Source organism: Nonomuraea sp. NPDC004580, assembly GCF_040609855.1.
GTDB lineage: Bacteria > Actinomycetota > Actinomycetes > Streptosporangiales > Streptosporangiaceae > Nonomuraea > Nonomuraea salmonea.
The window spans coordinates 1-57,671 of the sequence record NZ_JBEXLH010000045.1; the positions used below are offsets into that span (position 1 = coordinate 1).

Annotated in this window: 50 protein-coding genes (1 of these 50 running past the window's edge); 26 read left to right on the plus strand and 24 right to left on the minus strand. The window is 72.5% G+C overall.

Going from position 1 to position 57,671, the window contains the following annotated elements:
- Positions 1-123: 123 nt before the first annotated feature.
- Positions 124-714, minus strand: a complete 591-nt coding sequence (locus ABZW11_RS33200) for an isochorismatase family cysteine hydrolase (protein WP_355425807.1) — start codon at positions 712-714, stop codon at positions 124-126.
- A gap of 172 nt (positions 715-886) precedes the next feature.
- Between ABZW11_RS33200 and ABZW11_RS33205 the strand changes: the two genes are divergently transcribed.
- From ABZW11_RS33205 to ABZW11_RS33235, 7 genes are all read left to right on the plus strand, one after another.
- On the plus strand, positions 887-2,710 hold the full coding sequence (locus tag ABZW11_RS33205) for a protein kinase (RefSeq protein ID WP_355425810.1): 1,824 nt from the start codon (positions 887-889) through the stop codon (positions 2,708-2,710).
- Positions 2,711-2,770: 60 nt separating this feature from the next.
- Positions 2,771-3,133, plus strand: a complete 363-nt coding sequence (locus ABZW11_RS33210) for an OB-fold domain-containing protein (protein WP_355425813.1) — start codon at positions 2,771-2,773, stop codon at positions 3,131-3,133.
- Positions 3,130-3,453 (plus strand): VOC family protein, encoded by a 324-nt coding sequence (locus ABZW11_RS33215; RefSeq protein ID WP_355425816.1) that lies wholly within the window; start codon positions 3,130-3,132, stop codon positions 3,451-3,453. Before ABZW11_RS33210 ends, ABZW11_RS33215 begins: the two co-directional genes overlap by 4 nt.
- 15 nt (positions 3,454-3,468) lie before the next feature.
- Positions 3,469-4,995: a class I adenylate-forming enzyme family protein gene (locus ABZW11_RS33220; RefSeq protein ID WP_355425819.1), complete on the plus strand. Its 1,527-nt coding sequence runs from the start codon at positions 3,469-3,471 to the stop codon at positions 4,993-4,995.
- Positions 4,996-4,998: 3 nt separating this feature from the next.
- Positions 4,999-7,005: an acetate--CoA ligase family protein gene (locus ABZW11_RS33225; protein ID WP_355425821.1), complete on the plus strand. Its 2,007-nt coding sequence runs from the start codon at positions 4,999-5,001 to the stop codon at positions 7,003-7,005.
- On the plus strand, positions 6,992-7,741 hold the full coding sequence (locus tag ABZW11_RS33230; RefSeq protein ID WP_355425824.1) for a glucose 1-dehydrogenase: 750 nt from the start codon (positions 6,992-6,994) through the stop codon (positions 7,739-7,741). Before ABZW11_RS33225 ends, ABZW11_RS33230 begins: the two co-directional genes overlap by 14 nt.
- 261 nt (positions 7,742-8,002) lie before the next feature.
- Positions 8,003-10,273: a CHAP domain-containing protein gene (locus ABZW11_RS33235; RefSeq protein ID WP_355425827.1), complete on the plus strand. Its 2,271-nt coding sequence runs from the start codon at positions 8,003-8,005 to the stop codon at positions 10,271-10,273.
- Positions 10,274-10,290: 17 nt separating this feature from the next.
- On the opposite strand, the gene ABZW11_RS33240 is transcribed toward ABZW11_RS33235, so the two are convergent.
- The 6 genes from ABZW11_RS33240 to ABZW11_RS33265 all read right to left on the minus strand — a co-directional run bounded on the left by ABZW11_RS33240 (position 10,291) and on the right by ABZW11_RS33265 (position 15,970).
- Positions 10,291-11,130 (minus strand): TIGR03619 family F420-dependent LLM class oxidoreductase, encoded by an 840-nt coding sequence (locus ABZW11_RS33240; protein WP_355425830.1) that lies wholly within the window; start codon positions 11,128-11,130, stop codon positions 10,291-10,293.
- A complete protein-coding gene (locus ABZW11_RS33245) occupies positions 11,127-12,083 on the minus strand; it encodes an acyl-CoA dehydrogenase (RefSeq protein ID WP_355425833.1) in 957 nt (318 codons plus the stop codon). The genes ABZW11_RS33240 and ABZW11_RS33245 overlap by 4 nt, the downstream gene beginning before the upstream one ends.
- Entirely contained in the window at positions 12,080-13,180 is a 1,101-nt protein-coding gene (locus ABZW11_RS33250; RefSeq protein ID WP_355425836.1) for an acyl-CoA dehydrogenase family protein, read from the minus strand. Before ABZW11_RS33250 ends, ABZW11_RS33245 begins: the two co-directional genes overlap by 4 nt.
- 198 nt (positions 13,181-13,378) lie before the next feature.
- A complete protein-coding gene (locus ABZW11_RS33255) occupies positions 13,379-14,311 on the minus strand; it encodes a hypothetical protein (protein ID WP_355425839.1) in 933 nt (310 codons plus the stop codon).
- Positions 14,308-14,868, minus strand: a complete 561-nt coding sequence (locus tag ABZW11_RS33260) for an RNA polymerase sigma factor (RefSeq protein ID WP_355425842.1) — start codon at positions 14,866-14,868, stop codon at positions 14,308-14,310. The genes ABZW11_RS33255 and ABZW11_RS33260 overlap by 4 nt, the downstream gene beginning before the upstream one ends.
- Before the next feature lie 136 nt (positions 14,869-15,004).
- The gene (locus tag ABZW11_RS33265) at positions 15,005-15,970 is read right to left on the minus strand and encodes an alpha/beta hydrolase (RefSeq protein ID WP_355425845.1); all 966 of its coding nucleotides are present in this window, start codon (positions 15,968-15,970) and stop codon (positions 15,005-15,007) included.
- A gap of 168 nt (positions 15,971-16,138) precedes the next feature.
- On the opposite strand from ABZW11_RS33265, the gene ABZW11_RS33270 reads away from it, so the two are divergent.
- Entirely contained in the window at positions 16,139-16,858 is a 720-nt protein-coding gene (locus ABZW11_RS33270) for a dienelactone hydrolase family protein (protein ID WP_355425848.1), read from the plus strand.
- A gap of 1 nt (position 16,859) precedes the next feature.
- Here ABZW11_RS33270 and ABZW11_RS33275 read toward each other — a convergent pair whose 3' ends face one another.
- The 3 genes from ABZW11_RS33275 to ABZW11_RS33285 are packed head-to-tail and all read right to left on the minus strand — an operon-like array spanning position 16,860 to position 21,432.
- On the minus strand, positions 16,860-17,600 hold the full coding sequence (locus ABZW11_RS33275) for an ABC transporter ATP-binding protein (protein WP_355425851.1): 741 nt from the start codon (positions 17,598-17,600) through the stop codon (positions 16,860-16,862).
- 2 nt (positions 17,601-17,602) lie between these two features.
- On the minus strand, positions 17,603-20,197 hold the full coding sequence (locus ABZW11_RS33280) for an ATP-binding cassette domain-containing protein (RefSeq protein ID WP_355425854.1): 2,595 nt from the start codon (positions 20,195-20,197) through the stop codon (positions 17,603-17,605).
- Positions 20,194-21,432 (minus strand): ABC transporter substrate-binding protein, encoded by a 1,239-nt coding sequence (locus ABZW11_RS33285; RefSeq protein WP_355425857.1) that lies wholly within the window; start codon positions 21,430-21,432, stop codon positions 20,194-20,196. Before ABZW11_RS33285 ends, ABZW11_RS33280 begins: the two co-directional genes overlap by 4 nt.
- A gap of 528 nt (positions 21,433-21,960) precedes the next feature.
- Between ABZW11_RS33285 and ABZW11_RS33290 the strand changes: the two genes are divergently transcribed.
- The 5 genes from ABZW11_RS33290 to ABZW11_RS33310 all read left to right on the plus strand — a co-directional run bounded on the left by ABZW11_RS33290 (position 21,961) and on the right by ABZW11_RS33310 (position 25,020).
- Positions 21,961-23,049, plus strand: a complete 1,089-nt coding sequence (locus ABZW11_RS33290; protein WP_355425860.1) for an alcohol dehydrogenase catalytic domain-containing protein — start codon at positions 21,961-21,963, stop codon at positions 23,047-23,049.
- A gap of 144 nt (positions 23,050-23,193) precedes the next feature.
- Positions 23,194-23,535 carry a hypothetical protein gene (locus tag ABZW11_RS33295; protein ID WP_355425863.1) on the plus strand — a complete coding sequence of 114 codons (342 nt, stop codon included), beginning with the start codon at positions 23,194-23,196 and terminating at the stop codon, positions 23,533-23,535.
- A 29-nt stretch (positions 23,536-23,564) separates the two neighbouring features.
- Entirely contained in the window at positions 23,565-24,062 is a 498-nt protein-coding gene (locus ABZW11_RS33300) for a cupin domain-containing protein (RefSeq protein ID WP_355425866.1), read from the plus strand.
- A complete protein-coding gene (locus ABZW11_RS33305; RefSeq protein WP_355425869.1) occupies positions 24,062-24,703 on the plus strand; it encodes a metalloregulator ArsR/SmtB family transcription factor in 642 nt (213 codons plus the stop codon). Before ABZW11_RS33300 ends, ABZW11_RS33305 begins: the two co-directional genes overlap by 1 nt.
- Before the next feature lie 26 nt (positions 24,704-24,729).
- Positions 24,730-25,020, plus strand: coding sequence for a hypothetical protein (locus ABZW11_RS33310; RefSeq protein ID WP_355425872.1), 291 nt, complete (start codon positions 24,730-24,732; stop codon positions 25,018-25,020).
- A gap of 15 nt (positions 25,021-25,035) precedes the next feature.
- Here the strand turns inward: ABZW11_RS33310 and ABZW11_RS33315 are convergent, their stop codons facing one another.
- Positions 25,036-27,258, minus strand: a complete 2,223-nt coding sequence (locus ABZW11_RS33315; protein ID WP_355425874.1) for an MMPL family transporter — start codon at positions 27,256-27,258, stop codon at positions 25,036-25,038.
- A 99-nt stretch (positions 27,259-27,357) separates the two neighbouring features.
- On the opposite strand from ABZW11_RS33315, the gene ABZW11_RS33320 reads away from it, so the two are divergent.
- The 3 genes from ABZW11_RS33320 (at position 27,358) to ABZW11_RS33330 (ending at position 31,086) form a co-directional block, all read left to right on the plus strand.
- The gene (locus ABZW11_RS33320; protein ID WP_355425877.1) at positions 27,358-27,906 is read left to right on the plus strand and encodes a TetR family transcriptional regulator; all 549 of its coding nucleotides are present in this window, start codon (positions 27,358-27,360) and stop codon (positions 27,904-27,906) included.
- Positions 27,907-27,996: 90 nt separating this feature from the next.
- Positions 27,997-29,928: a hypothetical protein gene (locus tag ABZW11_RS33325; RefSeq protein ID WP_355425880.1), complete on the plus strand. Its 1,932-nt coding sequence runs from the start codon at positions 27,997-27,999 to the stop codon at positions 29,926-29,928.
- 24 nt (positions 29,929-29,952) lie between these two features.
- On the plus strand, positions 29,953-31,086 hold the full coding sequence (locus ABZW11_RS33330; RefSeq protein ID WP_355425883.1) for an AAA family ATPase: 1,134 nt from the start codon (positions 29,953-29,955) through the stop codon (positions 31,084-31,086).
- Positions 31,087-31,100: 14 nt separating this feature from the next.
- Here the strand turns inward: ABZW11_RS33330 and ABZW11_RS33335 are convergent, their stop codons facing one another.
- The 4 genes from ABZW11_RS33335 to ABZW11_RS33350 all read right to left on the minus strand — a co-directional run bounded on the left by ABZW11_RS33335 (position 31,101) and on the right by ABZW11_RS33350 (position 35,784).
- The gene (locus ABZW11_RS33335; protein WP_355425886.1) at positions 31,101-31,289 is read right to left on the minus strand and encodes a DUF6203 family protein; all 189 of its coding nucleotides are present in this window, start codon (positions 31,287-31,289) and stop codon (positions 31,101-31,103) included.
- Positions 31,290-31,420: 131 nt separating this feature from the next.
- A complete protein-coding gene (locus ABZW11_RS33340; protein ID WP_355425889.1) occupies positions 31,421-33,397 on the minus strand; it encodes a PASTA domain-containing protein in 1,977 nt (658 codons plus the stop codon).
- Positions 33,398-33,506: 109 nt separating this feature from the next.
- Positions 33,507-34,922 (minus strand): serine/threonine-protein kinase, encoded by a 1,416-nt coding sequence (locus ABZW11_RS33345; RefSeq protein ID WP_355425892.1) that lies wholly within the window; start codon positions 34,920-34,922, stop codon positions 33,507-33,509.
- Positions 34,923-34,968: 46 nt separating this feature from the next.
- Entirely contained in the window at positions 34,969-35,784 is an 816-nt protein-coding gene (locus ABZW11_RS33350; RefSeq protein WP_355425895.1) for a TIGR03619 family F420-dependent LLM class oxidoreductase, read from the minus strand.
- 89 nt (positions 35,785-35,873) lie between these two features.
- On the opposite strand from ABZW11_RS33350, the gene ABZW11_RS33355 reads away from it, so the two are divergent.
- From ABZW11_RS33355 to ABZW11_RS33375, 5 genes are all read left to right on the plus strand, one after another.
- Positions 35,874-37,121: an LLM class flavin-dependent oxidoreductase gene (locus ABZW11_RS33355; protein ID WP_355425898.1), complete on the plus strand. Its 1,248-nt coding sequence runs from the start codon at positions 35,874-35,876 to the stop codon at positions 37,119-37,121.
- On the plus strand, positions 37,118-37,996 hold the full coding sequence (locus ABZW11_RS33360; protein WP_355425900.1) for a TIGR03619 family F420-dependent LLM class oxidoreductase: 879 nt from the start codon (positions 37,118-37,120) through the stop codon (positions 37,994-37,996). Before ABZW11_RS33355 ends, ABZW11_RS33360 begins: the two co-directional genes overlap by 4 nt.
- Positions 37,997-38,034: 38 nt before the next feature.
- Positions 38,035-38,850, plus strand: a complete 816-nt coding sequence (locus tag ABZW11_RS33365; RefSeq protein ID WP_355425903.1) for a HipA family kinase — start codon at positions 38,035-38,037, stop codon at positions 38,848-38,850.
- A complete protein-coding gene (locus ABZW11_RS33370; RefSeq protein ID WP_355425906.1) occupies positions 38,847-39,224 on the plus strand; it encodes a DUF3037 domain-containing protein in 378 nt (125 codons plus the stop codon). The genes ABZW11_RS33365 and ABZW11_RS33370 overlap by 4 nt, the downstream gene beginning before the upstream one ends.
- 62 nt (positions 39,225-39,286) lie before the next feature.
- Positions 39,287-40,987 carry a SpoIIE family protein phosphatase gene (locus tag ABZW11_RS33375; protein WP_355425909.1) on the plus strand — a complete coding sequence of 567 codons (1,701 nt, stop codon included), beginning with the start codon at positions 39,287-39,289 and terminating at the stop codon, positions 40,985-40,987.
- On the opposite strand, the gene ABZW11_RS33380 is transcribed toward ABZW11_RS33375, so the two are convergent.
- From ABZW11_RS33380 to dxr, 4 genes are all read right to left on the minus strand, one after another.
- Positions 40,984-41,826 carry a GNAT family N-acetyltransferase gene (locus ABZW11_RS33380; protein ID WP_355425978.1) on the minus strand — a complete coding sequence of 281 codons (843 nt, stop codon included), beginning with the start codon at positions 41,824-41,826 and terminating at the stop codon, positions 40,984-40,986. The two genes, ABZW11_RS33375 and ABZW11_RS33380, sit on opposite strands and share 4 nt — an antisense overlap.
- A 102-nt stretch (positions 41,827-41,928) precedes the next feature.
- The gene (locus ABZW11_RS33385) at positions 41,929-43,548 is read right to left on the minus strand and encodes an alpha/beta hydrolase (RefSeq protein WP_355425912.1); all 1,620 of its coding nucleotides are present in this window, start codon (positions 43,546-43,548) and stop codon (positions 41,929-41,931) included.
- 329 nt (positions 43,549-43,877) lie between these two features.
- Complete coding sequence (gene ispG, locus ABZW11_RS33390; protein ID WP_355425915.1) at positions 43,878-45,044, minus strand: flavodoxin-dependent (E)-4-hydroxy-3-methylbut-2-enyl-diphosphate synthase; 1,167 nt, start codon at positions 45,042-45,044, stop codon at positions 43,878-43,880.
- Positions 45,045-45,083: 39 nt separating this feature from the next.
- Positions 45,084-46,274, minus strand: a complete 1,191-nt coding sequence (gene dxr, locus ABZW11_RS33395; RefSeq protein ID WP_355425919.1) for a 1-deoxy-D-xylulose-5-phosphate reductoisomerase — start codon at positions 46,272-46,274, stop codon at positions 45,084-45,086.
- Positions 46,275-46,680: 406 nt separating this feature from the next.
- Between dxr and ABZW11_RS33400 the strand changes: the two genes are divergently transcribed.
- Positions 46,681-47,520, plus strand: coding sequence for a peptidase (locus ABZW11_RS33400; RefSeq protein ID WP_355425920.1), 840 nt, complete (start codon positions 46,681-46,683; stop codon positions 47,518-47,520).
- Positions 47,521-47,575: 55 nt separating this feature from the next.
- Positions 47,576-48,754 carry a trypsin-like serine protease gene (locus tag ABZW11_RS33405; RefSeq protein WP_355425923.1) on the plus strand — a complete coding sequence of 393 codons (1,179 nt, stop codon included), beginning with the start codon at positions 47,576-47,578 and terminating at the stop codon, positions 48,752-48,754.
- Positions 48,755-48,811: 57 nt separating this feature from the next.
- On the opposite strand, the gene ABZW11_RS33410 is transcribed toward ABZW11_RS33405, so the two are convergent.
- Entirely contained in the window at positions 48,812-50,239 is a 1,428-nt protein-coding gene (locus ABZW11_RS33410; RefSeq protein WP_355425926.1) for an aldehyde dehydrogenase family protein, read from the minus strand.
- Between the two features lie 289 nt (positions 50,240-50,528).
- Here ABZW11_RS33410 and ABZW11_RS33415 point away from each other — a divergent pair, with 289 nt between their 5' ends.
- A complete protein-coding gene (locus ABZW11_RS33415; protein WP_345398244.1) occupies positions 50,529-51,155 on the plus strand; it encodes a TetR/AcrR family transcriptional regulator in 627 nt (208 codons plus the stop codon).
- On the opposite strand, the gene ABZW11_RS33420 is transcribed toward ABZW11_RS33415, so the two are convergent.
- Entirely contained in the window at positions 51,121-52,677 is a 1,557-nt protein-coding gene (locus tag ABZW11_RS33420) for a PucR family transcriptional regulator (protein ID WP_355425930.1), read from the minus strand. The genes ABZW11_RS33415 and ABZW11_RS33420 overlap by 35 nt on opposite strands.
- Before the next feature lie 91 nt (positions 52,678-52,768).
- Between ABZW11_RS33420 and gabT the strand changes: the two genes are divergently transcribed.
- Complete coding sequence (gabT, locus tag ABZW11_RS33425; RefSeq protein ID WP_355425933.1) at positions 52,769-54,097, plus strand: 4-aminobutyrate--2-oxoglutarate transaminase; 1,329 nt, start codon at positions 52,769-52,771, stop codon at positions 54,095-54,097.
- 159 nt (positions 54,098-54,256) lie between these two features.
- On the plus strand, positions 54,257-54,508 hold the full coding sequence (locus ABZW11_RS33430; RefSeq protein WP_355425935.1) for a hypothetical protein: 252 nt from the start codon (positions 54,257-54,259) through the stop codon (positions 54,506-54,508).
- Between the two features lie 123 nt (positions 54,509-54,631).
- Here the strand turns inward: ABZW11_RS33430 and ABZW11_RS33435 are convergent, their stop codons facing one another.
- From ABZW11_RS33435 to ABZW11_RS33445, 3 genes are all read right to left on the minus strand, one after another.
- Positions 54,632-55,783: an extracellular solute-binding protein gene (locus tag ABZW11_RS33435; protein WP_355425938.1), complete on the minus strand. Its 1,152-nt coding sequence runs from the start codon at positions 55,781-55,783 to the stop codon at positions 54,632-54,634.
- An 84-nt stretch (positions 55,784-55,867) separates the two neighbouring features.
- Entirely contained in the window at positions 55,868-57,376 is a 1,509-nt protein-coding gene (locus tag ABZW11_RS33440) for a CoA-acylating methylmalonate-semialdehyde dehydrogenase (RefSeq protein WP_355425941.1), read from the minus strand.
- A protein-coding gene (locus ABZW11_RS33445; RefSeq protein WP_355425944.1) for an aspartate aminotransferase family protein crosses the window boundary here: on the minus strand, positions 57,373-57,671 show its 3' end. It continues 982 nt past the right edge of the window; the window shows 299 of its 1,281 coding nt (coding positions 983-1,281); the start codon falls outside the window, past its right edge; the stop codon is at positions 57,373-57,375. Before ABZW11_RS33445 ends, ABZW11_RS33440 begins: the two co-directional genes overlap by 4 nt.

The window sequence follows — 57,671 nt, forward strand, 5'->3', positions numbered from 1 at the left end:
GGTCCACGTCGGCCAGCACCACGCGGGCGCCGAGCGCGGCCAGGTCGGCGCCGATGGCCGCGCCGATCGCCCCCGCTCCGCCGGTGACGACCGCGACCCGCCCGTCCAGCCGCAGCCCCTCCATCACTTCCACGCCTCGACCAGGTCGGCGGTCGTCGTGCGGGTGGCCAGCAGGCCGATCGTGTGCTTGAGCACCGCCCGCGCGTACTCCTCCGGGACGCCCGCGACCGCGTCGGTCACCACGCGCACCCGGTAGCCCAGGTCGACCGCCTCCAGCGCCAGCCCGGGGATGCCCAGGTTGAGCGAGACGCCGACCGCGACCACCTCGGAGACGCCCAGCGAGCGCAGCGTCATGTCCAGGGAGGTCCCGGTGAACGGGGAGAAGCCGTGATGGCGGCGGCTCTCCAGGTCGCCGGGGTCGAGCAGCTCGGGCAGCACCTCGGCGGCGGGAGCGCCTTCCAGCATGTGGGCCGGGTCCTTGAGCAGGGAGACGATGAACGGGCAGTTGCCGGTATGGGAGCCGGCCCGGTCGGGGCGGAACGCGGCGGTGCAGTGGATCACCGGCACGCCGGTCCGGCGGGCGGCCTGGAGCAGGCGGGCGGCGTTGGCGATCACGTCGTGCCGCTCGCACGCCGCCACCAGATCCGGAAATTTCGTGAGATCGCCGACGACACCTCGCTGCATCTCCATCACCAGCACCGCCACGCGCTCCACCGGCGACCTCCACCCGTTGTTTAGCCGAGCGCTTGCTTGGTACGCCGCTCAGCATAACACCGGCACATCCCGCCATCTCCGATTAACGCGGGGCGAAATATCTCCGGTCGTGACAACCCGAACCCCGGGTGAGACCGTCGAATCGAAGACGGCCGTCTGATGGGGGTAGGACTTGGTCCCTGGGTACCGCGAAGTACGGCAGCTCGGCGCCGGCCGCACCGGCCGCGTGTTCCTCGCCACCTATCAAGAGACCGGCGCGTACGTGGCCATCAAGTACCTGAACGCCACCCTGCGCAGGGACACCGAGTTCATGGACCGCTTCCGGTCGGACACCCACCGCCTCGTCGAGATCGACTCCCCCGACGTGGTGCGCCTGTACGAGTACGTCGAGACCGCCACCAGGGCCGCCCTCGTCATGGAGCTGGTGGACGGAGTGTCCCTGCGCACGCTGCTGACCGAGCACGGCCGGATCACCCCCGAGGCGGCGCTGGCCGTGGTCAAGAGCACGCTGCTGGCCCTCGCCGCCGCCCACGAGCGCGGGGTGGCGCACCGGGACGTCACGCCGGGCAACATCCTGGTCCAGGCCGACGGCACGACCAAGCTCACCGACTTCGGCGTCGTGGTGCACGCCGAGGAGCCCGGGGTGCCCGCCGGCAGCCCACCGTACATGGCGCCCGAGTTGTGGACGCAGGGGCGCGACGGGCCGCCGGCCGACGTGTACGCGGCGGCGTGCGTGCTGTTCGAGGCGGTCAGGGGACGGCCGCCGTACCGGGCGGAGAACGGCGACGGCGACCAGGACGTGCCCGCGCTGCGCGACCAGCACCTCGTGGAGCCCGTGCCGGTGGAAGTAGCTCCCGACACGCTGCGCGACCTGCTCAGGCGCGGGATGGCCAAGGACCCGGCCGTCAGGTACGCCTCCGCCCGGCAGTTCGCGGCCGAGCTGGAGGAGGACGCCGCCTCCGGGTACGGCCCCGACTGGGAGAAACGCGGACGACGGCACCTGGCGGAGCTGGCCACACTGCTGGCGTTACGCTTCCCGCTGGCGCGCACCTCCCCGGCCCCCTCGAACGGCCTGCGCTCCCGGCTGCCCAGGCTGCCGCCCCAGCTCTGGGTGGCGGGCGGCGCGGTGATCGCGGCGGTGGTCGCGATCCTGGTGTCCGGCGGCGGGGTGCCACCCGGTCCAGGGACGATCCTGCTGCCGCCGCCCGAGGTCCGTGACGAGCCGGCGCCGGCCGCCACGAGCCCCTCACCCACCCGGTCGAGCGCCGCGCCCCGGCGGACCGCCGCCTCCCCGTCCCCGCCCGCCACCCGGACCGCCGCCCCTCCCTCCCCCCGTCCCACCCGCAGCGGGCAGCCCGGCACGTCCGCGCCCATCGCCTCCGTGCGGGCGGCCACGATCCTGCGGTGGAACGGCACGGCGGGGACGATCGGGGTCTCGGCGGACGGCACGGGGGCGGTGCGGCTGCGGATCGCGTACACGAGGAGGAACGGCGACGGCGGGGCGGCGCGGACCGTCCGGCAGGAGAGCCGCACCCTGCGCGGCCGCACCTCCTACATCAGCGCCGTCACCCACGACCCTGGGCGGGTGCCGTGCGGGGAGCTGGCGCACGTCGGAATCCTGGTGATGACCGAGCCGGCGGCCGGGAACGGGCCGCAGGTCAGCGAGGTCGCGCTGACCGGCCCCGACTGCCCCGCGCCACCTGCCCCCACAGCCACCCGCCCGGCCCCGCCCACCACGGACCCGTCGCTCAGCCCAGCCCGCCCGTCCGCCACCCCGCCCTCCTCCGGCCCCGAGGCCCGCTCATCCGCCACCCCGCCGTCCTCCGGCCCCGAGGCCCGCTCATCCGCCACCCCGCCGTCCACCGGCCCCGAGGCCCGCTTCTCAGCCCGCCCGTCCGCCACCCCGCCCTCCTCCGGCCCAGAAGCCGGCCTCTCCACGCCGACCCTCTTCCGCAACTGGCCGGAGCCCGATCTCGAGTCGCCGGCCGGGGGATGAGCCGGCCGGCTGAGCGGGCCTTGCCCGGGCAACCAAGCGTGCGCTAGCTTGGCAGGCACGATGAGCGGTGACACCTCTGCCTACCGGGCCGCCTGCGCGCGCGGCGAGCTGGTCATCCAGCGCTGTGCGGCCTGCGACCGCCGCATCCACCTCCCCGAGCCGGCCTGTCCCTGGTGCGGCGGCCGGCAACTGGTGTTCGACCCCGTCTCGGGCGACGGCGTCGTGCACACCTACACGGTCGTGCACCGCTCCTTCTCCCCCGCCTACCAGGGCCGCGAGCCGTACGTGATGGCCTGGGTCGACCTGCCGGAGGGCGTGCGCGCGTTCGGGCACGTGATCGGCTGCGAGCTCGGGCAGGTGCGCATCGGCCTGCCCGTACGCGTGACCTTCCACGACGACCTGCCCCACTGGAGGCCCGCGTGAAGCTGGGCAACGTGCTGATCCCCGTCGCCGACCTGGACGCGGCGATCGCGTTCTACGGCCTGCCGGTGAAGTTCCGCGACGGCGACAGGTTCGCCGCGCTCGACGGCGGCGGGGTGACCGTGGCGCTGGCGGGGCCGGAGGAGCACGTCGCCGGGTCGGTCGCGGTGTCGTACAAGGTGGCGGACGTCGATCGCGAGGTGGGTGAGCTGGTCGCGCGCGGCGCCGAGGTGGTGCGGGAGCCCGAGGCAGGACCGCACGAGAGGCGGGCCGTGCTGCGCGACCCCTCGGGCAACGTCTTCGTGCTCTATTCGCCCCTCTGAGATGGAGGCACCCCCATGGCACGACCGGCACGATCGCCGTACGGCAACTACGGGCACGCGATCCTGACCGCGAGCGCGATGCGCACGCCTGACCAGGTGGCGCTGACGTACTGCGGGGAGCGCGGCTTCACCTACGACCAGCTCAACAGGAACGTCAACCGCCGCGCCAACGCCCTCATCGCCGCCGGGGTCACGCCGGGCACCCGGGTGGCGGCGCTGCTCAACGAGACGTTGCAGGTGGCCGAGGTCTATCTGGCGCAGGCGAAGATCGGGGCGGTGACGGCGGCGCTGAACCCGTACTGGCCGGTCGAGACGCTGCGCGACGTGGTGGCCGCCTCGGGGTGCACGGCCTTCGTGCACGACGCCACCGTGGCCCCCGCGGTCGAGGCCGTCAGGCCGGAGCTGCCGCAGGTGACGACCTGGATCGACGTACGGGAGCTGCCGGAGGCGTCCGACGCCGAGCCGCCGCTCGGCGGGTCCTACGACGACCCGCTCGCGCTCTACTACACCTCGGGCACCACCGGCCTGCCCAAGGCCGTCGTGCACACCCACGCCTCGTCGCTGGCCACCGCCCAGATCTGGCTGGACGTGCCGCGCGGCCCCGACGCGGTGTTCGGCACCGGGGCGATCATCTGGGGCATCGGCTTCCCCGCCATCGTCGGCCCGGCCCTGTACGCGGGCATGCGCCTGGTGCTGGAGCAGGACTGGGGGCCGGAGAACTTCCTGCGCGTGGTCCCGCGCGAGCGCGTCACGCACGTGTCGCAGATCCCGTCGTTCTACGCGGCCCTGCTGGCCTCGCCCGCGCACGAGGGCGTGGACCTGTCGTCGATCCGGGTGATCATGCTGGGCGGTGAGCCGCTGACCGCGTCCATGCTCGACCGCATCAAGGCCAGGCTGCCGCAGGCGGGCATCTACTCCTATTACGGGCAGACCGAGGCGCCGTACACGTGCATGGGGCGGGTGGACGACGGCTCCACGCCGCTCGGTTCGTCCGGCCGGGCCCGTACGGGGAACGCCGTGCGCGTGACCGGCCCCCAGGGCCACCGGGTGATCGACGAGGTCGGCGAGATCAACCTGGCCGGGCCGCACCGGATGGCCGGCTACGACGGGCCGCCCGACCGCACGGCGGAGGTGCTGCGCGGCGAGTGGTACGTCGGCGGCGACCTCGGCACGCTCTCCCCCGGCGGCGTGCTGCGGGTGCTGGGGCGGCGCGAGGACTCCATACTCAAGGGCGGCGTCTGGACCCAGCCTGCCGTCATCGAGGACGCCGCCTGCGCGCTGGACGGCGTGGCCGAGGCGGGCGCGGTGGGGACCCCTGAGGGGGCCGCCGAGCAGGAGGTGCTGCTGGCCGTGGTGCCGCGCGCCGGGCACACGCTGGACCCGTCCAAGCTGGCGCTGGCCCTGGCCGACGCGCTGCCCGCCCATCAGCGCCCTGACCGCATCGTGGTGACCGGCGAGCTGCCCCACACCCAGGACGCCTCCGGCGGGCCCGGCAAGCTGCTGCGCAGGAAGATCCGCGAGCTGCCCGGGCTGCGCGGGTAGAGCGTGGACGAGCACGAGGTCAAGGCGCTGATCCGCGAGGCCGGGGTGCCGGTGCCGCGCGGGGTCGTGGTGGCGGGCGACGACTTCTCGGCGGCCGGGGAGCTGGCCGGGCCGCTGGCGCTGAAGGCGTTCGGTCCCGGGCTGACGCACAAGACCGAGTCGGGGGCGGTGGTGCTGGGCCTGCGCCACGCCGATCTGGCCCCGGCGGCCCACCGGCTGCGCGAACGGCTGCGGCCCGCCGGTTTCCTGGTCGAGGAGCAGGTCCCCGCCGGGGTCGAGCTGATCGTCGGGCTGGTGCGCGACCCCGCGTTCGGTCCCGTGCTGCTCGCCGGGCTCGGCGGGGTGTGGACGGAGGCGCTGCGCGACACCGCCGTCCGGCTCTGCCCGATCTCTGAGGAGGACGCCCGCCGCATGCCCGCCTCCCTGCGCGGCGCCGCCGTGCTCCGTGGCTGGCGCGGCGCCCCGCCCGTGGACGAGGACGCCGTCGTCAAGCTCCTCATGGCGGTGGGCGGGCCCGGCGGGCTGTGGGAGCGGCTGGATCTGGGCGAGTTCGAACTGAACCCGGTCATAGCAGGCCCGTCAGGCGTGGTGGCCGTCGACGCCCGCTACCTCCCCTCACCCCCGGTCCCGGCGCCCCCGGCAGCCCCCGCGACCGACTTCCTGCCGCTCTTCGAACCCAGGGCCGTGGCCGTGGTCGGGGCGTCCACGAGCAGGCCGAACTTCGGGAACATGTTCCTCGGGTTCTACCGGGAGACGGGCGTCCCGCTGGTGGCGGTGCATCCGGCGGCGGAGGAGGTCGCGGGGGTGCCGGCCGTGCCGTCCCTCGATCGCGCCGACGTGGACTACGCGCTGGTGGCGGTGCCCGCCGAGCGTTGTGCCGAGGTCGTGCGGCAGGCGGCGGGAGTCCCGTTCGTGCAGGTGATGAGCGGCGGGTTCGGCGAGGCGGGGCGGCCTGAGCTGGAGGCGGAGCTGGTGGCGGCGGCGCGCGCGGCCGGCACCCGGCTGCTCGGGCCGAACTGCATGGGCGTGTACTGTCCCCGAGGCGGTCAGACGTTCGTCGGCGGCGGCACGGGCCCGGCGGGCTCTGTCGCGCTCATCTCGCAGAGCGGCGGCCTGGCCGGCGAGGTGATCAAGGTCGGGGAGCGGCGCGGGCTGGCGTTCAGCAGGGTCGTCACGGCCGGGAACGCCGCCGACGTCACCCCGGCAGAGCTGCTGCGCTGGCTCGCGAATGACCCCGAGACGCGGGCGGCGGGGCTGTACCTGGAGGACCCGAGGAACGGCCGCGAGCTGTACGAGGCGCTGCGCGAGGCGGACCTGCCCGTGGTGCTGCTGGTCGGCGGACGTACCGGGCAGGGCAGGCAGGCCGCCGCCTCCCACACCGGCGGCCTGGTGAGCGACGAGCGGATCTGGGCGGCGGCGGCCGAGCAGGCGGGCGTGACGCTGGTGACGTCCCAGGATGACCTGATCGGGGTGCTGGCGTTCTTCCAGGCGCACGGCGGGCGCGCGGCCGAGGGCGAAAGGACGCTCGTGGTCGGGCCGAGCGGCGGCGCGAGCGTGCTCGCCGCGGACGCGTTCGACCGGGCCGGCGTCCGCCTCGAACCGCTGCCCGCCGACCGCGTGGCCGCGCTGCGCGGGCTCGGGGTGGTGACGACGGGCAACCCGCTCGAAGTGCCCGTGGGCCCGATGGGCCGGGCCGGCCTCGTGGCCGAGGTGATCGACGCGCTCGCGGGGCCGTACCGGGACGTGGTGGCGCACGTGAACGTCACGGCCTTCTTCACGTACGGGGACGCCGCCGAGCCCCTGTACGCCTACGCGCACGCCCTGGCGGGCGCCCAGGCCGCGCACCCGCACACCAGGATCACCCTCGTCACCAGGAACGCCGAGTGCGCGCCTCCGGGCGTCACGGGCGAGGTCGGGCGGATCGCGGCGGCGGCCGGGATCCCCGTCTACCGCACGATGGAGGCGGCCGCCGTGGCCGTCGCGGCAGGAGGACGCCATGGGGCTGCTTGACGGCAAGGTCGCGCTGATCACCGGCGGTGCGCGGGGCATGGGCGAGGCCCACGTACGGCTGTTCCTTGCCGAGGGCGCGCGGGTGGTGTTCGGGGACGTGCTGGAGGAGGAGGGCAAGGCGCTGGCGGCGGAGACGGGCGCGGTGTACGTGCGGCACGACGTGACCCGTCCGGAGGAGTGGGAGGCTGCCGTGGGGGCGGTCTTGGAGGCGTACGGGCGGCTGGACGTGCTGGTGAACAACGCCGGGATCCTGAAATTTCGGCGTATCACTGACATGTCGCTCGGAGACTTCGATCAGGTGATCGGCGTGAACCTCAGGGGCACCTGGCTCGGCGTCAAGTCGGTCATCGAGCCCATGAAGGCCGCCGGGCGCGGCTCGATCGTGAACATCTCCTCCATCGAGGGGTACGTCGGCGCTGAGGGGCTGTCGGCGTACTCGGCCTCGAAGTTCGGCGTGCGCGGCGTGACGAAGTCGGCGGCGCGGGAGCTGGCGAAGTTCAGGATCAGGGTGAACTCGGTGCACCCTGGAGCGATCAACACCTCCATGGTCATGGACCCCGAGCTGGCCGGCGAGGTGGACGCGGAGGCGTTCGTCAAGTCCATGGTCATCAAGCGGTTCGCCAAGCCGGTGGAGGTCTCGCACGTGGTGGCGTTCCTGGCCTCGGACCGGGCCAGCTACTGCACGGGGAGCGAGTTCACCGTGGACGGCGGGCTGCTGACCGGCGCAGGATACTAAGATCTCACCACAAGGTAGATCTTTAACTGTTAAACCACCTAGGGTCGGACATTTCTGGCAACGTTACTGACCTGCTGGTTCTACCCCGCGAGGGCCCTTGCCCCCAGGGTGCGTGCTTGAGCTAAGGTCACGACACGATAACCTCACTCATCACGGAAGACGACAAGCCTCCGGTTTTGTCACACCAGTCCCGGGTTACCCCCTTTACCCATGGCTGGTGGGTCGAACCCGGTCTTGCCCGGAAGGTTCCCCCACACTTCCATGACGCCAGAGATCCAGAAGTACATAGAACTGCTCGAGAGCCAGATCGGCTACTCCGAGAAGTCGGGCTCGTACACCAAGTTCGGCGCCTGGTACGGCAAGAACATCGAGTTCGACGCCGACTACAGTTCCGCACCGTGGTGCGACATGTACCTCTCATGGGCCGCGCACAAGCTCGGCTACGACGAGTGGATCGGCCAGTTCGCCTGGACCGTCGAGCACGCCAAGTGGTTCAAGAAGCACGGCGCGTGGGGGAAGAAGCCCGAGGTCGGGGCGCTCGTCTTCTACGACTGGAGCGGCTCGAACGACATCGACAGGATCGACCACGTCGGGGTCGTGACCAGGGTCGAGGGCGGCCGGATCCACACCATCGAGGGCAACATCGACGGCGGCGTCGCCAAGCGCAAGGAACGCGACACGAGCAAGGTCGTCGGTTACGGCTACCCGCAGCGGGTCAAGGAGCGGCTCGACAAGAAGGCCAGGAAGAAGGCCGAGAAAGAGGCCCAGGAGGCGCTCAAGGAGGCGGGGAAACCGGGAAGCGAGGTTGGCACGATCCAGCTTCCCGAGCAGTCGCTCACCTCTCAGATCCCCCGGGGCGACGACGGCCGGTCCGCCCAGGTGCCGCTGTCCGGTGACCGCATCCAGTCCCTGACGCCGGGCCAGACCGACGAGGGAGCGACCGGCCAGACCGAGGGCCAGACCCCGGAGCAGGCCCAGTCCGACCCCCACGGCGCTCCGCGCTCCTCGTCCTCGTCCTCGTCCTCGGACGCGCACGCGGACGCCCCGGCGAAGACGTCGAAGTCCTCCTCGAAGGAGACGGCCAAGTCCCGCACGGGGACCGACGACTCCGCCGCCCGCCCCGCCCCCACCGCGTCGGCCCCGGCCGAACCGCAGGTCGGCGCCTCCACCGGCGCCGCCAACGGAGCCCCCGCGAAGAAGGGCAAGCACGCCAAGCCCACCACGGCCGACACCGAGGCGGCGACCAGCGAACCCCTCCCCTCCCACACCGACGCCTCCGCCACGGGGCCGCTGCCCGTCGTCAACACCCCGACGCTGGTCGGCTCGACGCTGATCGCCGCCCTGACACTGCTCGCCGTGGCCAAGACCCGCCGACAGCGCTCGGCCGCCGCCGCGGCCGCCGCACCGGCCAGGCCGCCCCGCCCGTCCCGCGCGAAGGGCCGCCGCCGCCGCGGCAGGACGGCCCCCGTCCTGGCGACGGCCGACCTCCGCACCGCCGTCGACCTGCCGGAGACCCCGGAGCGCCTCGCCACCGCCGCCGCCCTCCGCACCCTCACCCCCGCAGCGGCCACCACCGCGACCCCGGCGGCCGCAAGCGCGGCCTCGACCACGATGGCCTGGCCCCTCCCGGAATCCACCGACCCCACGGCCTGGCCGGTCACCGCAGGGTCCGGCTCGGACCCCACCCGCGCTGCCTTCGGCCCCCGGTCCGTCTCCTTCGACGGCACCCCGTGGCCCGACGCCTTTCGCGCCTCCTCCGGGGTGCGGGCCGGGTTCGGCTCGGACGGCCACTCCGCGGACGCCGACCTGCACGGCCGTCCGGGCGCCGGGGACGGCTCCCGCCGAACGGACGCAGGGGACTCCGGGGACGGCTCCCGCCGTCCGGGCGGCAGGGACGCGGCCCGGCACGCCGCCTCCAGAGGCAGGGCCCGCCACGCGGCCTCCAGGAACGCCGCCCGCCACGCCGCGGCCAAGGACGCCGCCGCACGCGAGGCCGCCCAGCACGCCGCCGCCAGGGAAGCCGCCGCGAGAGAGGCGGCACGCGACACGCTGAGGCACGGCTCCCGCCACGCCAGGCACCGCAGGCTCCCCTTGGAGATCCGCCCCTTCGACCTGACCACCGACGCCACCCCGCACGGCCCGGCCACCGCCCAAGGCCCCCACAACCTGGCCGCGCCCTACGAGCCGGACTTCGACAGGTCCCGTTACCGGTTCACGGACGACACGGGCCCGCTGGAGGTCGTGCTCGACACCGGCCCCCTGGACCGGGTGGTGGACACGAGTCCGTTCGAGCGCATCGTCATCCCCGGCGCGACGAGCACGTTCGACGCCTTCGCCCCGCCCGCGCGGTCCGGCGGCCTGCTCACCGTCTCGGAGCCCGCGACCACCTACCGTGGCCGCCGCCGTCGCCGCTCATCGGACGAGCACCCGGCGTTCCCCTACACCGACGCCCCGCCCAGGGGCCGCCGCCACCGCCGCACCCGCCCGGAGGACGAGCTGACCGCCGGCACCACCGGCCGTCACCGCGCCTGACCACCCCATGGAGGCGGTCAGGCCGGGGCCGACGGGCGCGTGAGTCCGTAGTCGGTGGCGAACCTCGTCAGGCGGGCCACCGCGTCGCGGCCGCGGGTCCAGGGCCGTACGATCAGCCGCTCGACCCCGAGCGCCGCCCACTCGGAGACCTCGTCAGGAGACCCCAGCTCGTACGCATGAGCCGTCACCGGCACCCCTTCGCGCAGCCGCGCGAGGGCGGCGAGGCGGGGCCGGATGGAGGCGAGCGTGTGCGGCATGCTGATCCACCCGTCGCACTGCAGCGCCGCCCGCCGCAAAGCAGCGTCCGACTCCCCACCGGCGAGCACGGGCAGGCGCGGCTGCACGGGCTTGGGCTCGAAGGCGACCTCGGGAAAGGAGTAGAACCTCCCGCTATGGGCGACCACGGGCTCGCTCCACAGCCTCCGTACGACCTCGATCGCCTCGTCCAGCCGCGCCCCCCTGCTCTCGAACGGCACCCCCGCCGCGTCCCACTCCCCCCGATACCAGCCCGCCCCGACCCCGCAGACGGCCCGCCCGGCGGAGACCACGTCCAGGGTGGCGAAGGCGCGGGCCGAGACGAAGGGGTGGCGCAGAGCGAGCAGCTGCACGGCGGTGCCGAGCTTGACGCGTGCGGTGAGGGCGGCCAGCCAGCACAGGTACGCGGGCGCGTCGAACAGCGGCGTGCCCGGCCTGATCCCCGGCGAGGTGGCGCCCGGGTAGTGAGCGGTGGACAGGTCGGTGGTGAAGACGAGGTGCTCGGGCAGCCACACCGACTCGAACCCCAGCTCGTCCGCCGCAACCGCCACGTCCTTCCACGCGGCGGGATGCAGCAGCCCGAGCGGGACGCCGAACTTCACGGATACCTCCGAGGGGAGCCGTCGACGATCGCGGTGCGCAGGCGTTCGCGGTGGTGGGCGGTGGTGCCGTACGCACTGGACAGGGACCACGCGCGGGCCAGCCAGAACCGCAGGTCCAGCTCGTCGGTGTAGCCGATCGCGCCGTGCACCTGCAGCGCCGTCCTGGCCGCGAGCGTGGCGGCCTCGCCCGCGGCGGCCTTGGCGGCGCTCGCGTCCCGGTCCGCGCTCGGGAGTGCCTTGTCCGCCGTCACCGCCGCCCGCCACACCAGCGGCGCGGCGAACTCGACCGCCACCGCCACGTCGGCGAGCTGGTGCTTGACGGCCTGGAACGACCCGATCGGGGCGCCGAACTGGGTGCGGGCCCCGGCGTATGCGACGGTGGTGGACAGCAGGTGCCTGGCGACCCCGACGAGCTGCGCGGCGGTCGCCACGACACCGGCCCGCAGCGCCGCCCCCACGTCTCCGCCGAGCGGCTCGCCCGGCGTCTCGGCGGTCACCTCGAACAGCGGCCGGCCCGGGTCGGGGCCTGGACGAGGGCTGAGGCACACGGACGCGGCGGGGTACGACCGAGCCGCGCCATCCCGCACGACCACGATCAGGTCGGCGAGATCGGCATCGGCCGCATAAGCCTGCCCAGGCGGCAGCACGGCCACGGTCACCGGCTCAGCGCCGCCCAGCAGGTGAGCCCCCACCACGGCGGTCTCCACGACCGGCCCGGGCAGGCAGGCCCGCCCGGTCTCCTCAAGCGCGGGCACCACGTCGATCAGCCGCAGCCCCAGCCCGCCGGCCTCCTCGGGCGACAACAACTGGAAGAACCCCAGCCCGGCGAGCTGCTTCCACCCGGGCCGCCGCTCGCCGCGCAGCGCGGCGGGCGGGCAGTGCGCCCGCAGCACGTCCCGTACGTTCGCGGCCAGAGCGAGCTGATCGGCGCTGAAAGCGGCATCCATCGTCATCGGGGAAGTCCGAGGAGACGTTCTGCGACGATCGTGCGCTGGATCTCGTTCGTGCCCGCGTAGATCGGCCCCGCCTGCGCGAACAGGAACCCGTCGAGCCAGCCCTCCGCCCCCGCCCGGTCGCCGAGCAGGTCGAGCGCGAGGGCGTGCATGCGCAGGTCGAGCTCGGACCAGAAGAGCTTGCCCAGGCTGGCCTCGGCCCCGGCCTCCTTCCCCGCCGCGATCCCGCGCGCGGTCGCGTACGTGTGCAGCCGGTACGCCTCCGCCTCCACCCAGCACCGCGCGGCCCGGTCGGCGAGCGCCGGGTCCGCGCCGGCGGCCAGGGCGACGAGCCGGTCGGCGGTGGCGAGGAAGCGGCCCGGGCTGCGCAGGGTGAGGCCGCGTTCTGACGAGGTGGTGGCCATGGCGATGCGCCAGCCGTCGCCTGGCCGGCCGAGCACGAGGGAGCCGGGCACGTGCACGCCGTCGAAGTGCAGCCCGGCGAAGCCCGGCAGGCCGTCGAGCTGGGCGATGGGCCGGACGGCGACGTCGGACAGGGGGAACAGGAAGTAGGTCAGGCCGCGGTGGCGTTCGCCCGAGGTGCGGAAGAGGCCGAACCCGTGGGTGGCGTACGCGGCGCGCGAGCTCCACGTCTTGTGTCCGTACAGGCGCCAGCCGCCGGGCACGGGTTCGGCCCTGGAGGTGAGGGCGGCCAGGTCGCTGCCCGCCTCGGGCTCCGACCACGCCTGGGCCCACACCTGCTCGCCGGAGGCCATGCCGGGCAGCCAGCGCCGCCGCTGTTCCTCGGTGCCGAACCGCATGAGCGAAGGGCCGAGGAGGAAGATGCCGTTCTGGGTGACGCGGGCGGGGGCGCCGGCGGCCCAGTACTCCTCCTCGAAGATCAGCCATTCGACGAGGGAGGCGCCTCTGCCGCCGTACTCCTCGGGCCAGGAGACGACGGACAGCCGGGCGGCGGCCAACTCGGCCTCCCAGGCCCGGTGGGCGGCGAAGCCCTCGGGGGTGTCCATGGACGGGAGGCGATCGGGGACGTGCGCGCTCAGCCACTCGCGAACCCCGGCGCGGAAGTCCCGCTCAGCCGGGGAGAAGTCGAGATCCACGACAACCAACCTAGCGCACGCTTGGTGCCCTGGCCAGGTCAGGCTTCGGCCCCTGCACCTTCATCACAGCTCGCCGGCCGCCAGGGTGGCGCGGGCGGCCAGCGTGCTGGGCTTCTCGCCCGCCGGCCCGCCCGGCCGCCTGCGCGCCCACCTGGCCCTCGCCCTGCTACACCTGCTCGCCACCACAGGTCCGGCCCGCTACGAGCAGCACTCGTCCTTGGGGCCGCCGTAGACGGGGTTCTTGTCGAGCCGGTGCTCGGTCACCAGCAGCCGGATCACCCCCTTGGCGTTCTCCTCGGCCTCCCAGACCACCCAGTCGTCCCCGACGGGCTCCTCCTGGGTGCGGTCGATGCCGTACCCTCCGGGGTTTCCCGGAGGCACGGAGATGACCGCGAAGACGACCTTCCTGCCGCGCCTGCGCAGCTCGGGAAGGACCTCGCCGACGGTCTTCTCGTCCACGCGGAAGTCCTTGAGTGAGCCGTGCGCGCCGGTCGCTTCCCGGAACTCCGGCTTGACGATGCGTGGCCGGGGCGCGGGGACGGGCTCGCAGGGCGCGATCGGGCCCTCCATCAGGTACGTGGTGGTCATGCCGCCCTTGCCGCTGATGCTCCACACGAAGGTCTGGCCGGGCCGGAACAGCTTCGTGTTGATCCGCATCTGCCACCCCTCCCGCTCACCGGGGATGTTCTCCGGCAGGCTGTAGATGCCACGGGGGATGTTCTCCACGTGCTTCCCACGCGGTTCCCGGCACATCATGCCCTGAGGGACGAAGTCGACGGTCGCGGGGACGTTCAGCTCCCGCAGCCGCCGCTCCAGCCCCTCAGCGTCGCCGAAGTCGCGGATCTGGATCGTCACCATCCCGTCCTGCATGTCCACGGCGTACGAGCTGGGCGCGCCACCGCGCAGCACGCTCGGCACCACGACGACGCCCGCGGCGAGCGCGACGGCCACCGCCAGGCCGAGCAACGGGCGCTTGAACGAGCGCGGGGGCCGCCGCACCGGTTCCGGCTCCCGCGCGGTGATCTCGGCCAGCAGCGCCCGCGCCCCCGCCCCGGACGGCTCACCACCGAGGCCACCGGGCGCGACCCTGGCCAGCGGCTTGATCGCCTCGATCTCGTCGATGTCCTTCACAGCGCTCCTCCCTGCGACCGTTCCACCCATGCGGGCCGAGCCCGCGTGCTGACGTGCACCCCGGCGTCGGCGAGTGCCCGGGACAGCCGTTTGCGGGCCCGGGACAGCCGGATCCGTACCGCGTTGCGGGACAGCCCCAGCGCCCGCGCGATCTCCTCGCGCTCCAGCCCCTCCCAGGCGACCAGGGCCAGCAGCTCCCTGTCGTCGTCGGGCAGGCTCCTGAAGGCCCGCCCGATCGCGTCCAGCTCGACCTCGGTGTCCGGGGAGTGCCCGTACAGGTCGGCGAGCTCGGCGTCCAGCTCGGCGGTGCGGGCCCTGCGGCGGTTGTCGCCGCGGAAGTGGTTGGCCAGCACCTTGCGCGCCACGCCGTACAGCCAGGGCACGACCTCGGGGCCGTCCGGCAGCTCCGACACCCGCCGCCAGGCGACGGTGAACGTCTCCGCCACGACGTCGGCGGCGTCCTGGGGCGAGTCGCAGCGGCGTACGGCGTAGGCGGTGATCTTGCCGTACGCCAGGTCATAGGCGGCCTCGAACCGGGCCGGCCGCTCGTCATCCACAGGCGGTCCCCATGGCAGATCTCCTCAGCAGACGATTTACACGGACACCTACCTCTATGTACGCCCAGCCCCCATCATTTCCACAGAAAGGGGCACCCGCCCGAAGACCAGGCAGGCGCCCCTCATGAAGCCGCGGTCAGATACCGAAGGCGCGCTTGAGCGCCGCCTCCCTGGCCGCCCGCGCCCGCCGGCTCAGCTCGGCGTCCGGCACCATCATGTCGAACCCGTGGAAGGCCCCGGGGAACAGGTGGAACTCGGTCGAGACCCCGGCCTGGGCCAGCCGCTGCGCGTAGTCGACGCACTCGTCCCTGAACACCTCGAGCTCCCCCACGTCCACGAACGCCGGCGGCAGCCCGGACAGGTCGGTGGCGCGGGCGGGGGCGGCGTGAGGGGGCACGTCGTCGGCGCCCGCCAGGTCGCCGAGCAGCGCCTTCCAGCCGTACAGGTTGGCCGATCTGGGCCACACCACGGCGTCGGCGAAGGCGTGGCTGGAGGGCGTGACGTTGCGGTCGTCGAGCATGGGGCAGATCAGCAGCTGGAAGGCGACGTCGGGGCCGCGGTCCCTGGCGAGCAGCACGGTGGCGGCGGCCAGCCCGCCGCCCGCGCTGGCCCCGCCCACGGCCAGGCGGGCCGGGTCGATGCCCAGCTCGGCGGCGTTCTTGGCGGTCCAGGCGAGGCCCGCGTAGCAGTCCTCGACGGGCGCGGGGTGGGGGTGCTCGGGGGCGAGCCGGTAGTCGACGGAGACGGCGACCAGGCCGAGCCGCTCGACGTAGCGGACGATCATCTCGTCGTCCATCTCGGGCCTGCCGATGATCATGCCGCCGCCGTGAATCCAGTAGAGCGCGGGCCGGTTCTCGCCCGCCTCGGCCGGCCGGTAGACGCGCACCCGTACGTCCGGCTCTCCCGCGGGCCCCGGCACCATCCTGTCCTCGATGGAGACCTCGGTCTCCGGCCTCGGCGCCGCGGCCAGCATGGCGTTGAGCTCGGCCCGAAGCTCGGCCAGCGCTTCGTACGTCAGCGAGGCGAAGTCGATCGACGGCATCTGCGCGGCCTGCTCGACCCCGGCACGCAGCTCGGCGTCCAGGTTGGGGTGATGCGCCATGGGCTGTTCCTTCCGCGGAGCGGTGCTGTCTGTGCTGACATCGTGGAATTCCCGGTCATCGTCGCACAACCGCCATGCGGCGGAGATTGACCGCCGTGCCCCCGCCGTTCGGCGAACGGCCGCCCCGGGTGCGGGACGAAGCCGCCGCCGTCCGGCATGCTGATCATCATGTGCCACTCCACCGACAGCAGGCCGCCCGCCCCACCCGTGCGGGGGGAGGTGGCCGCGCACGAGCAGATCGAGCTGACGGCCGCCGACGGCAACCGCTTCCTCGCCTACCGGGCCGAACCCACCGAGCCGAACGGCCGCGGCATGGTGATCCTGCCGGACATCCGCGGGCTGCACCCCTACTACCGGGACCTCGCGGTCCGGTTCGCCGAGGCGGGGTTCCGTACGATCGCGATCGACTACTTCGGCCGCACGGCGGGCCTCGGCGACCGCGGCGACGACTTCACGTTCCGTCCCCATGTCGACCAGCTCACCAGCGACCACGTCAGGGCCGACGCGCTGGCGGCCACGCAGGCGCTGGACGGGCCGGTGTTCACCGTGGGGTTCTGCCTGGGCGGCGCGCAGTCGTTGCGGCAGGCCGCCGAGGGCAACGGGCTGGCGGGCGGCATCGGCTTCTACCCCACCCTGCGCTTCGTGGAGCCGCCCGAGTCGGGGCCAGGCTCGCCGCTGCTGATGCTGCTGGGCGGCGCCGACCGGGCCACGTCGCGCGAGCAGTCCGCCGCGTACGAGGCCGCGCTCGACCGGGCCGGCACCCCGTACGACAAGCACGTCTATCCGGGCGCGCCGCACTCGTACTTCGACCGCTCGTACGCGGAGTGGACCGAGGTCTGCCAGGACTCCTGGCGGCGCATCCTCGACTTCACCGAGCGCCACTCCTGAGTCATCCCAGGTAGGCCGCCCGGACGACGGGGTCTTCGCGGATCTCGGCGGGCGGCCCCGCGGCGATGACCCGGCCGAGGTCGAGCACGACGATCCGGTCGCAGACGTCCATGACGAACCCCATGTCGTGCTCGACCAGCAGCACCGTGGTCTCCAGGCTCCCGACGACCTCGGCCAGGCGGGCGGTCTGGGCGGCGTCGAGCCCGGAGGTGGGCTCGTCGAGCAGCAGCAGCCTGGGCCGGTCGGCCAGCGCCCTGGCCAGCTCGACCAGGCGCCGCCCGCCGACCGGCAGCGCGGCGGCGTACGCGGCGCGCTGCCCGCCGAGCCCGCACAGCTCCAGCACCTCGGCGACACGCTCGCGCCGGTCGCGTTCGAGCCGCCGCCGGGCGGGCAGGCCGACGAGGTCGGCGGCCAGCCCGCCACCGCCGCCGTGCCAGTCGAGCGCGGCCAGCACGTTGTCCTCGACCGTGAGCCGGCCGAACACCTGCGTGCGCTGGAACGTGCGGCGCACCCCCGCCCTGGCCCGCCGGACCGGCGGCAGCCCGGTCACGTCCCGCCCATCGACGCGGACCCGGCCCTCGGCGGGCCTGCGCAGCCCGGACACGACGTCGAACAGGGTGGTCTTGCCTGCCCCGTTCGGCCCGATCACGCCGCAGACGACCCCCTCATGGACCTCGAACGACACCTGGTCCAGCGCCTTGACGCCGCCGAAGGCGACCGACACCCCGTCCACCGCCAGCATGATCAGCGCACCCCCAGGTAGGCCGCGGTCAGCCGCTCGCCGTCCACCTCGGCCCGCGGCCCCGACCAGGTGACGCGGCCGAGCCGCATGAACGCCACCCGGTCGGCGATCGCCAGCGCCTCGGTGGCCTTCTCCTCGACCAGCAGCAGCGCGACCCCGCGCGCCCGCAGCTCGGCGAAGACCTCGAACACCTGCCGCACCACCATGGGGGCGAGCCCCAGCGACGGCTCGTCGGCGACGAGCACGCGCGGCGGCCTGATGAGCGCGGGGGCGAGCGTGAGCAGCTGCTGCTCGCCGCCGGACAGGGCGCCGGCCGGCACGTGGCGGCGCTCGCCGAGGTGCGGCAGCCGCGCGAAGACCGGCTCCGGGTCGGGCAGCCAGGTGCGCAGGTTCTCCTCCACGGTCAGGCCGGGGAAGACGCCCCTGCCCTCGGGCGCGAGCAGGATGCCCGCGCCTGCCCTGCGGTGGGCGGGCCAGGCGGTGACGTCGCGGCCGCCGAGCAGTACGCGGCCCGCGCTCACGGGCAGGTCGCCGGCCGCGACGGCGCAGGTGGTGGACTTGCCCGCGCCGTTCGCGCCGAGCAGCGCGACCACCTCGCCGGGGCCGACCGTGAGGTCCACGCCGCGCAGCACGGTGGTGTCGGCGTATCCGGCGACGACGCCTTCCAGCGTGAACAACCGCCGCTCCCGCACGGCCGGCTCGGACCGGATCCCGGGCTCGGGGCGCTCCCGCTTCCTGTGCCGCAGCCCGGCCATCTGGGTGAGCACGCCGTCGGGGTGCTTGGCCAGGATGACGCCGCCGAGCCCGAACAGGATCGCGCCGACGTGCGCGGACAGGTCCCAGACGGCCAGCAGCTCGGGCACAGCGACGGCGACGAGCCCGCCCAGCACGGCTCCGCCGATCCGCCGCACGCCCTGCAGCACCACGATGGCCAGCCAGACGAACCCGGAGAAGGCCGGCAGGTCGGTCGCCGTGATCGAGCCCTTGAAGATCGCGAACAGCACCCCGCCCAGCCCCGCGACCGCCGACGCCAGCACGAAAAGCACGATCTTGGTACGCGGCGCCGACAGTCCCGACGTCACGGCCGCGGCGGGAGCCGAGCGCACGGCCAGGATCGCCCGCCCCGACGCCGACCGTTCGAGGTTGCGGACCAGCAGCGCCACGGCGCCGATGAGCGCGAGCAGCAGCACCACCCGCACGCGCGGATCCGCGGTGTCGGCGAAGCCGAACCCGAGCGCCGGCAGCGCCCAGCCGATCGTGCCGTTGCTGAACGCGTCCACCTGGAACAGCACCTGGTCGGCCAGCAGCGCCATGGCGAGCGTCGCCAGCGTCAGCACCCGGCCGCCGAGCCGCAGCGCGGGCAGCGCCACCAGCATCCCGGCCGCCGCCGCTGCCAGCACGCCGAGCACGATCGCGGCGGCGAACGGCAGCCCTGAGGTGAACGCCCAGCCGCAGGTCAGCGCGGCCATGGCGGCGAAGGCGGCCTGGGCCAGGTTCACCATGCCGCCGATGCCGGTGACGATCACGAACGAACAGAAGACCAGCGCCAGCACCAGCCCCTGCGCGGCCACGCCCACGTAGTAAACGGGACCCGTGAAGGCGAAGGCGGCCAGCGCGAGCGCGCCCAGCGCCCACGGCAGCCGGCGCCGCCACGGCGGCAGCCCGGCCAGGTGGTCGGGCGGCGGCGCGTCCTCGGCCGCGCTGCCCGCGACCCGGTCACGGGCCCGGTTCAGCAGCACCAGCCCGGCGAACAGCAGGATCACCGGCACCGCCGTGCGCAGCCCGGTCACCTCTTCGAGGAAGTCGGTGTAGCCGGCCACCAGGTTCTGGATCACGCCGAGCGCCAGCCCGGCCGCGAACGTCCACGGGATCGAGCGCAGCCGCCCGAACACCGCCGCCGTCGCCGAGGCGAACAGCAGCACCGTGTACGCCGTCGCGTCCAGCCCCAGCACCGGCACCGCCAGCACCCCGGCCAGCCCGGCGAGCCCTGAAGAGAGCGTCCAGGCCAGCGCCGATGCCGCGTCGGCGTCGATGCCGCGCAGCGTGGCCAGCCGCCGCCGGTCCACGCAGGCGCGCATGCGCAGCCCGTACGGGGTGTGCCGCATGAACGCCCACAACCCGGCCGCCGCCAGCGCCGAGCACAGGAACGTGATGAGCTGGTCGCTGTCCAGCCGCACGCCGAACACCTCGACGTCCACGGCCGGGTGCGGCCCGACGCCGCGCGGCAGGGCGGTCGCGTCGGCGGGCGGCAGCCCGGCCACGTCCACGACCAGCAGGCCCGCCGCGGGCAGCGCGATCGTGAGGCCGATGGTGGCCACGATCTGCGCGGTCTCCCCCGCCTGGGCGAGACCCCTGAACATGGCCTTGTGCAGGGCGTAGCCGAGCGCGGGCGCGAACAGCGCCACTGCCGCCAGGGCCGACGGCAGCGCGGGCACGCCGGCCTGGGTCAGCTCGTAGAACAGCAGCGCGGTCAGGAAGCCGATGGCGCCGTGGGCGAAGTTGAACACGCCGGTGGCGGCGTACGAGAGCGTCAGGCCCGCCCCCATGACCGCGAAGACCGCGCCGGTGACCAGGCCGCTGAGGACGTAAGCGATCATTTCAGCGGCACGTTGTCGAAGCAACGCATGTTCCTGGCCACCTGGAAGGCGCCGCCCTCCAGCTTGACCAGGGCGCCGCAGCCGTTGGGCTCGCTGTGGTCCTTCGGATACTCGATGCGGCCGAAGCCGGGGTTCTCGTAGACGTAGGAGCCGTTGGCGGTGGCGAGGAAGCGTTCCCTGGTCAGCTCCTTGCCGGTCTTGTCCAGCAGGTCGAGGAAGATGTCGGCGGCCCAGTAGCCGATGGCGAGGTGCTGGGTCAGCTCGGCGCCCGGCGCGACCTTCTCGACGTCCTGCCTGAGCCCGGCGACCTCGGGGGCGTCCGACTCGAAGGGCTCGAACATGGGCGCCGCGATCACGCCCTCCAGAGCCTTCGCGCTGGCGGGGTCCTTGAGTATGGCGGCGTCGTAGCTGGTGGCGTCGGTGAGCACGCCCTTGTAGCCGGCCCGCTTGAGCGCCGAGTACAGGCCGACGTTGAACTTGGTGCCGGCGATCACCGACACCACGACGTCGGGCGGCCCGCCGTCGTCCGACGTCATGATCTTGTCGACGTACGGGAGCCAGTCGGGCGGGGGTGCGGCGGCCGGCAGGCCCGAGTTCACGCCGGCCAGCTCGAACCCGGCCGCGGTGAACGACTGGGAGATGGTCGTGCCGCCGTACTTGCTGCCGCTGGAGTCGGAGGTCTGGACGTACACGCTCTTGCCCTCGGCGCCGCCGAGCAGGTCGGCCATCTGGCGGCCCCACCACGTCTGCGAGCCCGCGCCCCGCTCGGGGGCCAGGCAGCCGTTGTAGCCGAAGCCGGTCTTCGTGCCGCACCACTGCGGGCCCGTCGCCCAGCCGAACCACGGCACGCCCTGCTGCTCGAGGAAGGCGGCGCCACCGAAGTTGGGCGCGTGCACGGGGACGAGGGCGAACACCGAGTCCTTCTGCACGAGCTTCTTGGCCGCCGCGTCGCCCTTGGCGGCGTCCTGGCCGTCATCCTCGGCTCCGAGGAACTCGATCGTGCGGCCGTGCACGCCGCCCTCCGCGTTGGCCCGCTCGAACCTGGCCTTGGCGCCCAGCTCGGCGTCCTTGGTGGAGTAACCGCTGGCGCTGGTCTTGGTCAGCACACCACCGACCCTGATCGTCGAGTCCGTCACACCGGCCGCGCCCCCGCCCGTGGCACCGCCCTGCTGCTGGGCAGCGCATCCGGTCGCGAGAAGGACCGCCACCAGGGCCACCGACCTCACTCGCACCATGACGGCCTCCCCTTGCGCCTTGGCCTAGCGCTCGCTTGGTTTTCGTCCGAGCGTAAGTTCGCCTTACGGCGCCGTCAACGGACACCCCGAGCAACCGCCTGCTCTACTCATGAAGTGGACGTCGAGCGAGAACCTCAGGCACCCGACTGTGCCGGCGCACCATGGTCGCTAATGCCGCATCAACATAGCCGAGGCATTTGAGGATCGCTTCGTGGTCGGCCACGAGGTGGCGGCGATGGATCGGTCCATGATGAGCGATCTTGTTCCGGAGTATCCTCAGGTAATCCAACAAAGGCTGGTACCGTCGAGGCATAAGCCCCGGTTCTGCCTCTGCTTGCACGCAGCCGGGGCATAGCCATGTCGCGGCATGCCGCAGCGATCGTTCAGCCCGCAACATGCCGACGTCGGCGTAGCTTGTCCGCGACCCGGGCGCCGTGCGCGGTTCTTGAAGCAGTATTCCGTTCCTTGGCTGATGGCTAACCGAGCAATCGCTTGCTCGCACGACAGGCCGCGGCTACCGTGAGGCCCATGCGGATGCGCGCGGCCGTGCTGACCGAGTTCCACGCCCCCATGGAGCTGCGTGAGGTGGAGATCGCCGACCCGGGGGCCGGAGAGGTGCGGGTGCGCGTCAAGGCGTCCGGCGTGTGCGGGTCCGATCTCAAGGCCATCGACGGCAAGAGCCCGGTGGCGGGCCGTCTGCCGTTCATCCTCGGTCACGAGAGCGCCGGCGTGGTGGAGAGCACAGGTACGGGCGTCACCACCGTCAAGGAAGGCGACCCCGTCATCATCGCCATGAACGGCCCCTGCGCCCGCTGCCGCCCCTGCCAGGCCGGGCACTTCCACCTGTGCGCGAGCCCCGGCCGGCTGCCGATCATCATGGGCGGCCTCCCCCGCGTCACGCTGGACGGCGCCGAGGTGCGCAGGTTCATCGGCATCGGCTCGTTCGCCGAGTACGCCGTCGTCCCCGAGGCCATGTGCGTGAAGCTCGCCGCTGGGCTGCCGTTCGACGCGATGTCGCTGCTGGCCTGCGGCGTCGTCACGGGCGTCGGCGCGGTGCTGAACGTCGCGCGGGTGCCCCCCGGCGCGACGGTGCTGGTCGTCGGCTGCGGCGGCGTCGGGCTCAACGTCGTGCAGGGCGCGGTGCTGGCCGGCGCGACCACGATCGTGGCCGCCGACGTGGCCGAGGGCAAGCTCAAGCTCGCCGAGCGCTTCGGCGCCACCCACTCCCTGCTGGTCACCGACCTGCCCCGCCAGGTGGACGAGCTGGTCAGGGGCGGCGTCGACCACGCCTTCGACGCGACGGGCGCGCCCGGCGTGCTGGCCGAGGCGTTCGCCGCGACCCGGCCCGGCGGCACCACCGTCATGGTCGGCAGCCCGCCCCAGGGCCATCCGATGGAGCTGGACACCGGCCTGCTGTTCGCCTCGCGCCGCCTCATGGGCACCCAGGGCGGCGACGCCGCGCCGCACCGCGACCTGCCCATGCTGGCCGAGCAGTACGTGCGCGGCCGGCTCGACCTCAACGGCCTGATCACCGAGCGGCTGCCGCTCGACCGCATCGACGAGGCCGTGGCCCATGTCCGCGCGGGCACGGTGGCGCGTACCGTGATCACGTTCTGACGCGCGGCGAAACTGGACGCGCGCCGGGCGGCCGGATATTGGGTGGAGGATGACCGCAACCACGCGCACCCGTTTCGCCGTCTCCCTCCCCCAGCAGATCTCCGACGGCGCCTTCGACCCCGCCGCCTTCCGGCCGAGGAGCTGGTGACGCGGTTCACCGAGGGCATCGAGCTGATGAAGGCGTGCTGGACGGAGCCGAAGGTGTCGTTCCATGGGCGGTTCTTCCAGGCGGGGGCGGCCATGGGGCCGAAGACGTACCAGAAGCCGCATCCGCCGATTCGGTCGGCGCGCCTGGCCGCATCGACGACCAGCTCCGCGGCATGTACGGCAGCGCCGACGTGGCCGTCACGGGCTCGCCGGACGAGGTCGTACGCGGAGCGCGCGGTCATCGACGCCGGCGCGGACCTCGTGCTGATCGATCCGATGACCGGCGAAGCCGGGCAGCTCGACCGGCTGGCGGAGGACGTCCTTCCTGAGCTATTCTAATGATCCTTAGAACTCTAGAGAAGGCCCCCATGTCCTACCCCGAGCCCCGCTACCACGCCGAGCACGGCGCGCCCAGCGGCGTGTTCCACCTGGCCGGGCAGGCGCCCGACCTGAGCATGGGCGGCCCGAGCGGCACCCAGGTCCACTACCTCGCCACGGGCGGCAGCACGGGCGGCGCGTTCGGCCTCTACCGCTACGAGATGCCCGCCAAGCCGTCCGGCCCGAGCCCCCACTTCCACCGCACGATGACCGAGTCCTTCTACGTCCTCGACGGCACCATCCGGCTCTACAACGGCGACAAGTGGGCCGACGGCAAGCCGGGCGACTTCCTGTTCGTGCCCGAGGGCGGCATCCACGCCTTCCGCAACGAATCAGGCGAGCCGGCCACGATGCTCATCCTGTTCACGCCGGGCGCGCCGCGTGAGGGCTACTTCGAGGAGCTGGCCGAGATCGCCGCCACCGGCCGGCAGCTCTCCCCCGACGAGTGGACCGAGCTCTACCTGCGCCACGACCAGTACATGGTCTGATGTTCGCGGAAGAGCCGATCTACGAGCAGCTCGCCCGCATCGGCAAGGCGCTGTCGGGCCCCGTCCGGCTGCGCCTGCTCGACGTCCTCGACCAGCGCGAGCGCACGGTCGAGGAGCTGGCGCGGGCGGCCGACGTGCCGCTCAAGAACACCTCGGCGCAGCTCCAGCAGCTGCGCGCGGCCCACCTGGTGACCAGCCGCAGGGACGGCACGCGGGTCTACTACCGGCTGGCCGACGAGGGCGTGTCGCGCTTCCTCGGCGCGTTCCAGGCGTTCGCCGGCGAGCGGCTCGCCGACCTGCGCGGCGCGGTCAGCGACCGGCTCGGCGACCTGGAGGGCGTGACGGCCGACGAGCTCGCCGCGCGGCTGGCCGACCCGTCCACGCTGGTGCTCGACGTGCGCTCGGCGGCCGACTACGCGGCCGGGCACGTGCCCGGCGCGGTCTCGGTGCCCATGGCCGAGCTGCGCGACCGGCTCGGCGAGCTGCCGGCGTCGGCGGAGATCGTGGCGTACTGCGGGGGGCCGTACTGCGTGGTCTCGCCCGAGGCCGTACGCGTGCTGCGTGCCCATGGCCGCTCCGCCCGCCCGCTCGACGGCGGCTACCTCGCCTGGCGGCGCGACGGCAAGCCGCTGGAACGCTGAGCGACCATGCCACTACGCTGGGCGGCGTGCGCTTCGGACCTATGGCCCTGGCCGCGCTGCTCGCCGTGCCGGCGCTGAGCGCCAGGCCCGCCTACGACTTCGCGGCCCCCGGCGTCGCCATCCGGGCCGAGCCCGCGGCGGGGGCCCGGGTGCACGGGTTCGGGCAGCCGGGCGAGGGGTTCGCGTCCAACCGGGAGGAGGAGCACGGGGCGTACGCGTGCGGCCCGTACGAGACCACGCTGTGGCACCACGGCCACAACGCGAGCACCGGCGTCATCGGCTGGGTGCCCGCCTGCGACCTGCTCGACTCCGACTGAGCCCTGCCCGGCGCCCTATCCGGCGCCCGCGCCGACCGGCTCCCGCCGCTCGGCCATCGGCTCGTCCTCGTCCTCCTCGTGGCCCTCCACCGACAGGTTCGGCAGCAGCCGGTCGAGCCAGCGCGGGCACCACCAGTTGAGCCGGCCCAGCAGCACCATCGTGGCCGGCACCAGGAACCCGCGGATGATCGTGGCGTCCACCGCGATCGCCACCGCGAGCCCCACTCCGAACGTCTTGACCAGCGAGTCCGGATAGGCGATGAACGCGGTGAACACCGCCACCATGATCAGCGCCGCCGAGGTGATGACCCGCCCGGTCGAGCCGAGCCCCTCGGCCACCGCCCGCGCGTTGCGCCCGTGCCGCTGGTACGACTGCCGCACCGCCGTCAGCAGGAACACCTCATAGTCCATCGACAGCCCGAACAGCACCGCGAACAGCATCAGCGGCACGTAACTCTCGATGGGCACCGAGAAGAAGATCGTCTGCACGTACGACGAACTGGCCGGCGGGTCCAGGCCCACCAGGCCGGTGCCGAGGCCGAAAGAGAACACCAGCGCCAGCGCGCCGAACGCGGCGCCCAGCGACACCAGGTTCATCACCGCCGCCTTGATCGCCACGATCGGCGCGCGGAAGGCCAGCAGCAGGAGCAGCGCGCTGAGCAGCACCACGACGCCGATGACCAGCGGGGTACGCTCGGCCATCCGGTCGCCCGCGTCGGTCAGTCCGGCGACCTTGCCGCCCACGTGCACCTGCACGCCCGGCAGCGCGATCGCCCTGACGTCCTCGACGACCCCGGCGGTGCGCTCGTCGCTGGGGGCGTACTCGGGGATGGCCTGCACCAGCACAGAGCGGCCGTCGGCGTTGACCTTGGGGTCGCTGACGTACTTGACGCCCTCGACGTCCTCCACCTCGCCGACCAGCTTCTTGACCAGCGGGTCCTTGGCGCCTGGCACCTTCTCGGGCAGCTCGGCGACCACGATGAGCGGGCCGTTGAAGCCGGGGCCGAAACCGGTGGCCATCAGCTCGTACGCCCGGCGCGGCTCCGAGCCCTTGTCGCCGTACCCCTCGTCGATCGGCCCCAGCTTCAGCGCCAGCGCGGGCGCGGCGAGCGCGCCGAGCACGATCGTGCTGGCCAGCAGCACCCGCCACGGGCGGCGCGCCACCCACGAGCCGAGCCCCGCCCAGCCGGTGCCGGACGAGCCCGAGCCGCGCAGGAACGGCACCTTGAGCGCGTTGACGCGGTGGCCGAGCAGCCCGAGCAGGGCGGGGACCAGCGTGACGGAGGTCAGCACGGCGGCCACGACCGAGATGCCGGTCACCCAGCCGAGCGTGGCCAGCAGCGGGAACCCGGCCAGCATCAGCGCGCTCAACGCGATGATCACCGTGCCGCCCGCGAACACCACCGCGCCGCCCGAGCTGGACACCGTCCTGCGCACCGACTCCACCACCGGCACGCCCTGCGCGAGCAACCGCCGGTGCCGCGACAGCAGGAACAGCGCGTAGTCGATGCCGACGCCGAGCCCGATCATCGTGGCCATGATCCCGGCCTGCTTGGGCATGTCCACGACCCAGCCGAGCAGCCCGATCACGCCGAGCCCCGAGGCCACGCTGACCAGCGCGGCGAAGATCGGCACGATGGCGGCGACCAGCGTCCCGAACGCGAACACCAGCACCAGCAGCGCGCACACCACGCCGATGACCTCGCTGGGGCCGGTCTTGATCTCCTTGTCCGCGGGATTCGAGCTGTCGGCGGGCACGACCTCGAGCCCGGCCTCGCGCGCCGGGTCGGCGGCCTTGGACAGCTCCTGGGTGGTCTGCGCGATCTTGTCGGAGTCGTTGCCCTCCATCTTGATCGTGATGAGGCCGATCTGCAGGTTGGAGGAGATGCCGCCGGCGCGGAACGGGGTGTCCACGGAGGTGACGTGCGGCATCGTCTCCAGCCGGTCCACGGCCCGCTCCACGGCCTGCTTGCGCTTCTCCTCCAGCAGCGGCCCGTCGGCGGAGTAGACGAGGAGCTGGACGGTGCCACCCTGGGCGTACCCGGCGCCGAAACCCTCCTTCATCAGGTCATGGGCGCGCTGCGCGTCCGTGCCGGGGATGCTCGCGTCGTTGTTGGTCGGGCTGGGGAAGGCGAGGCTGCCGCCCATCAGCGCAGCGGCGGCGATCACCCATGTCACGAGCACGATCCAGCCGTGCCGCGCGCACCAGCCGCCCAGCCGTCCCAGCAACCGCGTCATCGCTCAGCCCCCACTCGACGACCGTCCTGTACGGTCGTACAGCGACATACGATAAAACGGAACTGATAAGGAAGGCCGTCTCCGCAGGGAAATGAGACGATGACCACATCTGGGACCACACCTGGGACCACAGCCGACGACACCCGATCGCGGATCCTGGCCGCCGCCAGAGAGCTGTTCGCCGAACGCGGCTACGCGGCGACCTCCCTGGCCGACATCGCCGCCGCCGTCGGCCTCACCAAGACGGCCGTCGCCTACCACTTCCACCCCAAAGACCGCCTCGCCGCCGAGCTGCTCGACCCCGTCGCGGCCGACATGCTGACACTGCTCGACACCGCGTACGACAGCCGCGACGCCTTCGTCGAGGCCCTCGTCGCGTTCGCGGTGCGCTACCGCTCGGTCATCCGGCTGTTCATGGAGGACCTCGCCGCCGACGACGCCGGCGCCGCGCCCGGCTCGGAGCGCGACACCATCAGGACCTTCAGGGACGAGATCTACGCCAAGCTCGCCGGGCCCGACCCCTCCCCGGAGGCCAGGCTCAAGAGCTGGGCGCTACTGGGGGCGTTGCAGTGGGGCGCGGTCAAGACCATGGACCTGCCGGAGGAGCAGGTACGCGCCGCCCTGCTCGAAGCGGCACGCGCGTACTGACCGCTTGTGCACAACGGCTCACGACGGCGGGCCTGAAGGGCGATACTGGAACGCCAGATCCCCTTTTTCGCACCGGCAGGGAGAACGGTCTTGCGTACCTGGTTCGAGCCGGAGGAGGCGGAGGAGTTCGAGGCGGCGAAGGCCGTGCTCCTGCGGCGCTGCCTCGCCTGGGCCGACGAGCACGGCCGCCCGGCGGACGACCTTCTCATCGGCGCCGCCATCGACGTGCGCCACCACAGCCGCGACGGCCGGCTCGCCTATTGGGACGAGCCGCAGATCCGCCGCTACCTGCTGGCCTGGATTCCCCAATACGTCGTCGCGCCGCGCGAGATCCTCGACATCACCCCCGACATCCTGCGCACCTACCTCGCCTACCTGGCCGCGACGGGCCTGCGCGACCCGCGCGGCGCCACCTTGTCAGAGGCCGACACCGCCATCGCCCGCGCCACCCCCGAGTTCAGGAAGTCCCTCGACGACCCGCACCTGCAGGGGCTGGCCAAGTTCTGGGCGCAGACCGCGCTCGACCACGGCACCGACCTGACCGACCCCGACGGATTCGACGACTTCAAACAGGACCTCGACGCCGGCCGCGTCCACTACGACCAGGACATCCTCGACCACCTCACCCAGGCCCGCCTGCTGGGCTCGGAGCTGGACCTGGCGGAGGAACGCGCCCCCCTCCAACCCCCCATCGCCCTGCCCCCCGCCCCAGACCTCACGACCGCCGCCATGGGAAGCGGGACCGTCCAACGCCTGACGGCCCTGGCAGTCTGGGCCGGCAAGGACGGCCGCCCCCTCACCGAGCTCGGCACCCTGCCTGCCACCGACGGGGACCCCGACCTCCTCCTGGCGTGGGCGAAGCGGGTGCGGCTGGTGCGGGTCGCCAAGGGCCGCGTCCATGCGGTGGCCAAGGCCGCCCCCTTGCTGCGCGACCCGGAAGCCCTGTGGCAACGCGCCTTCGACGCCCTGCCCGAGCTGGGCCGCGCCATCACCGGCCGCACCGACGGCGCGCCCTTCACGCTCTTCTTCGACGAGCTGCTGCCCGACCTCCTCAACACCCTCTACGGCATGGACGACATGCCGGTGGCGCGGCTGGAGGAGACGGTGTGGCTGGCCTGCCGCGAATACGAGCACTACTTCGCCGGCGACCGCCGCGCCTCGTCCACCGTGCTGCGACGCCGGCTCGGCGACGACCTCGTGCGCACCTTCGACGTCCTCGCCGACCTGGGCGCCGTCGAGCTGAGCCGCGGCCCGGCCGACGAGCTCTACCTCGCCGACCTCGACCACGAGGCCCAGGAGCTCCCGCCCGAGTCCGTCGAACGCCTCCGCACCCGCCTCGCCGAGCCCGACCTGCTCCTCGCCAGGCTCACCCCGCTCGGGCAGCGCGCCGTACGCGCCCGCCTGCTCGCCGAGGGCCGCGACGCCCCGCTCATCGGCGAACTCGCCGAAGCCGACCCCGCCGAACTGCTCGGCGTCCTCACCCAGCACTACCCGCCGTACGACGCCGCCGCCGAGCTGCACGGCTGGCTCGCCCAGCCGGGCCACGGCATAGAGCCGCTCCTGGAGGCGGTACGCCGGTGCCCGTTCCGCACCCGGGCCGGCGCCATGCTCAACGTGCTCGCCGAGGCCCTGCCCGACGGCCGCGCCCTCCTCCACGGCCTGCGCCGCGACCCCGTACTCGGCCCGGCCGCACTGACGTACCTGGTGGACGTGGGCGAGCTCGACCCGTCCGCGATCGGCCAGGACGAGCACCTGCTGCTGGCCGCCGAGAACTTCCTCACCCTGCTGGAACTGGGCGGCCCCCAAACCCTGATCGAGCAGCTCAAGGCGATGGCGGGGCGGGAGGCGTACGAGCTGGTGGCCGCCGTCCTCGACGCCGGCCACCACGACACGGCCGGCCTGGAGGAGATCCGCGCGTTGGTCGCCGAACCCCTTCGCACCACCCACCACCGCCCACTCCGCCTGATCCCCGGCACCGGCACCGGCACCCGCACCGCACGAGACAAACGCCACAAGCGCTGACCCGAACACTGGCAGAATGTGACCATGCGACTACCCCGCGCGAAGTTCTTCAACACCACGGGTCCGTGCGACCCGACGCGCCATTACATGCTGCCCCCCACGCCACGCATCCCCGAGGCCCGCACCCTCATCGAGATGGACCGCTACTTCGTCCTTCACGCCCCTCGCCAGACCGGCAAGACCACCGCGCTACGCACCCTCGCCTCCGAACTGACCGCCGAGGGCGACACCGCCGCCCTGATGGTCAGTTGCGAACGCGTCAAAGCGGTAGGTGAGAACTACGCCGCAGCGGAGTCGGTGCTGCTGACCGCCCTTCGCGAAGCGGCCAATCGCACAGGATGGCCAAAGAAATGGCTTCCGCCAGATCCCTGGCCATCGGATCTTCCGGGTGTTCAGTTCGGCGCGGCGTTGGGGGAGTGGTGCCGCCGTTGTCCACGTCGGGTGGTGCTCTTCCTGGACGAGTTCGACGCCCTGCAGGGCAACAGTATGGCCAGTATTCTCAGCCAGCTCCGCGACGGTCACAACGCGCGGCCGGAACGCCAACCATTTCCTGCGTCCATCGCGCTGTGCGGACTACGGGACGTGCGCGATTACAAGGTCGCTTCTGGCAGCGATCCGAATCGGACCAACCCGGCGAGCCCGTTCAACATCATCGCCAAGTCGTTGCGCCTGGGCGACTTCACCACCGACCAGATCGCCGAGCTGTACGGCCAGCACACCGACGCGACCGGCCAGGAGTTCACCAAGGACGCGGTCGAGCGGGTCTTCGAGCTGACCCAGGGCCAGCCATGGCTGGTCAACGCTCTCGCCTACGAGATCACCCAGGAGATGGGGGTGACCGACACCGTCTCGGTGACGCGGGTGGAGGAGGCCAAGGAACGGCTGATCCGAGCACACGCCATGCATCTGGAGTCACTGACGGATCGGCTGCAGGAGCCCCGGGTGGCCCGGGTCATCGAACCGATCCTGGCGGGCACCTGGCCCGACATGGACATGGCCTTCAGCAGGGACGCCCGCTATGTCCATGACCTGGGCCTCATCCGCAGTACCAGAGATCTGGATATCGCCAACCCGATCTACCGGGAGGTCCTGCTCCGGGTTCTGGGCGAGCAGGCCGAGGTCCGCGTCCGCGCCGACCCGCCCATCCTGCGCGTGTGACGGCCGGCGACGGATCAGGGCTGGGCGGCCCTGACGTCCTCGTGTGTGGTGCTGGTGTGCTGGGGGACGTTGTGCTGGGCCTCGCGCTCGGCGCGGCGGCGCTTGCGGCGGCGGCCGAGGAACCAGCCGACGCCCAGGGCGGCTATACCGAGGGGGGTGGTGGCCATTTTGCGGGCCACCAGAAGCTTCAGGAGTTTCTTCATGAGCCCCCAACTGCCCCAGGACGTCAGGCGCACGCATGAACCGCACCGGACCTGGCGCTGGAGATAGCTGAACAATCTGGAGCGGGACCCGGTGAGGGGCGGTCGCCGTCCGAAGGTCAGGGCGGGTGCGGTTACTCAGGTTCGGGCGTGTTGGTGGTGGGTTCGAGGGATTCGCCGGGGTCGGGGCCCGTCTGGGCGGCCAGGCCGACGGTGATGGTGATCTGGGTGCCGGGTTCGGCGCAGGTACCCGGGTCGATGCTTTGTGCCAGGACGGCGCCTGCCTGGGACTCGTCGTCCACCAGCTGTTCCTTTGTTCCCACCGTGAGACCCGCCGCCGTCAGGGCTGTGCGGGCCGCCTCGCGGGAGCGGCCGACGACCGGTGGGACGGTGGCGCCGTTCCGGGACACGGTGAGCGCTACCGCTGTGCCGCCCTTCACGCGGCTGCCTGTCTTGGGGCGGGTGGACAGGACCTGGCCCGACGGCTCCTGGGAGCAGGAGCGGGTGATGGCGCCCACCTTGAGGCCCGCACCGGTCAGGGCCGCTTCGGCGGGTCCGCGTCGCATGCCCGTCACCTCCGGTACGGGCAAGCCGGCCGACACTCGAAGGGACACCTTGGTTCCCCGGTCCACGGCGGTTCCCGCGGCGGGGCTGCTGGCGAGGACCTGGCCGATCGCGCGGGGTGAGTCCTGCCGGGTGACGCGGCCCAGGGTGAGGCCGGCGCGTTCGACGGCCTTGGTGGCGGCGGCCTTGTCCAGGCCGGTCAGGGGCGGGATCGTCACCGTGGGCGGGCGTACGATCGCGGGCGGGTCGTAGGCGGGGCGGCGGTCGTCCTGGACCGGCCGGGCCTCCACGCTCTTCGTGGGTGTTGCTTCGGTGGGCGCCCCACGGGTGGTCTCGGGCGCGGGCGTGGCGGGCGGCGGTGCGGCGAGAGGTCCGCCCGCCTGCGGTCCCGCCTGCCCGGCCGGGCTCTGGGTGAGCGCCGGTACGACCACGGCCAGCAGCACCACGGCCGTCACCAGCAGCGCCGCACACACCGCGACCGCCGCCCGCGGCCACTGTCTCCGGTCCGTACGCCCTTCCCCGGAGGAAACCCCGGGTAACGCTCCCCCGCCATCCGCACCCTGTGGTGTCCCGGCTGCTGAATGGGCGGCCTGGGGGCCGGAGTGGGCGTCCGGGGTGCGCTGGCCCGGTACCAGGGGTGTCGGCGGGGTGCGGAGGATGGGCGGCGGAGGTGAGCGCAGCACCTCCGCAGGCCCCGCCGCAGACCCGGCCGCAGGACCCTCCGCAGGACTCACCGCAGACCCGGCCGCAGGTGACTCCCCCAGGAGCTCGAACAGCAGTTCCCTGCTGCTCGGCCGGTTGCGGGCGTCCTTGTCCAGGCAGGCCGCGACCAGCGTACGCAGCCGCCCGTCGAGCAGCCCCAGCTCGGGCGGCGCCGTGAGGATGCGGTGCAGGACGGGCGCGACGGAGTCCTGGCCGAAGGGGGCGGTGGCGTTGGCCGCGAAGCACATGGTGGCGCCCCACGAGAACACGTCGGCGGCCCCTGTGACGGCCGAGGCGGTGATCTGCTCGGGCGCCATGTACGCCGGCGTCCCCACCCCCCGCCCGCTCACGGTGGCGGCCGCGTCGAGCGCCCGGGCCAGGCCGAAGTCGATGACGCGCGGCCCGTCGGAGCCGAGCAGCACGTTCTGGGGCTTGAGGTCGCGGTGCACGATCCCGGCCCGGTGGATGGCGGCGAGCGCGGTGGCGGTGCCGACGGCGAGGCGTTCGAGCGCGCCGCCCCTGCGGGGCCCGGTGAGCGCGACCTCGCGGGCCAGGGAGTGCCCGTCGACGTACTCGCTGACGATGTACGGCCGCCCCTCGTCGAACCCGGCGTCGATCACCTGCGCCGTGCAGAACCTGGCCACGTGCTTGGCCAGCTCGACCTCCCGCAGGAACGCCGCCCGCTCGTCACCGACGGGCCCGTGCAGGAGCTTGACCGCGTACCTCTCTCCGCCCCTGGAACCGAGGAACACCGCGCCCTGGCCACCCTCGCCCAGCCGCCCGGTGAGCTCGTAGTCGCCGAGTCGCCGAGGGTCCCCCGTTCTGAGCGGCTGTGCCGTTGGCACGGGGCGCCTCCCCTCGCCGCGCCACCCCTTATGCCTCCTACTGAAGGCAAGGGGCCGCGAACAGTCAACGGTGCGCAGGGCAATCGCATCCGGACCGTGACACAGCCGGTCAGGACGTACGCGCAACCCTGCCGGAATACGTCACTTCGTCCTTACCTGCACGAGTGACCTTGATGTCCATCTGGTTCACATCGGAGGTGGGGTACATGTGGAGCGTGCCCGGGTAGCACTCCTGCCCGCCGACGTCGCGGAGGGTGAAGACCATGCCGCCGTCGCGCGAGAGCCGCCCGGTGCAGTGCAGGTCGGCTCCCCACCGCATGCGTCCCGAACCTTCGTGGTCCAGGACGAGCTCGACGGGGAAGACGCGCTTGGCGGTGAAGTGCTCGGCGGAGCCGGTCCAGTCGCCGGCCGGCCCTTCGCCATGGGCGCTCTGGAGGTAGAGCACGAATCCGGCGATGCCCATGAGCAGCCCGGCCAGCGCGACGCCGATCTGCCAGGGCCGCACCCTCCGCCGCCCGGCCTGCGCCACCTGGGTGCGGGTGATGGCGGGGAAGCTGGTGGTGGGGTCGGGGTCGGTGATGACGCCGGGCTCGGCCTCGGCGGCGCCGACTCCGACGACGGCGTCGGGAGCGCGGGTGACGGGCCTGCTCGTGCGGACCAGCGTGCCGATGCCGTTGCCGCCGACGGCGGCCATGGCGCCGGTCGTCAGCACGTCTCCCCCGTCGCCCTCCTGTCCCAGCAGCAGGCGCAGCGCCTCTTCCGCGTCGGGCCGGTCGGCGGGCTCGGTCGCCAGGCAGGCTTCGACGATCTCGCGCAGCCGCCCGTCGAGGTCGCCGAGGTCGGGCGCGCCGTAGAGGACGCGAGCCAGCACCTCGTTGTGGGTCTCGGCGGTGTACGCGGGCCGCCCGTTGGCGGTGTAGGCCACGGTGAGCGCCCAGGCCCACATGTCGGCGGGCGGTCCCGCGGGCTCGCCCTTCATGCGTTCCGGCGCCATGTACGCGGGCGTGCCCATGGGCATGTGGCTGGTGGTGACGGTGGTGTCGACGAGCCGGGACACGCCGAAGTCGATCACCCGGGGCCCGTCGATGCCGAGCAGCACGTTGCCTGGCTTGAAGTCGCGGTGCACGACCCCGGCGCGGTGGATGGCGCCGAGGGCGGTGGCGGTGCCGATGGCCAGGCGTTCGAGCGACCCGCCCGTACGCGGCCCCTCCTTCTCCACGTGCTCGCGCAGCGAGGGGCCGTGGACGTACTCGCTCACCAGGTAAGGACGGTCGCCTTCGAGGTCGGCGTCCAGGAGCTGGGCCGTGCAGAACGCGGCGACCCGGCGCACCGCCTGCACCTCGCCGAGGAAGCGGCGGCGGGCGTCGGCGGTGCCGGAGAGGCTGGCGTGCAGCAGCTTGATGGCGACCCGGCCGCGTTGCGGGGATTCGCCCAGGTAGACCACTCCCTGGCCACCCTGACCGAGCCTGCGTGTCAGCCGGTAGGACCCCAACTGCCGGGGGTCGTCGGCACGTAGCTCGGACATATACCGCCATTATGCCTGGCCGGGGCAAGCGAGCGTCCAGAACAGGCTACGGGAGCAGCGCCGCGTACCGGTCGAGGACGGGCAGCACCTCGTCGGCGGGCCCGCTGGGCAGCGTCGCCACGGCCTCCTCGATGCCCAGTTCGGCGAAGTAGTCGAGCTTCTCCCGCGTGGCCAGCGTGGCGAACGGGATGACGCGGGCCATCGGCCGTCCCGCCTTCTCGCACGCCTCGCGCAGGGCGGGCAGCGCCGCCTTGACGCCGCGCCCGCCGATGGGCATCCAGCCGTCGGCGTACTCGGCGACGTGGGCGAACAGCTTCGGCCCCGCCGCGCCGCCCACGTAGACGGGCGGAAGGCTGAGCGGCTTGGGCCAGGACCAGGCCGGCTCGACGCCCTCGAAGGAGGCCACCTCGTCGCGCCACAGCGCCTGCATGGCCATGACGTGGTGCCGGGCGATCTCGCGGCGCCGCCCGTACGGGACCGCGTGGTTCTCGATCTCCTCGACGTTCCAGCCGAAGCCGACGCCGACCACCACGCGACCGCCCGACAGCAGGTCGAGCGAGGCGATGGCCTTGGCGGTGACGATGGGGTCGCGCTGGGCGGCGAGCAGGATGCCGGTGCCGAGCCGCAGCCGGGTGGTCGCGGCGGCGGCGAAGGACAGGGCGACGAGGGGGTCGAGCGTGCGCTTGTACTCCTCGGGCAGCTCGCCGTCCGCCGCCCCGGGGTACGGCGTGCGCCGCGAGAGCGGGATGTGCGTGTGCTCGGGCAGGTAGAGCGAGTCGAGCCCGCGTTCCTCCGCCGCCTTCGCGAGCTCCTGCACGGGCATCGCCAGGTCGGTCGCGAACATCGTGACGCCGAGCTTCATCACACCCCCATGCCAATGAACCAAGCGATTGCTCGGTTAAGATTTCCAGAGTACCTTGCGAAGGACCGTCCCGCGGAGAGAGGTTCCCGGTGAAGTTTTCGATCTTCCTGAACCCGCAGATCCCAGGCTCGGGCTACGCGGCCGAGGAGAACGCCAGGGCGAAACGCCCGATAGGCCGCGACACCGAGTCGTACCAGCGGCTGCTGCACGAGGTACGCGAGATCGCCGTGCACGCCGACCAGATCGGGTTCGACGCGCTGATGATGACCGAGCACCATTTCCATTCGGAAGGCATGGAGTTCTCGGTCAACCCGCTGATGTTCCTCACCGACCTCGCGGCGCGGACCGAGCGCATCCTGCTGGCCCCGCTCGGCCTCGTGCTGCCCGCCTGGGACCCGATCAGGGCGGCCGAGGACGTCGCGCTGCTCGACCAGTTCAGCAAGGGACGGCTGCGGCTGGGCGTGGCGCGGGGCTACCAGAACCGCTGGATGAACGTGCTCGGCCAGCGCTGGCAGGCCGCCGCCGCCCGCTCCGACGGCTCGGCCACCGACACGCGGAACTTCGACGTCTTCGGGGAGGTGCTGAAGATCATGAAGCTGGCCTGGACGCAGGAGACGCTCCGCTACAAGTCGGACGTGCTCGACTACCAGGTGCCCTTCCCGTACGAGGGCATCGAGGGCTGGCCCGCCCAGGAGTGGACCCGCACGTTCGGCGCGCCCGGCGAGATCGACGACGACGGCGTGGTCAGGGCGGTGTCGGTCTGCCCCAGGCCGTACCAGAACCCGCATCCCGAGCTGTGGCAGCCGTTCACGATCTCCGACCGCTCGGTCATCAGGGCGGCGCAGGAGGACATCCTGCCGTGGATGTTCACCCCCAACCCCGACGACCATGCCCAGAAGGCCAGGCTCTACCAGGAGGAGTCGGCCAAGCACGGCCGCCACTACAAGCTGGGCGAGCACACCGGCATCCTCAAGATCGTCGGCATCGGCGACACCACCGAGCAGGCCATCGCCACCTTCGGCAGGAGCATCCCCAAGGACTTCGCCGCCTTCTTCGGCCCCTTCGGCTACCTGGAGGTGCTGCGCAAGAAGGAGGACGAGAAGCACAAGCCCATCTCGCCGGAGAAGGGCGACGCCAAGCGCATGAGGGACGTCGAGATGGCGCTGTTCGGCACACCCGACGACGTCAAGCGCGGCATCCAGCGCATGCTCGACAAGATGCCCGACCTGGAGTGGTTCGGCCTCTACATGCAGGGCCAGCAGGGCGTGCTGCCGCTCGACACGGTCAAGCGGAACCTGGAGCTGTTCGCCACCAAGGTCGCCCCGGAGTTCCGATGAGGTTCTGGCTGGGCGCCTCCTTCTCCGACACCGATCAGTTCACCGAACTGGCGCGGGCGGCCGAGCGCTGCGGGTTCGACACGCTCACGCTCTCCGACCACCTCTTCTACGCCGACTTCGCCTCGCCGTACCCGTACTCGCGGTCGGGGCGGCCCCGGTGGGACGCGCGTACACACTGGCCCGACGTGTGGGTGACGATCGGGGCGATGGCCGCGGTCACCAGCACGCTGCGCTTCGCGCCGAACGTCTACATCGCGCCCGCCCGCGACCTGTGCACCGTGGCCAAGCAGGTGTCCACGGCGGCGGTGCTGTCGCGCGAGCGGGTCACGTTCGGGGTCGGGGTGGGCTGGTGCAAGGAGGAGTTCACGGCCACCGGCCAGGACTTCCACACCCGCGGCAAGCGCCTCGACGCGATGCTGCCCGCGCTGCGCGCGCTCTGGTCGGGCGAGACGGTCACCCTCGACGGCCTCCCGCCGCTGTCGATCTCCCCCACCCCGTCAGGCCCGATCCCCGTGTACGTCGGCGGCGACAGCGAGGCGGCCCTGCGCCGCGCGGCCCGGCTCGGCGACGGCTGGATCGGCAACCGCATCTACACCGAAGAGCAGCTCGACGAGGTGCTCGACGCCCTGCGCGGGCACCTGGAGGCCAACGGCAGGTCCATCGGGGAGTTCGAGATCATCGCGCCGCTGGCGGTGCTGCCCGAGGCGGAGACCTACCGCCACTTCGCCGCCAAGGGCGTGACGGGCACGCTGGCCGCCCCGTGGTGGCTGGCCACGCCGGAGGAGAAGTCCCGGTACGGCGAGGGCACCCTGGAGCTCAAGATCGCCACCATGGAGCGCTTCGCGGAAGAGGTGATCGCCAAGATGCCCGCGTGACGTCCTGAACGGCGCTTCCAGGGCGATAGCCTCATCTCGTGCTCGAAAAGATCGCAGCCACCCGTTACGTCACCCCGCTGCGGGAGGGCGGGTCGCTGCCCGGCGTGGTCGAGGCCGACGACCTCGGCACCTACGTCGTCAAGTTCCGCGAGGCCGGCCAGGGCCGGCGGGTGCTGGTCGCCGAGATCATCGCCGCCGAGCTGGGCCGGCGTCTCGGCTTCAGGACCCCCGAGCTCAAGCTCATCGACCTCGACCCGCAGCTCGGCGTCAGGGAGCCCGACGAGGAGGTGCAGGACCTCCTCAAGGCCAGCACCGGGCTCAACCTGGCCGTCGACTTCCTGCCCGGCGCGCTCGGGTTCGACCCGCTGGCCTGGGTGCCCGACCCGGTGTTCGCCGCCAGGGTGGTGTGGTTCGACGGTTTGATCCACAACGTCGACCGCAGCTGGCGCAACCCCAACCTGCTCATCTGGCACCGCGACACGTGGCTGATCGACCACGGCGCCGCCCTGTGGTTCCACCACAACTGGCGCACCGCCGACCCGCGGCGGCCGTTCGACGCGGGCGACCACGTGCTGGCTCCGTTCGCGGGCGACGTGGGCCGCGCGGGCGCCGACCTGGCCGGGCGCATCGACCGCGAGCTGCTGGAGAGCGTGACCGCCCTGGTGCCCGACGAGTGGCTGGCGGGCGAGCCGGGCTTCGACTCCCCCGCCGCCGTGCGGGCGGCGTACGTCGAGCATCTCCTGGCGCGGGCGCACGGCCCGCGCGGCTGGCTGGTGGCAGGCGAGCAGCAGGCCCGCAAGACGGCGGGCCCCGGCTCGGTCGGCGCGTTCTGGCGGGAGGGCGGGAGCCGATGAGCAGGGACGTCTACGAGTACGCGGTGATCCGCGTGGTGCCGAAGGTCGAGCGGGGCGAGCAGATCAACGCCGGCGTGCTGCTCTACTGCCAGCCGCGCGGCTACCTGTGCGCCAAGGTCGAGCTCGACCCGGGCCGGCTGCGGGCGCTCGACCCGGGCGCCGACGTCGAGGGGGTGCGGCGGGCGCTCGGCGCGTACGAGCTGGCCTGCGGCGACGAGCCTGGCCCGCTGGCCGGCGAGTCGCTCGGCGGTAGGTTCCGCTGGCTGACGGCGCCGCGCAGCACGATCGTCCAGGCGGGGCCGGTGCACGCGGGGCTGACCGCCGACCCGGGCACCGAGCTGGCCCGGCTGTTCGACAAGCTCGTACGCGTATAGCCGAGCCTGCGGTGATGGGGGTGGCTCTTGGGTAGGTTCTTCCTGGAGGAAGGAGATCGTCCATGAGCGTCCCGCCGAGGCAGGCGCACGACCTCACCCTTGAGGGCGGGCGTCCTCTGAGGCTGCGCGACCTCAAGGACGCCGGCGCGTACGTGGTCGACGACCGCGGCCGCATCATCGAGGTCAACCCCAACGCCGAGCGCCTGCTCCTGCGGCGCGCCGGCGACCTGCTGGACCACGACGCCCACGACGCCCTGCACCGCGGCAGGCGTGGCGAGGCGCTGCCGCACAGCCGGTGCGTGATGCGCCACGCCCTCATCTCCGCCAGCACCGCTTCAGGCGACCAGGAGTGGATGGAGCGCGGCGACGGCACGCTGATCCGCGTGAGCTGGCTCGTCACCCCCTGCAGGGTCGACGAGTCCGCGACGGGCGCGCTGGTGATCTTCCACCCGGCCCCCGACACCGAGGACGGCGCCGCCGAGCCGCCCTGGCAGAACCCGTCGCTGTCGGAGCTCGAACGCCTGGCCCTGCTCGCCGAGACGACCGCCACGCTCACCTCCAGCCTCGACGTGGACGCGACGCTGCGCCACCTGGTGCGCCTGGTGGTGCCGCTGCTGGCCGACTGGGTGGTGGTCGACCTGCTCGACGAAGAAGGCACGATCTCCCGCGCCGTCGTGGTCCACTACGAGAACGGCACGCTGATCCACCGCGACGATCTGCAGCGGCAGCTGCCGCCCGTCACCGAGGACTCCCCGATGCCGCTGTCGCGGGCGCTGCGCGGCGTCACCGCGACGCTGATCAGCCCGCAGAGCTACCAGATGCCGCCCGACACCGGCATCGCCGTCGCCCAGCAGGACCTGCTGGCGCAGACCGGCATCACGTCCGCGTGCATCGCCCCCATCCGCGGCATCCGCGAGGTGATCGGCGCGCTGACCCTCGGACGGTCCGAGCGGGCGCAGCCGTACACCGCGGGCGACCTGCTGCTGGTCGAGGACATCGCCCGCCGTGCCGGGCTGGCGCTCGACAACGCCCGCCTGTACGAGCGCCAGCGCCGGGTCGCCGAGACCATGCAGCGCCACCTGCTGCCCCGCCTGCCGGTGGTGTCCGGCCTGGAGATGAGCGCCTGCTACGTGCCGGCCCCCGACGCCTCCCAGGTCGGCGGCGACTGGTACGACGCCTTCACCCAGGCGGGCGGCGCACTGGGCCTGGTGATCGGCGACGTGGTGGGCCACGACCTCGACGCCGCCGCCGGCATGGCCCAGGTGTGCAACATGCTGCGGGCGTACGCGGGAGAGATGGACACCCTGCCCAGTGTCGTCGTCGGCCGGCTCGACCAGGCGGTCTCGCGCATGGCGGAGGCCACGATGGCCACCGTCGTCTTCGCCCGCGCCGAGCCCGTGGACGGCGGCTGGCGACTGCGCTACACCAACGCGGGCCACCCGCCGCCGCTGCTCGTCGAGCGCGACGGCGCCACCCGGTTCCTGGAGGACGGCGGCGGCCTGATGCTCGGCACCGGCATCTGCGTGCCCCGCGAGGACGCGGTCGTCGACCTGCCGCCGCACTCCAGCGTGGTGTTCTACACCGACGGGCTCATCGAGTCGCCCAGCCACAGCCTGGACGACGGCCTCGAACGGCTGCGCAGGGAGGCGTCGGCGCTCGGCGCGCGCAAGCTGGACGGCTTCTGCGACCGGCTGCTGCGCAGAGTGCGCCCCGACGACAACGACGACGACGTGGCGCTGCTCACCCTGCGCGTGCCCGGCTAGAACAGCACCGACATGAACGTGTCCACCTCGCGGAAGCCCACCTTGCGGTAGACCGCGCGCGCCGAGTGGTTGTAGTCGTTGACGTAGAGGGTGACCACGGGGGCGAAGCAGCTCATCGCCGCCTCCACCACGGCCGCCATCCCGGCCACCGCGTGACCCTTGCCGCGCAGCTCCGGATCGACCCAGACCCCCTGGATCTGGCAGGCCTGCGGGGTGACCGCCCCGATCTCGGCCTTGAACACCACCCGGCCGTCGTCGATCCGCGCGTACGAGCGGCCGATCCTGATCAGCTCCGCCACCCGCGTACGGTAGAGCGCGCCGCCGTCACCCAGGTTGGGCGAGACGCCGACCTCTTCGGTGAACATGGCCACGCACGCCGGCAGCAGGATGTCGAACTCCTCCGGCCGCACCCTGCGTACGAGCGGGTCGGCCGGCACCGGCGGCCTGCTGGAGGTGGCCAGGACCGGCTGCGCCCAGCGGATCGCCCGCGCCCGCCCCCAGTGCGGCTCCAGCCGCTCCCACAACAGGCTGACCGCGTCGACCGGGCCGACGATGGACGAGCAGCGCCGCCCCTGCTTGCGGGCACGGTCGGCGAACGCGTGCACGGCCTCTGGACCGGCGTTGACCGGCACCATGTTGGCGCCGGCGTAACAGAGTGACACGAGGCCACCGCGCGTGCCGAAGCCCCACATCTGCCCGCCCAGCCTCGCAGGGTTGAGGCCGACGGCCCGCACCCGCGAGGAGACGAAGACGTTGGCGACCGGATCGGCGTCGAGCAGGGCGAGAACCTCGTCCCGGTCGTTGTCGTCGAGCACGCGCGACGCCGATGTACGCAGCATCACAAAGGTCAGACTACGCGAAGGGTTACCGAATAGCTCATCCGGAAATGCCCACGGTAACCCTTTCTTGACGTCCGACCTGTGCGGGGCCCGCCCGGTGCGTCAGCGCGCGCCCTTCAGCAGGTTCAGCGCCCCGAGCAGACCCAGCAGGTCAGGGGCGCGCGAGCTGCCCGACGCCATGTGCGCGGCCGGCTTCGGGTCCGCCGCCGCGGCGCAGGCCGCGCCGGTCCTCGGCAGCGTCCCGTCCCGCAGGTACGTCACCAGGTGCCGGTCCATGCAGGTGTTGCCCGAAAGCGTCACCCCGTGGTTGCCGCCCTGGTCCACCACCAGCTTGGCGCGCGGGAACCGCTCGGCCATCTCCAGCGCCCCCTGGTACGGCGTCGCCGCGTCGTCCTTGGACTGCAGGATGAGGAACGGCGGCAGCTTCGGCGAGTCGTGCACCTGCACCGGCGTGCCGCCCCGCACCGGCCAGAACGCGCACGGGGCGTTGTACCAGGCGTTCGGCCAGGTCAGGAACGGCGCCTTGCGGTGCATCCTGGTCATGTCGGTCCGCCACTTGTCCCACTTGCGCGGCCAGCGCGCGTCGCTGCACTCCACGCCCAGATAGACGGCGTAGCCGTTCTCGTCGGCCGCGTCGTTCTTGCCGTGCCTGGTGTAGACGTCGGTCAGGCCCGTGACGTCGCCGTCGCGCACGTACGACGACCACGCCTGCGCGAACGACGGCCACACCTTGTCCGTGTAACCGGCCAGCGTGAACGTGTCGTCCAGCTCGCTCGGGCCCACCACGCCGCCCGCCGGGTGCGAGCGCAGCCGGTCGCGCATCGCGTAGAAGGCGAACGACGTCTGCTTGACCGTGGAGCCGAGCTTGTAGACGTCGTTGTGGCGGGCCGTCCAGGCCAGGAACTGGCGGTGACGGCGCTCGAACGAGCGGTCCTGCTTGAGGTTGGAGGCGTACCAGACGCCGCCTGGATCGACCGTGCTGTCCATGACCAGGCGCTTGACCCGGCTCGGGAACAGGGTGGCGTAGACGGCGCCGAGGTAGGTGCCGTACGAGTAGCCGAAGTAGCTGATCTTCTCCTCGCCGAGCGCGGCGCGGATGCGGTCCATGTCCCTGGCTGAGTTCTCCGTCGTCAGGTGCGGCAGCAGCCACGACCACTGGTCGCCGCAGCGCTTCGCGTAGCCGGCGGCGCGGGCCAGCAGCGCCTTCTCGTGGGCCCTGTTGCGCGGGATCTGGTCGAGCCGCGGCGCCTGGTAGTACGTCTCGGCGTCCACGCAGTGCACGGCGGGCTCGCTGCCGCCGACGCCGCGCGGGTCGAAGCCGACGATGTCGTAACGCTCGGCCACCTCGGCGGGCAGGGACGTGGCGACGTACTCGGTCAGCGCCCGCCCCGGCGAGCCTGGCCCGCCCGGGTTGATCAGGAGTGTCCCCAGATGGCTGCCGCCCCTGGGCACCTTGGCCTTGATCCGGTTGAGCGCCAGCTTGATCGACTGGCCCCTCGGCCGCTTGTAGTCGAGCGGCACGCGTACGGTGGCGCACTCCAGCGCCACCGACGCCGCCTTGCCCGCCACCTTGGGACAGGTCGCCCAAGCGACGACCGCCTGCGCCTGCCTCACCCCGGCCGGCGTCATTCCCCCGGCCACCGCCCCCGCGGTCCCACTCGCACTCCCGACCCCGGCGACGAGCACCGCCACTCCGGCGACAACCCCAGCTACCCGCTTCACCCGGCCCCCTTCCTGTCATAGGCCCTGCGATGCTCCCGCGAGCGACCAGGCGACCACGAAGGGTATGGGGAAAAGCTTGCCAACCTGTAATGCCTCCATTGCCCGGTGTAACCGGAACCACTCGCCCCTTGGCTCCGCCCGCCCGTGCGCCGCACGCATGCCTTGGGCGGTGCCGGGGTGGGGTGGGAAGCAGGCCGGCTGTCGCGCAGGCGGCCGGCCAGTAGGCGGGATCGTCCGGGCCGGCCGGCCAGCAGGCGGGATCGGCCGGCCGGCCGGAGCCGGTCCGGTTCACCCCCCGGCCACCTGGCCGGGCACTCGGCGGACGGCCGTCAGCCGACGGTGACGGTGGGGCCGGCGGTGTCGTCGTCGAGGTCGACCTCGACGCCCATCTCCTCGGCGAGGCGCAGGGCCTCCTCGATGAGGGTTTCGACGATCTGGGACTCCGGCACCGTCTTGATGACCTCGCCCTTGACGAAGATCTGGCCCTTGCCGTTGCCGGAGGCGACGCCCAGGTCGGCCTCGCGGGCCTCGCCCGGGCCGTTGACGACGCAACCCATGACGGCCACCCGCAGCGGCACCTTCATCCCCTCAAGGCCCGCCTGGACCTGGTCGGCGAGGGTGTAGACGTCGACCTGCGCCCGCCCGCACGACGGGCAGGACACGATCTCCAGGCCGCGCTCGCGCAGCCCCAGCGACTCGAGGATCTGGGCGCCGACCTTGACCTCCTCGACGGGAGGAGCCGACAGGGAGACCCTGATGGTGTCGCCGATGCCCTCGGCGAGCAGCGCGCCGAAGGCCACGGCCGACTTGATCGTGCCCTGGAAGGCCGGCCCCGCCTCGGTGACACCGAGGTGGAGCGGGTAGTCGCACTGGGCGGCCAGCAGCCGGTACGCGTTGATCATCACGACCGGGTCGTTGTGCTTGACCGAGATCTTGATGTCGCGGAAGCCGTGCTCCTCGAACAGCGAGCACTCCCACAACGCGGACTCCACCAGCGCCTCTGGCGTCGCCTTGCCGTACTTCTGGAGCAGGCGGGGGTCGAGGGAGCCGGCGTTGACGCCGATGCGGATGGGCACGCCGGCGTCGGAGGCCGCGCGGGCGATCTCGCCCACCTTGTCGTCGAACTTCTTGATGTTGCCGGGGTTGACCCGGACGGCCGCGCACCCGGCGTCGATGGCGGCGAAGACGTATTTCGGCTGGAAGTGGATGTCGGCGATCACGGGGATCTGCGACTTCTTCGCGATCAGCGGCAGCGCGTCGGCGTCGTCCTGGGACGGCACCGCCACGCGGACGATCTGGCAGCCCGACGCCGTGAGCTCGGCGATCTGCTGGAGGGTGGCGTTGACGTCGGCGGTCACCGTCGTCGTCATCGACTGCACCGAGACGGGGGCGTCGCCGCCCACGGGCACGCTGCCGACCATGAGTTGCCGGGAGTGGCGGCGTTGGGCGAGCGGCTTGGGGCGGACCGTCGGGATGCCGAGAGCTACAGGAGACATTTCAACCCTTACTGTGACGACGCTTTCCAGTCTAGGTAGCTAGCGGGACTGCCCGGCTGTGAGTTCGGCCGCACGGGCCCGCGCCCAGGCGTCGGCCGCGAGCACCTCGTCGACGGAGCCGGCCGGGGTGACCTGGTGTTCTTCGACGACCTTGGCCACGGTGTCGACGATGCCGAGGAACGGCAGATCGCCGCGCAGGAACGCGTCGAGGCACACTTCGTTGGCGGCGTTGTAGACGGCGGGCGCCGTGCCGCCCTCGCCGCCGACGTGCCTGGCCAGCGCGACCGCGGGGAAGGCCACGTCGTCGAGCGGCTCGAACGTCCAGGTGTGGGCCTTGGTCCAGTCGATGGGCCGCGCGGCGCCCGCGACGCGGCGGGGGTGGGCGAGCGCGAGCGCGATCGGCAGCCGCATGTCGGGCGGGCTGGCCTGCGCGATGGTGGAGCCGTCGACGTATTCGACCATGGAATGGATGATCGACTGCGGGTGGACGACGACCTCGATGCGGTCGAACGGCAGGTCGAACAGCAGATGGGCCTCGATCACCTCAAGCCCCTTGTTGACCAGGGTGGCGGAGTTGATCGTGATGTAGGGGCCCATCGACCAGGTCGGGTGGGCCAGCGCCATCTCCGGCGTGACGTCGGCCATCTCCTCGCGCTTCATGCCGCGGAACGGCCCCCCGCTGGCCGTGACCACCAGCCGCCTGACGCGGGAGGGGTCGTGGCCGTCGGGACCCGCGGCCCACAGGCACTGCTGCAGGGCGGAGTGCTCGGAGTCGACAGGCAGGATCTGGCCCGGCGCGGCCAGCCGCTTGACCAGCGGCCCGCCGATGATCAGGGACTCCTTGTTGGCCAGCGCGAGCAGGCGGCCCGCCTTGAGGGCGACCAGGGTGGAGGCCAGGCCGAGCGCGCCGGTGATGCCGTTGAGCACCATGTCGCACTCCCAGCCCGCCACCTCGGCCACCCCGTCGGGGCCGCCGAGCACGACCGGCTTGACGCCGTGGGCCTCCAGCGCCTCGCGCAGCGCGGGCACGGCCGAGGCGTCGGCCACCGCCACCGCCTCGACGCCGAACTCCGCAGCCTGCCTGGCCAGCAGGTCGACCCTGCCACCTCCTGCCGCCAGCGCCGCGACGCGGAAACCACCGGGGTTGGCGGCGATGACGTCGAGGGCCTGCGTGCCGACTGAACCGGTGGAACCGAGGATGACGACGGAGCGGAGGGTCTCTGCATGCACAGACCCATTCTCCCCGCTGTGCCGGGCGCTCAGGCACGACGGGACGGCCGGGCCAGAATTCGCCGTCTTATGTGACACGAGATAACCCAGTTCATTTATGTCGGAATATCGTCATATCGGAATGCGCGAATCTTGAGAAATCCGGATATTGCGGCGGCTACGTTCCAACCCCGAGTCCGCTTTAGGGAGGTACGTAATGCACCGCAAAATCGCCCTGCTTTCCGCCGCCACGCTCACCGGCACCTTGCTCGCCACCGCACTCCCCGCCGAGGCGGCCCAAGCTGGGTCCTCACCTGCGTCCTCAACCGGGTCCTCAGCTGGCTCCCAAGCCGGGTCCCGGATTGCGCCGCGCCCGAAGCCGGCGCAGCACGCCGCCGCCGACTCGGCGTCCGAGCGGCGGCAGGTGATGACGTACTGGACCGAGCGGCGCATGGAGGCCGCCCAGCCGCTGGACGCCCCCGACCCCAAGGTGGCGCCCAATGCGGCGGAACCCCGCCAGGGCACGGCGTGGACCGCTCCACCCACCCGCGGCGGGTCGGGCGCCACGACGCAGGCGGCGCGCAACCCGGGCGCGACCTGGACCAAGGGCGGCGCGGTCGCGCGTACGACCGGGCGGATCTTCTTCACCACCCAGGGACGCAACGCCTCCTGCTCGGGCACCGCCGTCACCAGCGCCAACAAGAGCGTGGTGCTGACCGCAGGCCACTGCGTGAAGATGTCCGGCGCCTTCCACACGAACTGGGTCTTCGTCCCCGGCTACGACAAAGGTCAGCGCCCCTTCGGCACCTGGCCCGCCACCCGGCTGCTCACCACCCCGCAGTGGAACTCGGGCGAGGACATCAACTTCGACGTGGCCGCCGCCGTGGTCGCGCCGGTGAACGGCAAGACGCTGGTCGACACCGTCGGCGGCCAGGGCGTGGCCTTCAACCAGCCGCGCAGGCAGCAGATGTACGCCTTCGGCTACCCGGCGGCGGCGCCGTACGACGGCTCGAAGCTCGTCTACTGCGGCGGGCGGACGTTCGACGACTTCCTGGCCAGCCGCGGCCTCGGCCTCACCTGCGACATGACCGGCGGTTCGAGCGGCGGTCCCTGGATGCTGAATTTCACCGAGTCGACCGGGCTCGGCACCCAGAATTCCGTCAACAGCTTCAAATACAACTTCGCCCCCAACTGGATGTTCGGCCCCTATTTCGGGACCGAGGCCCAGGCCGTCTACCAAGCAGCGCAAACCACCAACGCAGCCTGAGGAATTCACCGAAAGTAGTCACAAGAACACATGTCGTGGGGCACACTCGGGGGCCATGACCTTGAGCACCCCCCTGCTTGCGGCCGCCTCGCTCATGGCGGGGCTCATCGGCCCCGCGCTCGCCGGCGCGGCACCCGTCCGCCAGCAGGCCGACACCCAGGCCGTGACCCAGGCCGGGACCCAGGCCGTCGTCTCCGCGAGTTCCGCGGAGCACGGTGACATCGACGGTGACACCGACGGTGACATCGTCGAGCACGTGGCCGCCAGGACGGCCGCCGACCAGCGGCGCGTGCTCGCCTACTGGACGCCGGAACGCATGGCGAAGGCACTGCCGATCGACGTGCTCGGCCTCGTCGAACGCGGCCTCACCGACGGCCTGAGCGGCATCACGAAGGGCCTCACGGGCAGCGCGGCCCCCGCGGGCGGTGCGGCGGGGCCCGCGGGCGGTGCGGCGGGGGCGGGCGGGGATGCGGTGCTGCCGTCGCCGCATGAACTCATGGCGGCCGCCCGCCCCCTCGCGCCGGCCAGGCCCGCGAAGCCGGCCACCAGCACGGTCGGTTCCCGCTGGATCACCGGCGGCCAGGTGGCGAGGACGACGGGCCGGGTGTTCCTGACCGTGGCGGGCGCCGACTTCGTCTGCTCGGCGAGCACGGTCAGGAGCGCCAACAGGGACGTCGTGGTCACCGCGGGCCACTGCGTCAAGGACGGCTCCGGCGAGTGGGCGGCGAACTGGACGTTCGTCCCCGGCTACGACACGGCCGACGAGCACCCGTACGGCCAGTACACCGCCCGCCGCATGTTCGTCGCCGGCCCGTGGTCGCGCAGCGGCGACGACGACTACGACGTCGGCATGGTCGCCCTGGCCACCTCCAGGGGCCGGCACGTGACGGACGTGGTCGGAGCCCAGAACATCGCCTTCAACACGGGCCGCGGCGGCCAGGCGTTCGGCTTCGGCTACCCGGCGGACCCGCCGTACGACGGCTCGCACCTGGTCTACTGCGCGGGCCGGCTCAAGAACGATCCGCACGGCCAGACCCGCGACCAGGGCCTCGGCTGCGACATGACGGCGGGCGCCAGCGGCGGCCCGTGGATGACGTCGTTCGACACCGCGACGGGCAGGGGCACGATAACGTCGCTGAGCAGCTTCAAGTACAGCGACGACCGCCGCACGATGTACGGCCCGTACTTCGGCGACACGATCAAGTCCCTCTTCCGCACGGCCGAACGCGCCTAGGAAGAGCGATCAGGACGGGCGGGGTGACGGGCGCGCCGCGTCACCCCGCCGCAGGTCCTACAGCGACAGCCCGGTCAGGACCATGACCTTCTCGTACGTCAGATCCTCCATGGCGGAGTGCAGCCCCTCGCGCCCGATGCCGGAGTCCTTGACCCCGCCGTACGGCATCTGGTCGGCCCGGTACGACGGCACGTCCCCGATGATCACACCGCCCACCTCCAGCTCCCGGTTGGCGCGGAAGGCGGCGTCGAGCGACCGGGTGAACACCCCGGCCTGCAGTCCGTACCTGGAGTCGTTGACCATCGCGTAAGCCTCGTCGATGGACGCGGCCGGCTGCAGGATCATGACGGGCCCGAAGACCTCCTCGCAGGCGACCTTGGCGTCGCGGGGCACGCCGGCCAGCACGGTCGGCTCGACGGTGGCGCCGTCGCGCCCGCCGCCCGCGAGCAGGGTGGCGCCGGCGTCGACCGCCTCGCGCACCCACTGCTCGACCCGCTCGGCGGCGGCCTCGGAGACGAGCGGCCCGACCTGGGTCTTCTCGTCGGCAGGGTCGCCGGTGACGAGCGCGTTGACGGCGGGCAGCAGCCGCTCGGCGAACGCGTCGTAGACGGGCTGCTCGACGATCACCCGCTGGACGGCGATGCAGCTCTGCCCGGCCTGGTAGTTGGAGTAGAGGGCGATGCGCTGGGCGGCCCAGTCGAGGTCGGCGTCGGCGAGCACGACGGCGGCGGCGTTGCCCCCCAGTTCCAGCGTCACGTGCTTGCGCGGCACCTGGTCGGCGATGGCGTAGCCGACGGGCGCCGAGCCGGTGAACGACACGACGGGCAGCCGGGGGTCGGTCACGAGGGCGGAGGCGCGCTCGTTCTCGATGGGCAGCACCGAGAACATGCCGGCGGGCAGGTCGGTCTCGGCCAGGATCTCGCCGAGCAGCAGCGAGGACAGCGGGGTGGCGGGCGCGGGCTTGACGATGACGGGCGCACCGACGGCGATGGCGGGGGCGACCTTGTGGGCGACCAGGTTCAGCGGGAAGTTGAACGGGGTGATCGCCAGCACGGGGCCCTTGGGCACGCGCGAGACGTAGGCGAGGCGACCGGCCGCGGCGGGCTCGGTGTCGAGCCGCTGCACGCCGCCGGACCAGCGGCGGGTCTCCTCGGCGGCGAAGCGGAAGGTGGCGACGGCCCTGCTCACCTCGCCGCGCGCCCACATGATGGGCTTGCCGTTCTCGGCGGTGATGAGGTGGGCGATCTCGTCGGCCCGCTCGGCGAGGCGGCGCGAGACGTGGGCGAGCGCCTCGGCGCGTACGTGCACGGGCAGCGCGGCGGCCTGCCCGGCGACCGCGGCGGCGGCCGCGACGGCCTCCTCCACCTGGGCGTCGGTGGGCACCCAGTGCCGCGCGACCACGCGGCCGTCGTGGGGGTTGGTGACAGTGAGCTCGGTCTCCCCGGTCGCGGCGCGGCCGGCCAGCCAGAAGGTACGCACGTCCATACCCCGACGTTATGCCACGCGTGCACGGGGGATTTACACCACGATGCACAAGACTCACACGAGGGCTCACCGTTAAGTACAAGCCCTGTTGTATACCCATGATGTAACAGAAGTAGACCCAATTCGGGATGTTTACCATGCGGAGTGGTTTGAGGGATCTCCGCCATGGCTAAGTCATCGGGTGCGGGTCTCCAGCGCGGTGGGCCCCCGATCAGAAAGGCGTGGGCCCCGTGACCGAACGACGTGAGGTCACAAGGACGCATAGCTCCTTGGCCACGAGGGAGGTTTCATGACCTCGGCGCCTCTGGGACTGCAGGGTGCTTACCTCCTGGGTGAGCGCGCCACCCACGACGAACTCCGCTCGCGCCTCCTCGACGTGGCCGTCAACCTGCTCCAGAGCGACGGCCCCGACAGCCTCACCATGCGCAGGATCGCCGCGGAAGCCGGCTGCACGACGACCGTCATCTACACGATGTTCGGCAACAGGGAAGGGCTGGCGGAGGCGCTCTATCTGGAGGGGTTCGAGCGCTTCCGCCGCTATCTGGAGGCCGTGCCGCAGCGGCGCAACCCGTACGAGCACCTGACCGCGCTCGGCCCCGCCTACCGGCAGGCGTGCCTGTCCGAGCCCGGCTACTACAGCCTCATGTTCGAGCGCGCGATCCCCGGCTTCGAGCCCAGCGAGCGCGCCCGCACCCTCGCCCGCGCCGCCCTGAACATCCTCGACCGCGTCATCGCCGACTGCATCTCGGCCGGCTACCTCATCCCGACGCAGCCGCGCAAGATCGCCGACGCGTTCTGGGCTGCCGCTCAGGGCGCGATCAGCCTGGAGCGGGCCGGGCACCTGCGCGACGGGCGCACGTACGAGGCCGTGACGACCGCGATCATCTGCTGTTACCAGGTCGAGAAGCCGGAGTAGCGCGGCTGCGCAGCGGCGGGCGGCCGGCCGCCTCCAGGGCGAGCCACAGCTCCGCGCGCACGCCGGGGTCGTCCAGGTCGCGGCCCAGCAGCTCCGCGACGCGTCTCATGCGGTAGCGCAGCGTGTGGCGGTGCACGCCGAGCCGCTGCGCCGCGGCGTCCCAGTGGCCGTTGCTCTCCAGGTACGCCCGCAGCGACTCCATGAGGTCGGCGCGGGAGCCGTACGCGGTGAGCGGGGCCAGCACCGCCGTCGAGAACGCGTGGGCGGCGGCCGGGTCGAGCAGCGCGAGCAGCCCCTGCCCCGCGAGCTCGCCGAACCTGACGACCGGGCCCCTGCGCGTGTCCAGGGCCGCCTCCAGGGCCCGCCTGGCCTGGTCGAGCGCGTCGCGCAGGGTGCCGTAGCCGGTGGGCAGGCTCGCCCCGACCGGCGCGCCCGCGCTGAGCGCCACCTCATCCGCCTCCGGCTCGGGCACGAGCACGACGATGTCCGGCACGCCGGTCAGCGCGGTGAACGTGACCGCCTCCAGCGCGTCCAGCGCGTCGGGGCCCGCCGCGAGCACCACCACGGGTGCGGCGGGCAGCCGGCCGCCCAGCCGGCCCAGCACCGCCCTGGCCCGCTCCTCCTCCCCCGCAAGCAGCAGCTCCAGCACGGCGGCCCGCAGGCTGCGCTCGGCCGCGCGCTGCGCCCTGCCCTGCTCCATGGACAGGGTGAGCAGCGAGCCCGCGGCGTTGATCACGGTCTGCGTGACGGGCGTGAACGCGTGCCCGGCCCCGACGGCGAAGAACCCCCGCGGCCGCCCGCCACCACCCAGCGGCTGCACCACGATGTGCTCACCGGGCGCGGAGAGCGCCAGGCTCGCCGGCATCCGCCCATCCCTCGTCTCAGCCCGCCGGGGGGTGTCCAGGGGGCGGCCGCGGCGGCGGGAGAGCTCGGCGGCGACCGCTTCAGTCCTGGCCCCCGGCGTGGCGTGGCGGACCTCGCCCGCCTCGTCCAGCAGCGCCGCCCACCCGCCGACCTCCTTGGCGAGCCGGTCGATGACGGCGTGCACGCCCTCGGGCCGCAGCGCCGCCCGCGTCAGCCGGCCCTGGGCGGCGAAGGCGCGGCTGATCTCCTCGTACTGTTCGGCCGCGAGCAGCTCGCTGACGACCTTGCCGATGGCGATGAACGGCGTCTCGCGCGGCACCTCAAGCAGCGGCAGCCCGGCCGCCTCCGCGGCCTCGACGAGCGCGGGCGGCGTCTCCTCGTGCGAGACCCCGACGCCGAACCCGAGCCCGGCCACCCCGCGCCTGACGAGGCGGGCGACGTAGCCGGTCAGGTTGCCGGCCAGGTCGCCGGTCAGGTCGCCGTCCATGCGCAGGCCGGTGGTGAGCAGGAGCTCGCCGCCCTCCAGGTAGGGTGTCGGATCGGCCAGCTCGCTGACGGCGACCCAGCGGACGGCCGCGTCGAGCACGCCGGGCCCCGAGGTGCCGGCCAGCGGCCTCAGGTGCATGCGGCGCATGACGGTCTGGAGCGTAGGCGGCATGCGGAATTTGTCCATTTCGGCTAAGACGACCACTCCCAGTGTTACATATCGACGTATCGGCGCAGGTGAAAGCCCGCCATAACGTCGAAGCATGAGCATTCCCCAGGAGCGGCGCGTCGTGACCGCCATCCCAGGCCCGAAGTCGCAGGAGTTGCTGGCCCGCAAGCAGGCCGCCGTCCCGCCCGGCATCGGCACGACCCTGCCGGTCTTCGTCACCCGCGCGGGCGGCGGGGTGGTGCAGGACGCCGACGGGAACTCGCTGATCGACTTCGGCTCCGGCATCGCCGTGACGAACGTGGGCAACGCCGCCCCCAAGGTCGTCGAGCGGGTGCGGAAGCAGGTCGCCGAGTTCACCCACACCTGCTTCATGGTCACCCCGTACGAGTCGTACGTGCAGGTGTGCGAGAAGCTCAACGAGCTGACGCCGGGCGAGCACGAGAAGCGTACGTTCCTGGTGAACTCGGGCGCCGAGGCCGTGGAGAACGCGGTCAAGATCGCCCGGCACGCGACGGGCCGCCCGGGGGTCGTGGTGTTCGACCACGGCTACCACGGCCGCACGCTGCTGACGATGACGCTGACGGCCAAGAACATGCCGTACAAGCAGGGGTTCGGGCCGTTCGCGCCGGAGGTCTACCGGGTGCCGCTGGCCTACCCGTTCCGCTGGCCGACGGGCCCTGGCAACTGCGCCGAAGAGGCGGCCGAGCAGGCCATCGACCTCATCACCAAGCAGATCGGCGCCGGGAACGTGGCCGCCGTGGTGATCGAGCCGATCGCCGGCGAGGGCGGCTTCATCGTGCCGGCCAGGGGTTTCCTGCCGCGCGTCGCGGAGTTCTGCCGGGCGAACGGGATCGTGTTCGTGGCCGACGAGGTGCAGACCGGCTTCGCGCGTACGGGGACGCTGTTCGCCTGCGAGGACGAGGGCGTCGTGCCGGACATCATCACCACGGCCAAGGGCATCGCGGGCGGCCTGCCGCTGGCGGCGGTGACCGGGCGCGCGGAGATCATGGACAAGGTGCACGCGGGCGGGCTCGGCGGCACGTACGGCGGCAACCCGCTGGCCTGCGAGGCCGCACTGGGCGTGCTGGAGACGATCGAGTCCGAGGACCTGGTGGCCAGGGCCAGGCGGATCGGCGAGATCATGCTGCCCCGCCTGGAGGCGCTCAAGGAGCGCTTCGACGTGATCGGCGACGTCAGAGGCCGGGGCGCGATGATCGCGATCGAGCTGGTCGAGCCGGGCACCAAGGAGCCGAACCCGGCGGCCGTCGCGGAGGTCGTCAGGCGCTGCCACGCGGAGGGCCTGCTGGTGCTGACGGCCGGCACGTACGGCAACGTGCTGCGCTTCCTGCCGCCGCTGGTCATCCCCGAGCACCTGCTGGAGGAGGGCCTCGGCATCCTGGAGAAGGCCATCGCCGACCTCTAGACGAAACCCTACGAAACGGGCACCCAGTTTGCGGCTGGTTGCCCGTTTTTGTGGTGTAAAAGGCGTCGCTCGGGTAGAGAATTCACCCTGACTTGACGCTCAGCAGGACGCTCACGGCCACGGTCAGGGTTATAACGGTTGCGACATGCGGAGAGTCCCATGGGCGGTGGGAGCGTGATGAGCTGGGGTGCGACCAGAACGGCGCAGGACATGTTGACGTTCGACCCTGAGGGCCTGACCTGGGCCCAGCGCGACGGCGACGCCTGCGTCGTCTGCCATAAGCGATGGCCGCGCCCGCGCGTGCGCGTGGGCCGCCTGCCTGACGACAGACCGGTCCTCGCGTGCGCCGACTGCGCCGAGGCCCTCGTGCCGGCGCCCATGGCCACCGTGGTGGCCTTCCCGTCCCGCTGACGCACGACGAGCGCGGCGAGACGCCCCGGGATAGAGGGGAAGGCCCGGGGCGCCTCAGAGCGAGCCCGCCCAGCGGGGGAGAAGGGCGAGCCCGCGGCACATTCAGGTGGGGGCGGCCACCACTTACTTCATGAGCTCCTGCCACCGCTTGGCCCAGGTGGCGTAGTCAGTGCATTCCCCGTCGTCCGCGCGGCAATCCCCGGGCGGCCGCACCGCGAAGTGCACCTTGCCGAGCCGCCTGTCGTCGCCCATCCCGTACGTCCGGCACATCGCCCTGGCCCGCCCCTTGCACGCCTTGCCGTTGGCGGGCGCCATGCCCGTCCATGCGGCGGCGTCGCGCTGCGCGTCCGTCGCGGTCACCCAGTTGAGCCAGCGGTAGGCGCAGGTGGCGTCGGGGACGTTCGCGCTGAGCATCCAGGAGTCGAGCCACCCGAGCGTGGCCCGCGTCTTCACGGTCTCGAGGGGCACCCCCGCCTTCTGCAGGAGCAGCCGGTAGTAGGGGGTGAGCTGGGCATAGTCGAGCGCCCCCGTCGCGAAGCCCTTGACGAGGTCGACGGGGTTGCGCCAGTAGGTGCGGTCCTTGTTGCGGTCGAGCAGCGCCATCGCCTTGTCCAGGTCGGCCTCGCTCAGCTCGTACGGCTCCTTCGCCCCCTCGGCCAGCGCCGCGGCGGCGATCGTCAGCGGGCTGTCCCTGAGCGCCGCCCGCGTCGAGGAGAACACCTGCTCAAGGTCGCCGCCCGTGTTCCGGTCGCGGACGAACTCGTCGTACGCCCACAGGTACGGCACCCCGTACGGCTTGCCCGACACGGTGGTCATGTCGCGGAACCGCTTGTCGAGGTCGGTGTAGCCGCTCACCTTGGCCGGGTCGATCGGCTGCGCCCACTTGCGCTGGATCAGGTCGGCGGCCAGCACGGGACCGGCCGTGACGACGTCGTAGGGCCGGTCGTCCACCCGCGCGGCCAGCTCTTCCGCGGTCTGCGCGATGTCGAGCCTGGCGATGCGGCAGCCGGTCTCCTTCTCGAACGAGCCGACCCAGTTGACGCGGGAGCTGACGCCCCCGTACTCGGCGTAGCCGCGGTAGGTGAGGATCTGCAGCGTGCCGTCGAGCTGGGTGGCGCTCGGCGTGGGCGTGGCGGTGGCGCTGGGCTTGGCCGTGGGGGTGGGCTCGGGCCGCACGCCCTGAGGCCCGGGAACGGCCGCGGGAGCCGCCGCGCCCATGCCCGCGACCAGCGCCGTCGCGGCGAGCGCCAGGGCATAAGTACGACGACCGTTCACGATGTCCCCCCTTGTCCGTCGTGCTGGAGCTTACCGGGGACGGGAGCGGGAGGAACGGTCGTTCCTCCCGCCCGTGAGCGCCGCTTACCCGTTCGTGGGGAAGCCCAGGTTCACGCCGCCGTGCGAGGGGTCGAGCCAGCGGGAGGTGACGACCTTGCCGCGGGTGTAGAAGTGCACGCCCTCGGTGCCGTGCACATGGGTGTCGCCGAACAGCGACGACTTCCAGCCGCCGAAGCTGTAGAACGCCATGGGCACGGGGATCGGCACGTTGATCCCGATCATGCCGACCTCGACCTCGTTCTGGAAGCGCCTGGCGGCGCCGCCGTCGTTGGTGAAGATGGCGGTGCCGTTGCCGTACAGGCCGTTGTTGATGACCTCCAGGCCCTCCTCGTAGGAGGAGACGCGCACGATCGACAGCACGGGCCCGAAGATCTCGTCGGTGTGCGTGCGCGACCCGACGGGCACGTGGTCGAGCACGGTCGGCCCGAGCCAGAAGCCGGGCGTCTCGGCCGCCTTGCCGCCGCCCAGCACGGGCGTCTCGCGGCCGTCCACGACCAGCTTGGCGCCCTCCTGGACCCCGAGGTCGAGGTAGGAGGCGACCTTGTCGCGGTGCGGCCCGGTGACGAGCGGCCCCATCTCGGACTTGGGGTCGTCGCCTGGGCCGACCACCAGCCTGCCGACCCGCTCGACGATCTTCTCCACCAGCTCGTCGCCGATCGGGTCCACGGCCAGCACGACGGAGATCGCCATGCACCGCTCCCCCGCCGAGCCGAACCCGGCCGAGACCGCCGAGTCGGCCACCAGGTCGAGGTCGGCGTCGGGCAGCACCAGCATGTGGTTCTTGGCGCCGCCGAGCGCCTGGACGCGCTTGCCGTGGGCGGTGCCGCTCTCGTAGACGTACTGGGCGATGGGGGTGGAGCCGACGAACGACACCGCGCGCACGTCGGGGTGCTCAAGGAGCCGGTCCACGCTCACCTTGTCGCCCTGCACGACGTTGAACACGCCGTCCGGCAGCCCCGCCTCCTGCCACAGCCGCGCCATGAGCAGCGAGGCCGACGGGTCGCGCTCCGACGGCTTCAGCACGAACGCGTTGCCGCAGGCGATCGCGATCGGGTACATCCACATCGGCACCATGGCCGGGAAGTTGAACGGCGTGATGCCGGCCACCACGCCCAGCGGCTGGCGGATCGAGTAGGAGTCGACCCGGGTCGAGACGCCCTCGGAGAAGCCGCCCTTGAGCAGGTGCGGGATCCCGCAGGCGAACTCGACGACCTCCAGGCCGCGGGCCACCTCGCCGAGCGCGTCGGAGTGCACCTTGCCGTGCTCGGCCGAGATGAGGGCGGCCAGCTCGTCGCGGTGGGCGTACATCTGCTCGCGGAAGCGGAACAGCACCTGCGTGCGCTTGGTGAGCGAGGCGTCCCGCCAGGCGGGGTAGGCCGCGACGGCCGCCGCGACGGCGGCGTCCACGTCGGCGGCGGAGGCGAGCGCGACGTGGCCGCTCACCTCGCCGGTGGCCGGGTTGAAGATCTCCGCGGTACGCGCGGAGTCACCGTCGGCGAGTGCGCCGCCGATCCAGTGCTTGACGGACTTCACTGGGCCGCCGCCTCCGCGTCGATGGTCTCCAGGGCGGTCACGATGATGCCGAGCCCCTCGGTGGCCTCGTCCACGCTGAGGGTGAGCGGCGGCGCCATCCGGATCGCGGTGCCGTACAGGCCGCCCTTGCCGGCCAGCAGGCCCGCCCGCTTGGTCAGCTCCATGAAGCGGCCCGCCTGGGCGGGGCTCTCCAGCTCGACGGCGAACATCAGGCCCTTGCCGCGCACGTCCTTGACCACGGACAGGCGCTGCGCCGCGGCCTTGAGCCCGCTGATGATGATCTCCCCGGTGCGGG

Coding starts and splice junctions, on each gene's coding strand:
- ABZW11_RS33330 (WP_355425883.1), top strand. CDS start 29,953: ATGCGACTACCCCGCGCGAAGTTCTTCAACACCACGGGTCCGTGCGAC.
- ABZW11_RS33285 (WP_355425857.1), bottom strand. CDS start 21,432: ATGGTGCGAGTGAGGTCGGTGGCCCTGGTGGCGGTCCTTCTCGCGACC.
- ispG (WP_355425915.1), bottom strand. CDS start 45,044: ATGTCTCCTGTAGCTCTCGGCATCCCGACGGTCCGCCCCAAGCCGCTC.
- ABZW11_RS33315 (WP_355425874.1), bottom strand. CDS start 27,258: ATGACGCGGTTGCTGGGACGGCTGGGCGGCTGGTGCGCGCGGCACGGC.
- ABZW11_RS33210 (WP_355425813.1), top strand. CDS start 2,771: ATGAGCGGTGACACCTCTGCCTACCGGGCCGCCTGCGCGCGCGGCGAG.
- ABZW11_RS33430 (WP_355425935.1), top strand. CDS start 54,257: ATGGGCGGTGGGAGCGTGATGAGCTGGGGTGCGACCAGAACGGCGCAG.
- ABZW11_RS33400 (WP_355425920.1), top strand. CDS start 46,681: ATGACGTACTGGACCGAGCGGCGCATGGAGGCCGCCCAGCCGCTGGAC.
- ABZW11_RS33350 (WP_355425895.1), bottom strand. CDS start 35,784: ATGAAGCTCGGCGTCACGATGTTCGCGACCGACCTGGCGATGCCCGTG.
- ABZW11_RS33300 (WP_355425866.1), top strand. CDS start 23,565: ATGTCCTACCCCGAGCCCCGCTACCACGCCGAGCACGGCGCGCCCAGC.
- ABZW11_RS33415 (WP_345398244.1), top strand. CDS start 50,529: ATGACCTCGGCGCCTCTGGGACTGCAGGGTGCTTACCTCCTGGGTGAG.
- ABZW11_RS33220 (WP_355425819.1), top strand. CDS start 3,469: ATGGCACGACCGGCACGATCGCCGTACGGCAACTACGGGCACGCGATC.
- ABZW11_RS33305 (WP_355425869.1), top strand. CDS start 24,062: ATGTTCGCGGAAGAGCCGATCTACGAGCAGCTCGCCCGCATCGGCAAG.
- ABZW11_RS33265 (WP_355425845.1), bottom strand. CDS start 15,970: ATGGCGCATCACCCCAACCTGGACGCCGAGCTGCGTGCCGGGGTCGAG.
- ABZW11_RS33245 (WP_355425833.1), bottom strand. CDS start 12,083: ATGACGATGGATGCCGCTTTCAGCGCCGATCAGCTCGCTCTGGCCGCG.
- ABZW11_RS33320 (WP_355425877.1), top strand. CDS start 27,358: ATGACCACATCTGGGACCACACCTGGGACCACAGCCGACGACACCCGA.
- ABZW11_RS33360 (WP_355425900.1), top strand. CDS start 37,118: ATGAGGTTCTGGCTGGGCGCCTCCTTCTCCGACACCGATCAGTTCACC.
- ABZW11_RS33335 (WP_355425886.1), bottom strand. CDS start 31,289: ATGAAGAAACTCCTGAAGCTTCTGGTGGCCCGCAAAATGGCCACCACC.
- ABZW11_RS33410 (WP_355425926.1), bottom strand. CDS start 50,239: ATGGACGTGCGTACCTTCTGGCTGGCCGGCCGCGCCGCGACCGGGGAG.
- ABZW11_RS33370 (WP_355425906.1), top strand. CDS start 38,847: ATGAGCAGGGACGTCTACGAGTACGCGGTGATCCGCGTGGTGCCGAAG.
- ABZW11_RS33405 (WP_355425923.1), top strand. CDS start 47,576: ATGACCTTGAGCACCCCCCTGCTTGCGGCCGCCTCGCTCATGGCGGGG.
- ABZW11_RS33380 (WP_355425978.1), bottom strand. CDS start 41,826: ATGCTGCGTACATCGGCGTCGCGCGTGCTCGACGACAACGACCGGGAC.
- gabT (WP_355425933.1), top strand. CDS start 52,769: ATGAGCATTCCCCAGGAGCGGCGCGTCGTGACCGCCATCCCAGGCCCG.
- ABZW11_RS33290 (WP_355425860.1), top strand. CDS start 21,961: ATGCGGATGCGCGCGGCCGTGCTGACCGAGTTCCACGCCCCCATGGAG.
- ABZW11_RS33275 (WP_355425851.1), bottom strand. CDS start 17,600: ATGCTGGCGGTGGACGGGGTGTCGGTCGCCTTCGGCGGCGTCAAGGCG.
- ABZW11_RS33420 (WP_355425930.1), bottom strand. CDS start 52,677: ATGCCGCCTACGCTCCAGACCGTCATGCGCCGCATGCACCTGAGGCCG.
- ABZW11_RS33375 (WP_355425909.1), top strand. CDS start 39,287: ATGAGCGTCCCGCCGAGGCAGGCGCACGACCTCACCCTTGAGGGCGGG.
- ABZW11_RS33345 (WP_355425892.1), bottom strand. CDS start 34,922: ATGTCCGAGCTACGTGCCGACGACCCCCGGCAGTTGGGGTCCTACCGG.
- ABZW11_RS33280 (WP_355425854.1), bottom strand. CDS start 20,197: ATGATCGCTTACGTCCTCAGCGGCCTGGTCACCGGCGCGGTCTTCGCG.
- ABZW11_RS33230 (WP_355425824.1), top strand. CDS start 6,992: ATGGGGCTGCTTGACGGCAAGGTCGCGCTGATCACCGGCGGTGCGCGG.
- ABZW11_RS33270 (WP_355425848.1), top strand. CDS start 16,139: ATGTGCCACTCCACCGACAGCAGGCCGCCCGCCCCACCCGTGCGGGGG.
- ABZW11_RS33235 (WP_355425827.1), top strand. CDS start 8,003: ATGACGCCAGAGATCCAGAAGTACATAGAACTGCTCGAGAGCCAGATC.